We start from the raw sequence: 57671 nt of genomic DNA on the forward strand, positions 1-57671 counted from the left end.
GGCCCCGAGGCCGTGCCCGGCGACAGCGAGAAGATCTCGGTCGGCGGCAAGAACGCCCTCTTCCACCTCGACGCGCCGCGCACGTCGGAGGGCGAGCGCGAGCCGGGCGCGCGGTACTTCATCACCGTGGCGCCGTCGGTCCACATGGTCGTGCAGTTCTGGCCGGACATGAAGCTGACCGAGGTGCAGATGACCGAGATCGCCGGCGGCATCGACGTCGCGCCGGAGACGGTCGCGGCCTACGTGGCCGAGCGCGGCTACTAGCGCCGCCCTCCCGCCCGGCCCGGCGGTTCGCCGGGCCGGGCACCGGCTCCGTAGGGTCGCGGCATGGCTCCGCCTCTGGTCTGGTACACCGCCTACGGCTCGAACATGCACGCCACGCGGCTCGGCTACTACCTCGGCGGGGGCCGGCCACCGGGCGGGCGCCGGACCTATCCGGGCTGCCGGGACTCGTCGCCGCCGCGCCGCACGGTCGGGTCGACGCTGCCCGGCGGCATCTACTTCGCGGGCGAGTCACCCGCGTGGACCGGCGGCGCCGCGTTCTACGACCGGCATCTTCCCGGCACCGCCGCGGCCCGCAGCTATCTGGTCACGCTGTCGCAGTTCTCCGACATCGCGGCCCAGGAGATGTACCGCCCGCCCGGCACCGACCTCGACCTCACGCCGGTCCTGGCCGACGGCCACCTCACCATGGGCGACGGCCGCTACGAGACCCTGGTCCACGCCGGCGACCTGGACGGCCACCCGCTGATCACCTTCACCGCCCCGTGGACCGCTGCGTCGGCCGCGCTCAACGCCCCCGCTCCGCGCTACCTGGAGATGATCTCCAGCGGCCTGCACGAGGCCCACTCCTGGAGCCCCACCCAGATCGCCGTCCACCTCGCCACCCGCCCCGGTGTCACCCAGAGCATCCCGGAGCTGACCATGCTGGCCGAGCGCGGCATCGAGCTGGGCATGCGCCTCGCCGCCCCGGATCCCGACGGCGCCTGAAAACCTTTCGAGCGCGGATTCTCCGCTTCCGGCGTGGTCACGGAGGCTCTGTCCGGAGCGGCTCGGTGCGATTTCTCCCGAGCGGTGGGCACTCCCAGCCGGATGCGTCAGTAGGCGTACGGCCAGGCGGCGTCGTCCCAGGCCCCACCAGCTCCCGTCGCCCGCAATGAACAGGACCGCCCTAAACCAGACCTGAGCCCGCCCTCAGGTCGCGATGCGGTGGATGTGACGCATCTTGTTCATCGCGTCGAGCGCGGCGACCTTGTAGCTCTCGGCCAGCGTCGGATAGTTGAAGACCGCGTCGACCAGGTAGTCGACCGTGCCGTTGCACCCCATCACGGTCTGGCCGATGTGGACCAGCTCGGTGGCGCCGGTACCGAAGACGTGCACGCCGAGCAGCTTGCCGTCGTCCGGCGAGACCAGAAGCTTGAGCATGCCGTACGAGTCGCCGATGATCTGGCCGCGGGCCAGCTCGCGGTAGCGGGCGATGCCCACCTCGAACGGGATGCGCGCCTCGGTCAGCTCGTCCTCGGTGCGGCCGACGAAGCTGATCTCCGGGATCGTGTAGATGCCGATCGGCTGGAGCTGGTGCATGTCCCGCGCGGGCTCGCCGCAGGCGTGGTGCGCGGCCAGCCGGCCCTGCTCCATCGAGGTGGACGCGAGCGCCGGGAAGCCGATGATGTCGCCGACCGCGTAGATGTGGTCGACCGAGGTCTGGTAGTTCTCGTTGACCGAGATGCGGCCGCGGTTGTCCGCCGCCAGCCCGGCGCTCTCCAGGTTCAGGTCGGTGCCGAGACCCTGGCGGCCCGCCGAGTACATCACCGTGTCCGCGCCGATCCGCTTGCCGGACTCCAGCAGCGCGATCGCGCCGCGCGGGTGCCGCTCGACCGACGCCACGGTCTCGCCGAACCGGAACGTGACGGCCAGGTCGCGCAGGTGGTACTTGAGACTCTCGACGATCTCCAGGTCGCAGAACTCGAGCATGCGGTCACGACGCTCGACCACGGTGACCTTGGTGCCGAGCGCGGCGAACATCGACGCGTACTCGATGCCGATCACACCGGCACCGACCACGATCATCGAGTTCGGTACATGCTCGAGGTTGATGATGCCGTCGGAATCTATGATCGTCCGGTCGTCGAAGTCGACGGTGGACGGCCGGGCCGGCTTGGTGCCCACGGCCACGATGATCTTCTCCGCGGTCACCTTGGTCTCGCGGCCGCTCTCGTCGTCGACCGACACCGTGTGCGCGTCGAAGAACGAGCCGGTGCCGGTGAGCAGCCGCACCCGGTTGCGCTGCAACTGGCTGCGGATCACCTCGACCTCGCGGCCGATCACGTGCGACGTGCGCGCGCTCAGGTCGCCGACCGTGATGTCGTCCTTGACACGGTAGTCCCGGCCGTACATCTCTCGCTGGTTGAGGCCGGTCAGGTAGACCACGGCCTCGCGCAGCGTCTTGGACGGAATGGTGCCCGTGTTGATGCACACGCCACCGATCATGTTGCGCCGCTCGACGATGGCGACCCGCCGATCCAGCTTCGCCGCGGCGATCGCGGCCTTCTGCCCGCTCGGGCCCGATCCCAGCACCAGGACGTCGAAGTCGTACACGTCACTCATCATGCCCTGAAACCGTTACGGATCAGGTCAGTTCCTTGGCGATAACTTTGGCCAATGCGCGGAACGCCTTCCCACGGTGGCTGATCGCGTTCTTCTCCTCCGGCGTCAGCTCCGCGTTGGTCTTCTGCTGGCCGTCGGCGATGAAGACCGGGTCGTAGCCGAACCCGCCCTCGCCGCGCGGCGCACGCAGCAGCCGGCCGGTCATCCGGCCGTCCACCAGGTGCTCCTTGCCGCCGGGCAGGACCAGCGCGGCCGCGCAGACGAACGCGGCGCCGCGGTGCTGCTCCGGCACGTCGCCGATCTGGGCGAGCACCAGGTCGGTGTTGGCCCGGTCGTCGCCGTGCCGGCCGGACCAGCGCGCGCTGAACACGCCGGGCATGCCGGAGAGCGCGTCCACGGTCAGGCCGGAGTCGTCCGCGACCGTGGGCAGGCCGGTGTGCCGGACACCCTCACGCGCCTTGATCAACGCGTTCTCGCCGAACGTCAGCCCGGACTCCGGGACCTCCGGGTACTCCGGCACCGAGTCGAGGCCGACCAGCTGGACGCGGCTGGCGCCGAGCGCTGCGTCCAGGATGCTCTGCAGCTCGGTGAGCTTCTTCGCGTTCCGCGTGGCCAGGAGCAGTTTCGTCATGCCGAGAGCGCCTTCCGCTGAGCCTCCGCCAGGTCGGCGCAGCCGGCCACGCCGAGGTCGAGCAGCGCGTCGAGCTGTGCGCGCCCGAAGACGGTCGCCTCGCCGGTGCCCTGAACCTCGACGAAGTCGCCCTCGCCGGTGCAGACGATGTTCATGTCCACATCGGCCGCCACATCCTCGGTGTAGCACAGATCGAGGCGCGGTTCACCGCCGATCAAGCCCACGCTGACCGCGGCCACGGACCGGTGCACGACCTTCTCCACGGTACGGCCGCCGAGCATCTTCTTCCCGGACATCCAGGTGACCGCGTCGTGCAGTGCCACGTAGGCACCGGTGATCGCGGCGGTGCGGGTGCCGCCGTCCGCGTTCAGCACGTCGCAGTCCAGCACGATCGAGTTCTCGCCGAGCGCCTTGAGGTCGACGCAGGCGCGCAGGCTGCGGCCGATCAGCCGGGAGATCTCGTGGGTGCGTCCGCCGATCCGGCCCTTCACGCTCTCCCTGTCGGACCGGGAGTTGGTGGCGCGCGGCAGCATCGCGTACTCCGCGGTCACCCAGCCGAGGCCGGAGCCCTTCCGCCAGCGTGGCACCCCCTCGGTGACGCTGGCGGTGCAGAGCACCCGGGTAGCGCCGAACTCGACCAGCACCGACCCTTCCGGATTGGGACTCCACCGCCGGGCGATGGTCACCGGTCGGAGCTGGTCGGGCGTTCTGCCATCGGGACGAGCCATGGCGGAAGCCTATTCGCTGGCCACCGAGCGCTGTTCGCGGGTGTCCTGGCGCGCGCCGTGCGCCCGCAGGAAGCCCTCGATCGCGGCCGGCCAGCCGAACTGCTCGGCCCGGGCCCGCGCGGCCGTCCGGCGCTCCCGCTCCGGCCGGTCCAGCAGCTCCTTCACGCCGTCCGCGAATGCCGCGCCGGTGCCGGCCACCGCCATGCCGGCGTCGCCGACCACCTCGGGCAGCGCGCTGGCCGCGTTCACCACCACCGGCGTGCCGCAGGCCAGCGCCTCCAGCGCGGCCAGGCCGAACGTCTCCACCGGCCCGGGTGCGATCGCGACGTCCGCGCTGGCCAGCAGCCCGGCGACGGTGGCACGGTCGTTGATGAAGCCGGCGAACCGGACCGGCAGCCGCGCCGCCTTGTAGGCCAGCGCGGCACGCCGCGGGCCGTCACCGACCACCACCAGCGACGCCTTGACGCCGGATGCGAGCAGCGCGCCCAGCGCGTCGATCGCCAGCTCCGGCCGCTTCTCCGGGGAGAGGCGGCTGCAGTGCACGAGCAGCGCCTCGTCGTCCCGGGCGAACCGGGCGCGGATCGCCGGGTCGTGATGCTTCGGGGTGAACCCGTCCAGGTCCACCCCCAGGGGGACCTCGACCAGGTTCGGCGTGCCGATCCGCTTGAACTCCGCGGCGGCCCAGGCGGTGGTGCAGAGGATCGTGTCGAACTGGCGGGCGGTGCGCGCGTTCAGCACGTCCGCCGCGCGCCCGCCGGCGCCGGACGGCACGCCCCACACGTTCAGCAGGCCGGCCAGGCTCTCGTGCGACACCATCATCGACGGTACGCCGTGCGCCTTCGCCCAGTCGCCGGTCCAGCGCAGCGTGCTGCGGTCGGAGACCTCCAGCCGGTCCGGCCGCAGCTCCTCCAGCACCGCGGAGAGCCGGCGGCGGCCGAGCATCAGCCGGTAGCCACCGGTCCGCGGGACCATCGTGCCGGGCAGCGTGATGACGCGCCCGTAGGACGTCATCTCGTCACCGGCCTTCTTGCCGGGCACGACCAGGACCGGCTCGTGCCCGGCGGCCCGGTAGCCCTCGCCGAGGTTGCGCAGCGCGGTGCGCAGTCCCCCGGAGCGGGACATGACGAAGTTCGCCAGCCGGACGATGCGCAGGCCGCTCGGCGGCGTCTTGGGTTCCGACGACGCGCGCTGGCCGGGGATCGGCACCGGGAGAACCTCCTGGTCAAGACTGGCGTGCAGGATGGACACGGCCTCAGGCCGCCATCTGCACGGGCGCCGGCACACCGGGACCGGCGACCACGGCAGCGTAATGCCCGAGCAGTTCGTCGCCAACGGCCGCCCAGCTTCGGCGGGCCACGGTGGCCCGTGCGGCCCGTCCGAACTCGACTCGCCGCTCGTCGTCAGCGACCAGACCGGCGACCGCGTCGGCGAGCGCGGCCGCGTCCTCCGGCGGCACCAGCTCGCCGGTGACGCCGGGCCGGACCAGATCGACCGGGCCGCCGACCGCGGGCGCGACGACCGGCAGACCGGACGCCATCGCCTCCTGCACGGTCTGGCCGAACGTCTCGTGCGGCCCGGTGTGCGCGAAGACGTCCATACTGGCGTACAGCCGGGCCAGTTGCTCGCCGTGACGGGCGCCGAGGAACAGCGCGTCCGGCACCGCCTTCTCCAGCTCCTTGCGCGCGGGCCCGTCGCCGACGATGACGACCTTGACGCCGGGCAGGCGGCTGGTCCGGGCCAGCAGGTCGACGCGCTTCTCCACGGCGAGCCGGCCGACGTAGCCGACGATCAGCTCGCCGTTCGGCGCGAGCGCGCGGCGGACCGCTTCGGAGCGGTGGTCCGGGCGGAACCGCTCGACGTCCACGCCGCGCCGCCACAGCCAGACCCGGGAGACGCCGTGCGCGATCAGCGCCTCGGCGGACGCGGTGGAGGGTGCCAGCGTACGGTCGGCGGTGTTGTGGATCTGTCTGATCCACTTCCAGGCCGTGGCCTCACCCCAGCCGAGCTTGTAGAGGCGCGCGTACGCCGCCACGTCGGTCTGGTAGACCGCGACGGTCGGCAGGCCGCGCTGAGCGGCCAGCACGGAGCCACGGCCGCCCAGGAAGAACGGGCTGGCCAGGTGCACGACGTCGGGCCGGTGCGCATCGAGCGCCTCGGCAATCCTGGGCACCGGGAGCCCGAGGCGGAAATCCTTGTACCCCAGCATCGGGAAGCTGGCCACCCGGACCACCGGGTAGTCGGTGGCCGGCAGCACGCGGCGGGTCGTCATCGCCGGGTTGGGCGCGATGACGAGCGGCTCGTGGCCCCGGCTGACCAGGTGCTCCGCGACGCGCACGACGGAGTGCGCGACGCCGTTGACGTCCGGCAGGAACGACTCCGTGATGATCGCGATACGCATGGGCTCACCGTGCGGTCACGTCCGGTGCGGGAGCTGAAAGCCGGTTGTCCAGACGGCGAACACTGGTGCAAGAAACGCCACCGCGGTCGATGGGTCAGATCTCGTAGCGCGCACCCGGCCGGACGATCTCCACCGGGCCGCTGAACGCGGCCTGCGCCGCGTCCTGGGTGAGCGCCTCGCTGCCCCACGCCGCGACCAGGTGGGTCAGCAGCAGCCGGCCGACCGCGGCCTTGTCCGCGATCTCGCCCGCCTCCCGCCCGGTGAGGTGCAGGTCCGGCGGGTTGTCGACACCGTCGAGGTAGCTCGCCTCGCAGAGGAATACGTCCGCGCCCTGGGCCAGCCGCAGCAGCGAGTCGCACGGTGCGGTGTCCGACGAGTAGGCCAGCACCCGGCCCTCGTGCTCGACGCGCACGCCGTACGTCTCTATCGGGTGGTTGACCCGGTCCACCGTGACCGAGAACGGGCCGATCGGGAACGTGCCGGGCTGCAGGCTGTAGAACGTGTAGACGTCGTCGACCGGGCCCTCGTCGAGGCTGTAGGCGGTCGCGATCCGGTCCGGCGCGCCGTCCGGCGCGTAGACCGGCAGCGGCGGCAGCGGGCCGTCCGGCGCGTACCGCCGGGCCACCACGTAGGTGCAGGCGTCCAGCACGTGGTCGCAGTGCAAGTGGCTGATCAGGATCGCGTTCACCGAGTGCAGGCCGGCGTAGCGCTGCAGCGCGCTCATCGAGCCGGAGCCGAAGTCGATCAGCAGGTTGAAGCCGTCGACCGAGAGCAGGTAAGCGGAACAGGCCGACTCGGGACCGGGGAAACTGCCGGCACAGCCAAGCACGGTCAATCGCATTCTGCTACCCCGTTGTCACGCTGCGCTGTCGACTCACACCGGATCGGACGCACGCCGGAGATCGTCCGCCGAGAATCCACCACGCTGCGCAGCCTACGCCGTGACCAGTGCAGCACATAAAGGTCTGATCGAACTTGTCACGAAGGTGACAACGGATTGCGATAAGCGCTCCGGACGATCCCGGCCCGGCGATCGTTACGCGGCGTGCGCATGCGGCGTTGCACTGGGTGAGGAGTATCCCCCCGGCGCGGCCACAGCTCCATTTCCGAGATCGGAGTAACGACGTGCCCGACGCCCCCACCACCGGCTGGCTCCCGATGTTCACGGAGACCACCGATCTACCTGATCAGCGGCGTGCGCCGGTCACCGGCCCGGCGTTTCGCATGCCCGCGGAGACCGACCCGGAGCCGTCCACCCGCCGCCTGCTCGGCCTCTCCTGCTGGGCCGGCGCGCTCGCGCTGCTCGGCCTCGCGGTCGCGATCCGCGGCCTGGCGGCCCTCTTCGCCGACACGGCCGGTGGCTGGCGCGAACCGGCGATGGCCGGCGCGGGTGTGACCGGGATCGCACTCACGGTGGGCGCCTTCATGTCCGTCCACCGCCGCCGGCTGCCCTGGATCATGCTGGCCATCGCGACGCTCGCGCTCCTGGCGTCCGCGCTGCTGTAACCGATTCCGGGAAGATCAAGAACGAAATTCTTGATCTTTCCGCTTCCGGCGGGACGGCTTCCGCACGCTCCCGCGGGCACCGGTTCCGAGGTCACTCGGCTTATTTGATCTTGACGTAGGCGTGGCGCGATCACACGTTTCGCACCTGCGGGACGGCCTGCGCGTGACCGCCGGAAGCGGGGCGGCGCTCTCGCCGGACGTGCGGTGATCGACTTCAGTCGAGTGGCACGGGCGACGATCACGAGCTGCACCCGCCGCAAACGGTTCCCGGCCGGGCGCGGGACGACAGGCATGAGCCGCGCTCTGCCACAAACCGTCCACGGCCGGACGCGTCGACATCCACGCAACTGCCGCAGGGCGGCCGCAGCAGGAGAGGGCGCATTGGCCAATGAGCGGCTTTCATCATGTTCTTGCAGCTGGAGAAGGGTGCGATCGGCGAGTGAGGCCCCCTGATGACAGCCGTTGACCAAGATCTGACGCCCCGGCCAGAGAGCCTTTCCGCGCTGTTTCAACCCGCCGCGATCTCGTTGCCCGCCGGCGATCAGGCTTGGACTTGCGTAACGGCCGCACCCGCGCCACCTGACCGCACGGGTGCGGGATCCGGCCGTCGGCCGCATGGCGTCACGTCCGGGAAACGCTCGTCCTGCCGGCTCGTTGCGGACGCGCTCGATCTCACTACCACCACGGCTGGAGCCGCCGGCTGACTGATGCATCCCAGACGAGCGACACGCGCCATACCGCCACGGCCCCGGGATCCGCCAGCCGGCTCATGCATCCCGGACGAGCAGCACGCGCTACAACGCATTCCGTCGGCCAGGGCGATCATCATTCATCAACTTCACCCGAATGATCGTGAGCCGCGCAGCGTAAAAAATTTACACTATTCAACCTTTCATTCCGGCTCCGCTGTGGCAGTGACAGCTCCTGGCCAAGCTCCGCCGCAGACCACACCGGGCCACCGCCATCACCTGGCGATCATGGTCCTCGACCCCATCAACGCAGGCCGCCAACCAGGATGAGCAAGGCTCAATGAGCCCGTCGCCCTCGGCGACGCGGGGAAGCGAGGCCGACTCGATCAGCCCGGCCCCTTGTCGTGATGTTTCGGGCACGGCGTGCCCATGTGCCGGCCTTCGCCCGCGTGAGTAACCGAATGTCTGCCGACAGTGCGCCTACCCGCCGGGCGCAGACCGGCCGGATGCCGACCCGCCACATCCCCGATCCGCCGGATGCCGACCAGGCCAGACCGGCCGGGTGCCGACCGGGCGCCGCAGCGGCCCTTTGGCCGCCGCGTCGGCAGGCCGGCCGGTCACCGCACCAGCCAGTCGGCCGGCCGAGCACCAGTCGGTTGGTGCGGCGGCCGTACCGTGATCGCTTGAAGATCGAATAGGCTGAGTGGCAGCGAGCACCGCTCAGGCCCAGAGCTGGCCTTCGAGGGACTCCTCGGCTTCGGCGAGGGTGCCGCCGTATGCGCCGGTGGAGAGGTATTTCCAGCCGCCGTCCGCGACCAGGAACGCCACGTCCGCGCGCCTGCCCGCCTTCACGGCCTCGTGCGCGACGTTGAGCGCCGCGTGCAGCACCGCGCCGGTGGAGAACCCGGCGAACAGCCCCTCGACCTCCACCAGCTGCCGGGTGCGCAGCACCGAGTCGCGGGTGCCGACCGAGAACCGGCGGGTGAGCACGGTGGCGTCGTAGAGCTCCGGCACGTACCCCTCGTCGAGGTTCCGCAGGCCGTAGACCAGCTCGCCGTAGCGCGGCTCGGCGGCCACGATCTCGATGCCCTCGACCTTCTCCCGCAGGTAGCGGCCGGTGCCCATGAGCGTGCCGGTGGTGCCGAGGCCGGCCACGAAGTGCGTGATCGACGGCAGGTCGCGCAGCAGCTCCGGACCGGTGGTCTCGTAGTGGGCGCGGGCGTTCGCCTCGTTGCCGTACTGGTAGAGCATCACCCAGTCGGGGTGCTCGGCCGCGATCTGTTTCGCGGTCGCGACAGCCTGGTTCGAACCGCCGGCCGCGGGCGAGAAGATGATTTCCGCACCGTACATCCGGAGCAGCTGGGTGCGCTCGGCGGAGACGTTCTCCGGCATCACGCAGACCAAGCGGTAGCCGCGCAGCTTCGCCACCATGGCCAGCGAGATGCCGGTGTTGCCGCTCGTCGGCTCCAGGATCGTGTCGCCCGGGCGGATCCGGCCGGCCTCCTCGGCCGCCCGGATCATGAACGCGGCGGCGCGGTCCTTCACGCTGCCGGTGGGGTTGCGATCCTCCAGCTTCGCCCACAGGCGGACCGGTGGCGCCCCGTCGGGCACCACCGGCGACAGGCGAGGCAGTCCGATCAGCGGCGTGTCGCCACCGAGGTCCAGCAGGCTGTCGTACCGCGCCATGATCTTTAGCGGCCGTTGTGGCCGAGCAGCGCGGCCGCGGCGGCGAAGCCGAACGCGCCACCGGCGACGGCCGGCAGCACGGTGACGGACGCGCCGTCGGACAGCTTGGCCTCGAGGCCGCCGAGGAAGCGCACGTCCTCGTCGTTGACGTAGATGTTCACGAAGCGGTGCAGCGTGCCCTCCGGCGTGACCAGGCGGCCACGGATGCCGGAGTGGCGCGAGTCGAGGTCGGTGAGCAGGTCGGCGAGCGTGTCGCCGGAGCCCTCGACGACCTTCGCGCCGCCGGTGTAGGAGCGCAGGATGGTGGGGATGCGAACTTCGATGGCCATGGTGGCGTACTCCTGAAGGAAGAATCGACAGACGACGATAGAAGGAAGGCGATTACGGCTTGTGGGCGCGCAGGATCAGCGCCGACACTCGTAATCGACCGTCGTCGGACTCTGGCCGAACATGTACGTCTGGACGGCGTGGGGATCAGGCACCATGGGGCATCAGCTCCATGGATTCAATGGTGCCATCCCGCACCTCGACCGGCTCCTCGGTCACCTCACCGTCCACGATGCGGAACGACCGGATCTCCTCGGAGTCGGGCTCGCGCGTCGAGACCAGCAGGTAGTGCGCGCCGGGTTCACCGGCGAACGAGATGTCGGTGCGGGACGGGAACGCCTCCGTGGCGGTGTGCGAGTGGTAGATGACCACCGGCTCCTCGTCACGGTCGTCCATCTCGCGCCAGACCCGGAGCTGCTCCATCGAGTCGAACTCGTAGAACGTCATCGACCGGGCCGCGTTGTCCATCGGGATGTGCCGCACCGGCCGGTCGCTGCCGGCCGGGCCGGCGACCACGCCGCAGGCCTCGTCCGGGTGGTCCCGGCGGGCGTGCGCGACGATCGCGTCGAGGATCGCCCGGTCAATGGTCAGCACGACCGCCACTTTACCCCGAGCCACGGACCCCCGGAGGGGCCCGTGGCGCCCGTCACGCCGCGCTCACCCCTCGATCAGCGCGTGCAGCAGCGACTCCTGCAGGTAGCCGAGGTACGCGTAGACCGAGAGCTGGAACACCCGGGTCGACGTGGGGTCGTGCAGGACCGCGTCGTCCAGCTCCTCGCCCAGGTCGGTCTCCGGCTTGATCTCCAGCCGGATGCCCATCGCCAGCCGCGCGTCGTTGATCGCGCGCAGCCACGCCTCGGCCTCCTCCGCGTCCAGCGAGACGTCGCCGCCGCCCTCGGAGGGCAGCCCGGCGAGAATCGCGCCGGCCTGGTCGATCTTCGCGGTCTTGAGGTCGCCCTCGGTGTACCGCCGGACCTCCTCGCTCTCCGCGGGCTGATCCGGGTAGATCGCCGGGAAGAGCCGGCCGACGACCGGGTCGTCGTGGTCGAAGCCGTCCGTGAGCAGGCCCACGACCTCGCTCGCGACCTTGCGCAGCACGCGCACCTCGTCCTGGGCGAAGCTGGCCACGCACTGCGTGCCCTGGCGCCGGAACATGCTCACCGTCCTCCCGTCACTGCCGGTCCACCGTCGCCCACAAACCATAGGCATGCAGTTGGGAGGCGTCGTGCTCCATCCGCTCCCGGGCGCCGGTCGAGACCACCGCCCGGCCCTTGTGGTGGACCGCCAGCATCAGCTCCTCGGCCCTCTCTCGGCTGTATCCGAACAGCTTCTGGAAAACCCAGGTCACATACGTCATGAGATTGACCGGATCATCCCAGACGATCGTCACCCACGGACGGTCCTCGACCGGGAGCTCTTCGATGTCTGGCGTTTCGACCGGTGCGATCTGCGGCGCCGCCATGTCCCCATCGTGCCACCGAGTCCGCTGTGGTGAGGAACCACCCGAACGACGAGTCGCTCAACTCAGCAGAATGCCGTGGTCGACGGCGTCCGTCAGGACCGCGCCGAGTGAGCGCTGCACGGCCTCGAAGCGCCGGCTGATCTCGCGCAGCAACTCCAGTTCGACACCGCGGATGGCCAGCTGGAGCCACGAGCGGGCCCGGTTGTTGTCCCGGTTCGCCGGGTGCCGCCAGTACGTGTAGCAGGCGCCGGACAGCCCGATGCCGAGCTCGGGCAGCGGGCGCGGGATCCCGGGCGTCCGGTATGCCGCCAGCGCCGCGACCGCGCCTTCACCGGCCACGGTGGCGACCCCGCCGGTGTTCGTGACCAGCAGCACCCGCTCCAGATCGCGAGCGGACCGGTCCTCGGCGAACCCGTCCCGGACCGCCGCGATCACCCGGCGGCGTGCCGCCTCGGTGGCCGGCTCCTCCAGGACCAGCTCCAGCAGGTCATCAATGATCTTCTCGGCCGCGGCGTCGCACTCGGTCACCGCGGACAGCGACAGCGCGGCCATCTCGCGGTCGAGAGCGGCGGGCAGCCCGGGACAGCCGCTGCCGAACACGATCTCCTGCACGCAGCGCAGGTGGATGTTGGCGATCTCGATGGCCAGCCGCTGCCGGACCAGCTGCGTGTTCGTCCGGGTCAGGTCCTCCAGGCGCTCGGCCCAGCCGGAGCGTTCCGCGTCCGGGGCAACCCGCACGACGCGACCGGAGCCGGGCGGGACCGGCGGGTTGTAGCTGGCCCGCTCCAGACCCTCCAGTCCGGACCACTCGATCAGCGCCCGGCGCAGGAACGCGGTGTCGGCCACGGCCGGGTCGACCGTGTGCCAGCCGGCGTCCACGGCGGCCGGTACCGCCGCGATCACGGCGTCGCGCGCGTCGTTGATGGCGGTCTCGATCGCGCCGTCGCCCCAGGTGCCGTCCGCGGCCGGAGTGAGCGCGAAGAACAGCTCGACGCCGGCCCGGTGCAGCTCGGTCAGCAGCGCGGCCTCGGCCGGCTCCAGGTCGTGGCCGGCCGAGATCACGTAGAGCACGGCGCCGCCGCGGGTCGCCGCGTCCAGCAGGATCCGGGTGCCGGCGGCGGAGAGGCGCTCCGCGTCCGGCGTGTCGACCAGCGCGAAGTGGCGCAGCAACGGGTTCGGCAGGGTCAGCTCGATCCGGCGCGGCGGCCGGGCGCCGGACTCCTCACCCGGCAGTGGCGGCGTGAACGGCTGCGGCTGGCGGTTGCCGGGCACGTAGGCGCAGATGTCCCGGCTGTGCCCGTACGTCACGACCAGGTAGCTCTCGTCCGGCCGGTCGAGCAGCGGACCGGCCGAGTCGAGCAGCGCGCCCAGCACGCCGCCGCGGCCGCTGTCCCGCGCACCGACGATCATCAGTGCGATCGGCTCGTCCGGGACCGGCTCGGTGTGCGCGGCCCGCAGGCGTGACGACCTGCGCTGCCTCGGCGCCGCCGGCGCGGTGTTCCGCGCCGGGATCGGCCCGTTCTGCTGCGTCGGCCCGCTCTGCTGCATGGTGCGGCTCCTCAACGGATGGTCGCCGGATTCAAGGCCGCGGCACGGTGAGCCTCGCGGCAGGCCGCGGCACGGTGCGCCCCGCGGCTGGGGAAGACGGTACGTGAACACGCGCTTACGCCACAGATCCCGCGGTACTCAATGGACTCGTGGATCATTACTCAATTCCGCCGTTACGGTAACTGTGCGGAGCCGTGCCCGATCTATATGCTGCTCGGGTGCGTCCGTGGAGCTTCGTCGGCCGGACCCAGGAGTTGCAGCGCCTCGTCGCCGCCGCCACCAGCGGAAGCGAACGCGGCCTCATTTTCAGCGGTAGTGCCGGTATTGGCAAGAGTCGACTTCTCCGCGAGGGGGTCGACGTCCTTCCGCGCGACGGTTACGCCACCTGGTACGCGTCGGCCAACATCGCCACCGCGGGCCTGCCGTTCGGCGGCCTGGCCCAGGTGCTCCCCGCCGACCAGCCGGTCGGGCTGTCCCCGGCCGGGCTGCTCCGCTGGGCGATGGACTCGCTGGTCGAGCGCGCGGTCGGCCGCCGGATCGTGCTCGCGATCGATGACGCGCACCTGCTCGATCCCACCTCGGCGGCGCTGGTCTACCTGATCGCACGCTCCGGCCACGCCACCGTGCTGGGCACGCTGCGCAGCGGGGAGCCGGTTCCGCTGCCGATCCGCGCACTGTGGACGGACGACCTGGTGGACCACGCGGAACTGTCGCCGCTGACCATCGCGGACACCACGCACATGCTGGGCGAGATGCTCGGCGGCGAGATCGAGTCCGCGTCCGCGGAGCGGCTGTGGCGGATGTGCCTGGGCAACGCGCTGTTCCTGCGCGAGCTGGTGATCGCGGCGCAGGCCGGCGACGAGATGACGGAGCACTTCGGCGTGTGGCGGTGGACCGGCAAGCTGGAGCTGGCACCGGACCTGACCGACCTGATCGACACCCGGATCGGCCGGCTCAGCCCGGACGTGCGGACCGCGGTGGAACTGGTCGCGCTCGGCGAGCCGCTCGGCCTGGACCTGCTGACGAGGATAGTGCGGCCCGCCGAGGTGGAGGTGGCCGAGGAGCGCGGCCTGATCCGGGTCACGTCCGACGACCGGCGGCACAACGTACGACTGGCCCATCCGCTGTACGGCGAGGTGGTCCGCCGGCGCTGCCCGGTCAGCCGCAGCCGCCGGCTCACCGCGCAGCTCGCGGACGCGGTCGAGGGCGTCGGCGCCCGCCGCCGCGACGACCTGCTCCGGGTCGCGGTGTGGCGGCTGGACTCCGGCAGCGCGAAGGACCCGGCGCTGCTGCTCGGCGCCGGCATGCAGGCGTACAGCCGGTTCGACGTACCGCTCGCGCTGCGCCTGTCCAAGGCCGCGGTGGACGCGGGCGGCGGCTTCCCGGCCGCGGAACTGCTGGCCACGCTGCTGATGTTCGCCGACCAGCCGGAGGACGCGCTGCACGTGATCGAGTCGGTCCGGGACGAGGCGGACACCGACGAGCGGAAGACCCGGTGGTACTCGGCCCACGCGCTGATCTGCTTCTGGGGACTGAGCCGGGAGAAGACGATCACGGAGGTGTCCGAGGCGGTCGGCGGGCTGAAGGACGCCAACCACCGCTCCCGGCTGCGCGCGTTCGAGGCGATGATGCGCTTCCACCAGATGGCGCACGAGGACGCGCTGAACATCGGCCGTGCCGTGCTGGACCGCCCGGCCACCGACGGGATCAGCCGCGCGCTGGTCTACAGCATGCTCACCCACCTGCGGGCCGCGCGCGGCGAGCTGGCGGACAGCGACCGGGCCGCGTCCCGGGTGGTCGCGGACCTGGCGTCCTGGCAGACCGAGATGCCGTACATCAAGGTAGCGATGGAGCTCGGCCGCGGCACCCGGCTGATCCTCGGCGGCGACCTGCGCAGCATCGACGAGATCGTGGCGGACGAGTTCGCCGACCTGGCCGACGCGGGTGAGTTCCGGCTCGGCTCGGGGTACGTCTCGGTGCTCCGCGCCCAGGCGGCCCGGCTGCGCGGCCAGACCGGTGACGCACTGCGGCACAGTCTCCAGGCCTGCGCGATGCTGGCGGCCAGCCGGGTCTTCGCGGGGCTGGCGCACGCGGAACGCGCGATGGCCGCCGCACTGCGCGGCGAGGCGACGCTCGCGGCAGAGGCGATGGCGGACTCCGACCGCACCCACGGCACCAACATGATCGTGCTCTACCCGTGGCGGGAGCAGGCCCGGGCCTGGACGCTCGCGTCCGCCGGCGACCTGGCCGGTGCGGTGGACACGCTGCGCCGGCTGGCCGGGCGGCTGCGCGACGACCGGATGGCCGGTCACGAACTGTACGCGCTGCACGACCTGGTCCGGCTCGGCTTCCCGGCGCTGCCGCTATCCGTGCCGCAAGGCGCCATGGCCACAGCGCCGGAGGTCATCAGCGTCTCGGTCGCGGAACGGCTCGCGGAGCTGGCCCGGCAGGTCGGCGGCCCGATGCCGTCGCTGTTCTCCCGGCACGCGAAGGCCGCGGCCGGCGAGTCCGAGGCAGAACTGCTCTGGGTCGCGGACCAGTTCGTCCGGCAGGACTTCCTGCTCTACGCCGCGGAGGCAACCGCGACCGCGGCACGGCTACTGCGCGACCAGCGCTCGCCGCAGACCCAGTTGATCAACACGAGGCTGGCCGAGCTGAAGCAGCGCTGCCAGCTGATCGACACGCCCGCGCTGCGCGTCGACCGGGTGCGGCTGACCGAGCGCGAACGGCAGGTCGCGGAGCTGGCCGCGATGGGCACGCCGAGCAAGGAGATCGCGGAGCAGCTGTTCCTCTCCGCCCGCACGGTGGATAACCACCTGCAGCGCGTCTACGTGAAGCTCGGCGTCACCGGCCGCGCGGAACTATCGGTCGCGCTTCAATCAATCTCAGAATGAGTTAGACTCCTCACAGCGCTAACCGGGGTCGTTTGGCATACGCTGAACGACGTGACTGATACCACCTCGCTGCTGACCGATCACTACGAGCTGACGATGATCAGCGCGGCCCTGAGCGACGGCACCGCCGATCGTCAGTGCGTGTTCGAGGTCTTCGCGAGGCGGTTACCGACCGGCCGGCGCTACGGCGTGGTCGCCGGCACCACCCGCCTGATCGAGATGATCAAGAACTTCCGCTTCGACCCGGAGGAGATCGCGTTCCTCCGCCGGACGAACGTGGTCGACGAGGCAACCGCCTCGTGGCTCGCGGCCTACGAGTTCAAGGGCGACATCGACGGGTACGCGGAGGGTGAGCTCTTCTTCCCCGGCTCGCCGATCCTGACCGTGGCCGGCACGTTCGCCGAGTGCGTGGTGCTGGAGACGCTGATCCTGTCCGTGCTCAACCACGACTGCGCGATCGCGGCCGCGGCCACCCGCATGGTCACCGCGGCCCGCGGCCGGAGCGTGATCGAGATGGGCTCGCGGCGCACGCACGAGGAGGCGGCCACCGCGGCGGCCCGCGCGGCGTACCTGGCCGGCTTCACCGCCACCTCCAACCTCGCGGCCGGGCTGCGCTACGGCGTGCCGACCGCGGGCACCTCCGCACACGCGTTCACGCTGCTGCACGACGACGAGCCGGCGGCGTTCGCGTCGCAGGTCAAGGCGCTCGGCACCGGCACCACGCTGCTGGTCGACACGTACGACATCAGTCAGGGCATCCGCAACGCGATCCAGGCCGCCGGCACCGAGCTGCGCGCGGTCCGGATCGACTCCGGCGACCTGTCCGTGCTCGCTCAGCAGTCCCGCGAACTGCTCGACTCGCTCGGCGCCACGGAAACCAAGATCGTCGTCTCCGGCGACCTGGACGAGTACGCGATCGCCGCGCTCGCGGCCGAGCCGGTCGACATCTACGGCGCCGGCACCTCCGTCGTCACCGGCTCCGGCGCACCCACCGCCGGCCTGGTCTACAAGCTGGTCGAGGTCGAGGGCCGCCCGGTCGTCAAACGCTCGGAGAACAAGCGCACGGTCGGTGGCCGCAAGACCGCGGTCCGCCGCCACAAGCCCACCGGCACCGCCACCGAGGAGATCGTCGTCTCCCAGGGCGTTCCGGACCACCTGCCCAACGACCGCCTGCTCCAGCACTCCTACGTGGCGAACGGCGAGTTCCTGGACGTACCGTCGCTGACCGACGCGCGCGAGCACCTCCGGCAGTGCCTGATCTCCATCCCCTGGGAGGGCCTCAAGCTCTCCGCCGGCGACCCCGCGATCCCGGTCGTCATGGTCTCGGCCACCTGACCCCACCCGATCCTGAAGATCAAAACCATGAGGCCCTTCTTCCCGCTCCCGGCGTGGCCACTTCCCGCATGCTCCCGCGGGCACCGGTCGTCGCTGGCGCTCCTCCCTGCACGCCAGGTGGGCGGCCGGCCAAAACCCATTTCACGAAAAGGTGTGTCATGTCCCGTGCTCTGATCATCGTCGACGTGCAGAACGACTTCTGCGAGGGCGGCTCGCTCGCCGTGAACGGTGGCGCCGGGGTGGCCGCGGCCATCTCCGAGGCGCTGGCCGGTGGCGGGTGGGATCACGTGGTGGCGACGAAGGACTATCACATCGACCCGGGGGCGCACTTCTCCGCGCAGCCGGACTTCGTCGACTCGTGGCCGGTTCACTGCGTGGTCGGCACGGACGGCTCGGAGTTCCATCCGGCGCTGGACACCTCGCGCGTCGAGGCGGTGTTCCACAAGGGGCAGCGAGCGGCGGCGTACTCCGGGTTCGAGGGGGCCACGCCGGACGGGGCCACGCTCGCCGACTGGCTGCGTGAGCGGGACGTGACCGCGGTGGACGTGGTCGGCATCGCCACCGATCACTGCGTGCGAGCCACGGCGCTGGACGCGGCCGCGGCCGGCTTCGACACGACCGTGCTGCTCGGGCTGACCGCGGGCGTAGCACCCGCAACCACGGAGAGCGCGCTGGCTCAGCTCACCGAGGCGTCCGTCACGCTGAACGGAAAACCAGTGGTAATCCCCGCGTAACAGGCGCGAGCATGGCCGCATGGGTCTCCGGGCGTACGGCAGTGTGTTGCGGGTGCGCGGCGTGGTCGCGCTGCTGCTGATCGGTTTTCTCGCCCGGATCCCGATCACCGCTACCTCGATGGCGCTGACCCTGCACGTGGTCGACGAGCAGGGCCGGGGGTACGCGGCGGCCGGCCTGGTCGGCGCCGCGATGACCGTGGGCAGCGCGGTCGGTGCGCCGTGGCTCGGCCGCTGGGCCGATCGCGTCGGGATGCGGCCGGTCATCGTGCTGACCGGCGTGGCCGGCAGCGCGTTCTGGCTGTTGTCACCGCGGCTGACGTTCGCCTGGCTGCTGGCCGCCGCGGCGCTCGGTGGTCTGCTCACGCTGCCCGCGTTCTCGATCGTCCGGCAGGCGCTGACCGCGATGGTGCCGGAGGAGCAGCGGCGGCAGGCGTTCTCGCTGGACGCAATGACGGTCGAGCTCTCCTACATGGCCGGGCCGGCCGGCGCGGTGCTGCTCGCCACCACGGTCTCACCGACCGCCGCCATGATCGCGATCGGTGCCGGCCTGGCCGTCTCCGCCGTGCTGCTAGGGCTGCTGAACCCGCCGGTCCGGGCTGCGCACGAGGCCCCGGCCTCGGACGCACCCGCGGTACCGCGCCGCGCGTGGCTGCGTCCGCCGATGCTGATGGCCTATGCGATCGCGGCCGCCTCCACGCTCGTGCTGGCCGGCACGGACGTGGCGACCGTGGCCGTGCTCCGCGACGGCGGCGAGGTCGCCTGGACCGGCCTGGTGCTCGGCGTCTGGGCCGCCGCGTCGCTGGCCGGCGGCTTCGTCTACGGCACGCTCCCCCGTCCCCTGGGCGCGGTCGCGCTGCTCGCCGGGCTCAGCGCGCTCACCGTCCCGGTCGGCCTGGCCGGTGGCAACTGGTGGCTGCTGGCGCTCGCGCTGATCCCGGCCGGTGCGCTCTGCGCCCCCACGCTCACCGCCACCACCGAACAGGTCAGCGCGATCGCCCCGGCCTCCGTCCGCGGCGAGGCGCTCGGCCTGCACGGCTCGTCTCTGACCGTCGGCATGGCGATCGGCGCCCCGCTGACCGGCGCGGTGATCGACGCGTTCGGCGGCGGCTGGGGCTTCGCCGCGGTCGGCTTCGCGGGCCTGCTGATCGCGCTGGCCGCGCTCCCGGTGGTCCGGCGCACCCGCACCGACCCCGCTCTGCCGGTCGAACACGCGGAGACCGCCCCGGCCTCACTGGCCACCAAGGCGTAGCCGCACGCCCGGCTCACCGGGCACCGCCCGGCGCGGCGGCATCGGTCATGTCGGCGACTGTCGCGCTCGGCTTCGGACTTCAACGCGGCAAACCGGACGATCATGCGCAGCGTCATGTACTGGTGCCAGTGCCGACCGCCGCAATACCGCAAGCCGCAACCCGGAGGCCGCAAGCTGCAAGCCGCGGGCAACAAGCCACGAGCCGGGAACCGCAGGCCGGAAGCCGCAGGCCGCAGGCCGGAAGCAGGAAGCCCCAGGCCGGAAGCCGGGTATCTCGTCATTCATGCGTCAGGCACGAGTCACGATCCGTGCCTGCGTGCGGCACGTTCGGACAACATCGATCCCGGGTGGGGAGCATCACCGCAGCTCGGCGGCGCTGGCGAACGCCGTCGGGTCCCCGGCCGCAGGTCTGCGGTGCCGCCCGCCCGGCCGGACCCGCGCCCGACGGTCGCCGCGCCGCATCAGCCGCGTGGCATGGAGGCGGCGACGCGCTCTCGCTCCGGCGCGGCCGGCTGGACCGGCACCGGGTTCTTCGCGCGGACCGGTGTCGGCGCGGTGGTGGCCGGCCGCGTCAGGCGGTAGCGGATCAACAGCCCGGCGGTGCCGAGGACCACGGCCGCGATGACATAGCCACCGATCATCGCGGCCACGTCTCCGGTGAGCGGAGGTAGCGCCACCGCGATCAGCGCACTGGTCCCGGCCACCCGAAGGCGGCTACGGCGGGTACGGGCCGCGGCGGCGAGCGGGAGGACCGCCCACAGCACGTACCATGGCTGGACGACGGCGCCGCAGAGCAACGCGGCCGTGAAGATCAGGCCGAGGCCGCGGATCGGCTCCAGACGGCCGCGGAACATGGCGACCAGCAGGCTGATCACCACGGGGAAACAGACGGCCAGCCCGGCCATGTTGGCCACGGTGACCGCGGTCGGGGTGACGCCGGAGCCGGCGATGGCGCCGATGAGCAGGCCGGTGGCGGTGGTGGGTGCCATCCAGCTGTAGACGGAAAGTGAGCCCAGCGGGGCGGTGATCCAGCCGACGCCGGCGGCCGCGGACAGCACGCCGGTGATCAGGAGCGCGCCGATCACCACGCCGGCCATCAGCGGGACGGGCCGGCGAACGCGGTGCGCGATCGCCACCAGCAGGACGCAGAACGCGGCGCCGGCCACGAACTTGATGTCGGCCGCGAGCGTCAGCAGCAGCACACCGGCCGCGAGGCGCAGGGGGGTGACCAGGCGCTCGGACTCGCCGCCCGCGTGCAGCCGGTCGACCGCGGCCAGCGCCACCTCCAGGCCGGCCAGCATCAGGCCGAGCATCAGCGCGTCGTTGTGCACGCCGGCCACCAGGTGCCAGAGCACCAGCGGGTTGAGCAGGCCGAGCCAGACCGCGACACCAGGGGACGCGCCGGCGCGCACCGCGAGCCGCGGCAGCGCCCACGCGATCAGCACCACGCCGGCCAGCGCGACCGACCGGTACGCGAGCACGCCGGCCTCCAGGTTCTCGCCGGTCAGCAGCGCCACGCCGCGGGACAGCAGCATCCAAGCCGGACCGTACGGCGCGGGCGTGTCCGCCCAGTAGTGGCTCACCTGCGCGGTGAACACGGAGTCGGCGCCGAGCGCCGAGGCGGGGCCCAGCCGGTACGGATCCAGCCCGAGCGCGGCGGTCGCGCCCTGCGCCAGGTAGCTCCACACGTCGCCGCTGAACAGCGGGCGCGCGAGCAGCAGCGGCGCGGCCCAGGCGGCGGCCACCGCGGACAGCACGCGCGGCGGCAGGTGTGCGGCGTGGCGCCCGGCGAGGAGCCAGGCGCCGACCACCGCCCCCATGGCGACCAGCCCAGCCGCTATCGTGATCGCCGACGGCCGGAGAACACCGGCCGTGACGACCGCGAGCGTCGCGGTCGCCGCCGAGCCGGTCACCGCCAGCAGGCCGACCGTGGCCGTGGCCGCCTGCGTGACCCGCGTTGGCGCATCGGGCAGCGACCTCTGCGGGATCGCGTTTTGGCTGCTCATAGCGTTACACCCTCCGTGTATACACGCAGTGTAGTCCTAGACCAGAGGTTGCCAGATCCCGCGTGGGCAAACCTCCGTCCAGGGGAGGGTAAGCGAGCGCCGCTACATCGGCCGAAAGTTATAGGCGGTCACGCAGCGCAGGCGCGAATTGCGTCCTCCAGGATGTCCAGCCCGGCGTGCAGCTCGCTGTCGGTGATGGTCAGCGGCGGAGCGATCCGGAAGATGCCTCCCATACCGGGCAGCTGGACGATGTTCATGTGCAGGCCCCGCTCCAGGCACGCGGACGTGACGGCCGCGCCCAGCGCGTCGGCCGGCTCCTTGCTCAGCTTGTCCGTGACCAGCTCGATGCCCTGCAGCAGCCCACGGCCGCGCACGTCGCCGACCACCTCGTACGCGTCCCGAAGCGCTCGCAACCGCGTGGTCAGCACGCCGCCTAGCTCCGCCGCGCGGGCCACCAGGCCGTCGCGTTCCACCACGTCCAGCACGGTCAGCGCCACCGAGGCGGCGAGCGGGTCGGAGACGTGCGTGGTGTAGAAGAGGAAGCCGCGCTCCCGGCAGACCGCCTCGACCTCGTCTCGGGCGATCACCGCGGCCACCGGCAGACCGGCGCCGAGCGTCTTGGAGAGCGTCAGCAGGTCCGGCACCACGCCGTCCCGCTCGAACGCGTACATCGTGCCGGTCCGCCCGATGCCGGTCTGCGCCTCGTCCAGGATCAGCAGCATGCCGCGCGCGTCGCACAGCTCGCGCAGCCGCCGCAGGTAGCCGGGCGGCAGCTCGATGATCCCGCCGGACGACAGGATCGGCTCGACCAGGCAGGCCGCCAGACTGCCGGCGGACTGCTGGTCGACCAGCGCGAACCCGTAATCCAGCTCGGCCGCCCAGTCGTAGCCGCCGTCCGGGTCGCGGAACGGCGAGCGGTACGCGTTCGGCGTCGGCAGCACCAGGTTGCCGGGCGCGGCCGGACCGTAGCCGCGGCGCCCGGCGGAGAACGTCGCGGACGCGGCGCCGTGCGTCATGCCGTGCCAGGAGCGGTCGAAGGAGACGATCTCGTACCGGCCGGTGGCGAGCTTGGCCATCTTGAGCGCGGCCTCGTTCGCCTCCGCGCCCGTGCTGAGCAGCATCATCCGGTCCAGCCCGGCCGGGAGCGTGCCGAGCAGGCGGGCCGCGAGGTCGACGACCGGGCGGCTGAGCATACCGCTGTACAGGTGGTCCAGCGACGCGACCGCGGCGGAGACGGTGGCCACCACGTCCGGGTGCGCGTGCCCGAGAATCGCGCTCATCTGCCCGGACGTGAAGTCGAGAATCGCCCGGCCCTCGCTGTCGAAGACGTAGGCGCCCGCGGCGCGCTCGATGATTCGCGGCGTGAACGTCGCGCCGTAGCGGATCAGCAGCCGGTCGGCGTCGGCCCAGAAGGTCGTCATTCCTCAGTTTCGATGACCACAACCGCTGCCACAAGCACATGAAAACCGCTGAACGTTCGGTACGGACGTATGGTTCCCTGATGCTCAACCCGCATCGTCTGGTGGTGCTGCGCGCGGTCCTGGAGGCCGGGTCGATCAACGCGGCGGCGCGCAACCTGACCTACTCCCCCGCCACGATCAGCCAGCACATGACCGCGCTGGCCCGGGAGACCGGCCTGGTCCTGTTCGAGAAGCAGGGCCGCGGCATCGTGGCCACGGACGCGGCCCGCCGGCTCGCCGACCACGCGGCCGCGCTGCTCGACGACTTCGGGCGGCTGGAGCGCGCGGTCGCGGACCTCCGGGACGGCCGGACCGAGCGGCTGGCGATCGCGTGCATGGCGTCGGTCGCCGAGAGCTGGATGCCGGACGTGGTGCGCGCGGTGCACCGGCACCGGCCCGGCCTCACCGTTGAGATCAGCCTCAACGAGCCGATGCCGGGCCGCGGGCGCCGCGCGCCGGACCTGGACATCCGCACCGAGCCGGCGGACGGCGTGCAGATCCGGCTGGACGGGTACGACCGGCACGAGCTGGCGGTCGAGGAGCTGGTCGTGGTGCTCCCGGCCGGTCATCCGCTGGCCGCCGCCGGTGCGGTCACGCTGCGGGACCTGGAGGCCGAGCCGTGGATCGACCACGACATCTACGACAGCCCGATCGGCCAGATCGTGCTGAGCGCCTGCCGGACCGCTGGTTTCACGCCCCGCTACGCGGCCCGGCTGGACGATCACCGCGCCGCACTGCGCCTGGTCGCGGCCGGTCTCGGCGTCACCGTCCTGCCGCGGCTGGCCGTCGCCGGACCCGCTACCGACGTGGCCGTACGCCCGCTGCGGAACCCTTCCGTCTCCCGCCGCATCGTCGTGCACGCCCGCCGGGACCCGCGCCGTGCCGCGATCGTCTCGCACGCCGTCAACCAGCTACGGACCACCGCCCGTGCCGAGCCCGGCCATCCGGGATGAACCCCTGCCGCCGTCGACCACGCCGGAACAGACAGGGAGGAGCGCCGGCGACGACCGGTGCCCGCGGGAGCATGCGGACAATGAGCCGCCGGAAGCGGGAAAGAGAAAGCCCCCACCCGCGCGGTACGCGAGTGGGGGCCGGAAGACGCTGTGCGGCTACTTGTCCGAGTCCAGGGTGTGGTCCTTGTTCTCCTGGTACGACGCGCCGCCGTCGGACTCCGCGCTGAGCGGCTTGGCGCCACCCTCCGGCGGGCCGGCCACGGACTGGTGCCCGGCGGCCAGCTCAGGGAACTTCGCGTCGAAGGCCGGCCGCTCGGAGCGGATGCGCGGCATGCGGTCGAAGTTGCGCAGCGGCGGCGGGCTGGACGTGGCCCACTCGAGGCTGTTGCCGTGGCCCCACGGGTCGTCCACCGTGACCACCTTGCCGGCCTTGTAGGACTTCCAGCAGTTGTAGAGGAACGGCAGCGTGGAGAGGCCGGTGATGAACGCGCCGACCGTCGAGATCATGTTGAGCTCGGTCCAGCCGTCGTTGACCTGGTAGTCGGCGTAGCGGCGGGGCATGCCCTCGTTGCCGAGCCAGTGCTGCACCAGGAACGTGGTGTGGAAGCCGACGAAGGTCAGCCAGAAGTGCAGCTTGCCGAGGCGCTCGTCCAGCATCCGGCCGAACATCTTCGGGAACCAGAAGTAGATGCCGCCGTAGACGGCGAACACGATGGTGCCGAAGAGCACGTAGTGGAAGTGGGCGATCACGAAGTACGAGTCGGAGACGTGGAAGTCGATCGGCGGGCTGGCGAGCAGCACGCCGGACAGGCCGCCGAACAGGAACGTCGTGAGGAAGCCGATGGAGAACAGCATCGGGGTCTCGAAGCTGATCTGGCCCCGCCACATGGTGCCGATCCAGTTGAAGAACTTCATGCCGGTCGGGACCGCGATCAGGAAGCTCAGGAAGCTGAAGAAGGGCAGCAGCACCTGGCCGGTGGCGAACATGTGGTGCGCCCACACGGACATCGACAGCGCGGCGATCAGCAGCGTGGCGGCGACGAGGCCCTTGTAACCGAAGATCGGCTTGCGGCTGAAGACCGGGATGATCTCCGAGATGATGCCGAAGAACGGCAGCGCGATGATGTACACCTCGGGGTGGCCGAAGAACCAGAAGAGGTGCTGCCAGAGCATCGGCCCGCCGGTCTCCGGGTTGAAGACCTGGGCGCCGAGGATGCGGTCCGCGGCCAGCGCGAACAGCGCGGCGGCCAGGAACGGGAAGACCATCACCACGAGCAGGCTGGTGACCAGCATGTTCCACGTGAAGATCGGCATGCGGAACATGGTCATGCCGGGCGCGCGGAGCGTCAGGATCGTCGTGATCAGGTTGACCGCGCCGAGGATGGTGCCGAGGCCGGACAGAGCCAGGCCGACGACCCACATGTTCGCGCCGACGCCCGGGCTGTGGATGCCGTCGGACAGCGGCGTGTAGGCGAACCAGCCGAAGTCAGCGGCGCCACCGGGCGTGAAGAACCCGCCCATGGTGATCGAGCCGCCGAACAGGTACAGCCAGTACGCGAACGAGTTCAGCCGCGGGAACGAGACGTCCGGCGCGCCGATCTGGATCGGGACGATGTAGTTGCCGAACGCGAACACGATCGGCGTCGCGAAGAACAGCAGCATGATCGTGCCGTGCATCGTGAACATCTGGTTGTACTGCTCGGGCGACAGGAACTGCAGCCCCGGCGCGGCGAGCTCGGCGCGGATCAGCAGCGCCATCAGACCGCCGAGCAGGAAGAACACGAAGGACGTGATCATGTACATGATCCCGATCTGCTTCGCGTCCGTCGTGCGCAGGACGCGCGCGAACGCCGATCCCTTGACGGGTTTATGCACCGGCCAGGGCCGGGTGACGATCGGCTTCGGTGCGACGGTGGTCACGAGCAGCCTCCGGTCTTCGAGCTCACCACGTGGGCACGACGCACAGTTGATCTGCAGACGTACCTCTGGGGCAGAATAATCCTTCGGGATGCCCCTGTAGGCACGGGGTGACCAAACGCGCCGTTGACGCCGTGTGCTTGGTCTACGCTGGATCGCGCAGGGGAGCGTAGTAGTCGCGGAAGATGCGGTCGCCACGCTTGCGCAGCAATGGGTCGCGCGTGTCGGGCGCGACGTCGCCGGTGCGGTCCCGGTCGCGGGTGCGGTCCAGCACCCAGCGGGTCCGCGGGCGGCGGCGCTTCTCGTACGCGGCGAGCGCGGCCGGCAGGTCACCGGCGTGCGTGCGCAGCACCTCGGCCAGCACGATCGCGTCCTCCAGCGCCATCGCGGCGCCCTGGGCGAGCGTGGGCGAGGTGGAGTGCGCGGCGTCGCCGACCAGTAGCACCCGGCCGCGGGACCAGCCGGCCACCTCGACCTCCTCGGGCGCGGCGAGCTGCACCTTCTCCAGCGCGTCGAGCACCGCGGGGACCGGCCCGCCGTAGCCGCCGAAGACGTCGCGAACCCGGTCGAGCCCGTCGGCCGGCAGCGTGGCGTCCTCCGGGACGGTCTCGTGGGCGTAGCAGTACAGCCGGCGGTCGCCCATCGGCATCACCACGAAGCTGGAGTGCGCGCCGAGCAGGCCGGTCCAGTCCATGACCGGCGGGCCGCCGTACACCACGCTGCGGTAGACGAACTGCCCGGTGCGGCGTGCGGCACCGCCGAGGCCGGCCAGCGCGCGAACCGTGGAGCGGCGGCCGTCGGCGCCGATGACCAGGTCGTACTCCGTGCGGGCGCCGTCCGCGAAGTCCACCTTGACCGGGCCGCCCTCGTCCAGCTCCAGGTTCGTGACCGCGGTGTTGTGACGAACGACTCCGCCGACCGCCGAGACCAGCACCCGCTGGAGGTCGGCGCGGGGCAGCGCACGCGACTCACCGACGCCGTCCCACAGCTCGCCGAGATCGAGTTCGCAGAGCGGCTCACCGGCGGCGTCGCAGATGGACTGACGCCGGATGACCGCGCCGAGCGGGCGCAACGGGCCGGTGAGGCCGAGACCGGCCAGCGCGCGGATGGCGTTGCCGGGAAGGAATATCGCGGCGCCGGGCCCGGCCGAGGGCGGTTCCCGATCGACGACGTCCGGCCGGAGACCGGCCATACGCAAGGCCCGAGCGACGCCCAGACCGGCGATGCCGGCGCCGACGATCAGGATCCGCAGGGTGGTACCGGCCATGTGAGCGACGCCTCCGAGGGGTGGGCACGCGTTGAAGCCAAGAGATTACTCGCCGCGAACGGCACCATGGTAGAGGCGGATGACCGGTCCTGCCGTCGGGTGACCACGGGTTCGCATATTTGCGCAGCTCAACACGAGGCCACCCGACGTGGAAGTTCTATCGCTGGACCCGCGCGCCCTTGCCGCCGACCAGCGCCTCGACCTCACGCAGCGACGCCATCGAGGTGTCGCCGGGCGTGGTCATGGCCAGTGCGCCGTGCGCGGCACCGTACTCCACCGCCTGCTCGATACCGAAGCCCTCGAGCAGCCCGTAGATGAGGCCGGAGGCGAAGCTGTCACCGCCGCCGACCCGGTCCATGATCTCCAGCCCGGGGCGGTGCGTGGCCTCGGCGAACGTGCCGTCCTGCCAGGCGATCGCGCCCCAGTCGTTGACCGTGGCGGTCTTCACCGTGCGCAGCGTGGTCGCGACGACCTGGAAGTTCGGGTAGTCCTTGACCGCGGCCTCGATCATCGCGCGGAACGCGGCGGTCTCCAGGTTGTCGAGGTTCTCCGAGACGCCGTGCACCTCGAAGCCGAGCGACGCGGTGAAGTCCTCCTCATTGCCGATCATCACGTCCACGTACCGGGCCAGGCGGCGGTTGACCTCCTGCGCGCGGTTCTTGCCGCCGATCGCCTGCCAGAGGCTGGGCCGGTAGTTCAGGTCGTAGGAGACGATCGTGCCGTGCCGGTGCGCGGCCTCCATCGCGGCCTCGATCACGTCCGGCGTGGTCTCGGAGAGCGCGGCGTAGATGCCACCGGTGTGCAGCCAGCGCACGCCGAGCGTGCCGAACAGGTGCTCCCAGTCCACGTCGGACGGTGCGAGCTGGGACGCCGCGGTGAGGCCCCGGTCGGAGACGCCGACCGCACCGCGCACGCCGAAGCCGCGCTCGGTGAAGTTCAGTCCGTTGCGCACGGTCCGGCCGATGCCGTCGTACTTGACCCAGTGCACGAAGGACGTGTCCACACCGCCCTGCAGCACCAGGTCCTCAAGCAGCCGGCCGACCTCGTTGTCCGCGAACGCGGTGACCACGGCGGTGCGCTTGCCGAACGCCCGGCGCAGGCCGCGGGCCACGTTGTACTCCCCGCCGCCCTCCCAGGCGCGGAACGAGCGAGCCGTCTTGATCCGGCCCTCGCCCGGGTCGAGACGGAGCATGATCTCGCCGAGGCTCACCGCGTCGAACGCGGCGTTCGCCCTGATCGTCAGCATGTGGCTGCCTCCTTGAGCGCGGCGGCGGTGCGGGCGGTGACCTCGGCCCAGTCCTCGGCGGCGAGCAGATCGGGGGCGACCATCCAGGTGCCGCCGACCGCGAGCACGGACTTCAGGCCGAGGTAGTCGGCGAGGTTCCTGGTGGTCACGCCGCCGGTCGGGATGAACCGGACATTCGCGTACGGCGCGGAGAGTGCCTTGATCATCGGGGCGCCGCCGAGCTGCTCGGCCGGGAAGAACTTGACCGTGGTCAGGCCCGCGTCCAGCGCCATCTGGATCTCGGTGCCGGTGGCGACCCCCGGGAAGACCGGCACGCCCAGGGCCTGGCAGCGCTCCACCACCCGGACGGAGAAGCCGGGGCTGACCACGAACCTCGCGCCGGCCGCCACGGCCTGGTCCACCTGCTCGACGCGGGTCACGGTCCCGGCGCCGACCAGCAGCTCGTCGCGCCGGGCCATGGCCCGGATCGCGTCGGGCGCGGCGTCGGTGCGGAACGTCACCTCGACGCTGCGCAGGCCGCCCGCGAGCAGCGCGCCGGCGAGCCCGTCGGCGGCGGCCGCGTCGGGGAGCACGACCACCGGCAGGATGCGGCCGGCCTCGATCGTCTGTTCAAGATGGCGAACGTCAGTCACATATGTGACCATAGCCCTCGAACCGCGCCGCCTGTCAAGGCTGGGGACAATGGGCCGCGTGCAGGAGGGAAGCACCGTGACAGACGAGTGGCAGCCGGTGAAGTCCGCGGACCGGACGCTGGAGATCCTGGAGCGGCTCGCCGCGCACCCCGGCCGGTCACTGGTCGAGCTGGCCCGCGACCTGGACATCCCGAAGAGCTCGCTGCACGGCATCCTGCGCACCATGGCCCGGCGCGGCTGGGTGGCGACCGACCCGACCGGCACCCGCTTCGGCCTGGGCATGCGCGCGCTCCAGGTGGGTGCGGCCTACATCGAGGCGGACGACGCGGTCGGCATGCTCGCCACCGTGCTGGACCGGCTGTCCGAGGAGCTGGGCGAGACCGTGCACCTGGGCCGACTGGACGGGCCGAACGTGGTCTACATGGCCAAGCGCGAGTCCATCCACCCGCTGCGGCTCTACAGCGCGATCGGCCGGCACCTGCCCGCGCACGCGACCGCGCTCGGCAAGGCGCTGCTCGCCGGGCTGCCGGCCGAGGACGTCGACGCGCTGCTCCCCGGGCCGTTGCCGGCACTGACCGCGCACACGATCACCGATCCGGGCGCGCTGCGCGCGGAGCTGGACGCGATCGCGGCGCGGGGCTGGTCCATGGACCGGCAGGAGAACACGGACGGGATCGTCTGTTTCGCCATGACGGTGCCGCTGCGGATGCCCGCCACGGACGCGATCAGCATCTCCATCCCGGCCGCGCGGGTCACCGCGTCCACCGAGGAGCGGGTGCTGGACGCGCTGCGCCGCGGGCTGGCCGGGGTGCGCGCCGCCCGGGCGCTGCTGTCCTGACGCACGAGCCGTGCGGCGCCGGGCGTCAAGCCGGCGGCGGGGTCTCGACTTAAGAAGAAGAAAAGGCGCCTGCGGGTTGCCTGGCGTTTTCGGGCGTGTAAATCTGTTAACGCCCCTTGGGAGCGCTCCCGGTGCAGGTCGCCCAACCTGAGCCAGGTAGCGCAGCCCGCCCGTGCCGGTTCAGCAGGCGCTGCACCGTTTCAACGGCCGGCATGTCGGCGGCCGCTCGAAACCGGGGGCGTGAACGGACCCCACCATCCGGCTCCACGGACACCTTCGTGAGGACTCTACCCATGAAACGACCGATCCGCGCCATCGCGGCGGCCGCGCTGCTGCTGGCGGGCACCGCCACCGCGTTCGTGGTGAACAGCGCCGCCAACGCCGCCACCGAGATCTGCCAGCAGTACGGCTCGACCACGATCCAGAACCGGTACGTGGTACAGAACAACCGCTGGGGCACCACGGCCGAGCAGTGCATCAACGTGACCGACAGCGGCTTCTCGATCACCCGGCAGCAGGGCGTCGGCAACACCAGCGGCGCACCGGTGTCGTACCCGTCGGTCTTCCTCGGCTGTCACTACACGAACTGCTCGCCGGGCACGAACCTGCCGATCCAGGTCAGCGCGATCACCAACGCGACCAGCTCGATCAACTACTCGTTCGTGAACGGTGCCACGTACAACGCGTCGTACGACATCTGGCTCGACCCGTCGCCGAAGCGGGACGGCGTCAACCAGATGGAGATCATGATCTGGTTCAACCGGCAGGGGAACATCCAGCCGATCGGCTCGCCGGTCGGCACGGCCACGGTCGGCGGCCGGACCTGGGAGGTCTGGCAGGGCAGCAACGGGTCGAACAACGTCATCTCATACCTGGCGCCGTCCGCGATCACGTCCTGGAACTTCAGCGTGCTGGACTTCATCAACGACATCCGCAATCGCGGCGCGATCACCAACTCGTGGTACCTGACCAGCATCCAGGCCGGTTTCGAGCCGTGGATCGGCGGCGCGGGCCTGGCGGTCAACTCGTTCTCGGCCGCGGTCAACGGTCCCGCCACGAATCCGACAACGGTGCCGCCGACCACGTCGTCCCCGACGCCGCCGGCCACCACCTCGCCGCCGCCCGGCCCGGCCGGTGGATGCACGATCACCTATGACACGAACGCCTGGAACAGCGGCTTCACCGCGAACGTGACGGTACGGAACACCGGCAGCACCGCGATCAACGGCTGGGACCTCGGATTCACGCTTCCGTCCGGCCAGCGAATCGGAAATTCTTGGAATGCCACCGTTACCCAGAACGGGCAGACTGTCTCCGCGAAGAACATCGCGTGGAACGGCGTGATCGCCGCTGGAGGCAGCGCGACGTTCGGGTTCCAGGCGAGCTCGACGGGCGCGTTCGCGGAGCCGGGCGCGTTCACCCTGAACGGCACAGCCTGCGCGGTCGCCTGACCCCCGCGCAGTTCCCACAGAGGAGGGGCCGGCCCGCACCGGCCCCTCCTCGCATATCCGGACATTTTTCGGGTAGTCGGGTGCGGTGGATGACGTGACCGTTGTCGTGGCCAGCCGGAACCGGCGCGAGCAGCTGCTTCGCTATCTCCCGCGGCACGAGGCGCCGGTGATCCTGGTGGACAACGCGTCCGAGGACGGCACGGCGGACGCGGTGTCGGAGGCGCTGCCGCACGTGCACGTGGTGCGGTCCGTCGTGAACCTCGGCGCGGCCGGGCGCAACGCCGGCGCGGAACTGGCCGAGACCAGATATGTGGCGTTCGCGGACGACGACTCGTACTGGGAGGCCGGCGCGCTCGGCAAGGCCGCCGCGCTGCTGGACGCGCACCCGCGCGCGGCGCTGCTCACCGGCCAGGTGCTGGTCGGGGCGGACGGCCGTAGCGATCCGATCTCCGCCGCGATGGAGGCGGCGCCGCTCGGCACGCCCACCGACCTGCCCGGCCCCGCGGTCCTCGGTTTCCTGGCGTGTGCGGCGGTGGTCCGGCGGGATGCGTTCCTCGCCGCCGGCGGTTTCAACCCCACGCTGCACGTGTACGGCGAGGAGGCGCTGCTCGCCATGGACCTCGCGGCGGCGGGCTGGGGGCTGGCCTACGTACCGGCGCTGACGGTCCGGCACCTGCCGCTCCCCGCCGGTCGGGACGTCGAGGGCCGGCGACGTCGCCAGGCCCGCAACGACCTGCTCACCTCGTGGCTGCGCCGCCCGCTGCCGATCGCGGCCACGGCCGCCCGGTCGGCCTGGCGGACCGGCGGCGCCACACGGGCCGGCTTGGCCGACGCGGCGCGGCTGCTGCCCTGGGTGCTCCGGCACCGCCGGGCGCTGCCGAAGCACGTCGAGGCCGCGGTCCGTACGCTCACGGCGACGCCGGAACCCGGGAGGGCGTGAGCCGCCGGGCGTGAACGCCGGGCGCGGCCTGGCCGGGCACGAGCCGCCGGGATCGAGCCCGGCTGACGCACTCGGACCAGCCACGGACATCACCGGTCCCGGGTCAATGCATGCAGATCAGCGCGACCGTGGCCCCGGTGGCGATCATCAACGCGACCGTGACCGCCGCATACCGCAGGCGGTGCAGGAGTCTGAGGCGACGGTCGTGCCGACAACGGTCCGGGCACGGTTCCGGCGCCGCGGTGGGCGCGGCGGACGCGTCGGCGGCCGGTGGGGCCGGCGTCGGCGACGGGCGCGGGCCCGGGGTGACGTTGCGCCCGGGGCCGCCGCGGTATCGGCGGGACGCCTGGTTGATCGAGGGGCGCGGGGGTGGATCGGTCGTCACCGAAGCATTTTCGAGTGCGCGAAGCGGCATTGACAACATAAAATGCCGATTCGCACGTGTCCCGTATCGGACGCATTGGGATTGGATTCTCGCGCAATTCCCATGCTGTTCAGCTTCCCGCGACTGAGCGACACTAGCCAATGACTGCGAGTATTTACTATGGTCGGCGGCGGACTGTGGGAGGTGCTGGTGGCTGAGGAGATCGTGCCATTCACCGGCGACCCCGACTCGGTCGTCCACGCAGCCGAGCGGGCGCGCGCCAGTCCGTACCCGCTGATCCTGATCGGGCCGGGCGAGGCCGCGGACGGTCACGCGCGGCGCATCCGGGAGTTGTTCGCCGCGGTCGAGTCGACGGCGACCAGGCCGGTCCGGCTGCACCACGGCATCTACGACGGCGGCACGGCGCCCGCACACGTGCTGCGCGCGCTCACGCTGCCACCGGGTATGGACCCGCCGCCGGACGGCACGGTCAACCCCTACCTGCTGGTCACCGCGGGTGAGGTCGTCCGCCGCGGATTGCGGGCCGGTCTGCCGGCACCGGTGCTCACCCGGACCATCAGCTGCACGCGCGCCCCCTGCCCGTCCACCGCGCACTGCGGGCACTGCCCGGCCTGCCTGACCCGCCGGGCCGGCCTGCTGGCCGCGCTCGGCCGCGACAACACGCCGTACCTGTCCGATCCGTGGAACGTTGTCGATCACGACGACACGCTCCGTGATCAGGAGACGGTCCGCGACTGGCTCCGCCGCGACCTGATCGGCGTTGAGCTGCGGATTCCCGCCACCGCCCCGCCGGGGACATCGGCCGAACGGCTACGCGAGGCGGTCGAACGAGGCCGGAACGAGTTAAGGCGAATGTTCGACACCGGGGGTGGCCGAAGGTCGGAACCGTCGGCCGCATAGCCGATGGTTGCTCACCGAGCCGGTGGGCATGTGAACCGCTCAGCGGAGTCCGGGCGCGGCGAACGCGAGCAGAATTAGCCTTGCGCGGCCGTCCGGCACCATCGGGCACCGTTACCACCGACCGGCAGGACCTGTCCGGCGAGGCGGCCCACCGGCCGGCTCCCGGGGACAAGGGGAGACGCTTCGATGCCCAACCACACCGACCCGCTGGCCGAGCTGCTCGCAGCCGGCGCGGCCACCGTGGAGCGGCCGAGCCTCGGTGCCGGCTACCGGGGATACGACACGCCGAGGCCCAAGGGCGGGACCGTGGATCTGCGCATCGTGCTGAACTGGCGGCACGCCGGGAAGATCACAGTGGACGGCCTGGGGCGGCTCGCCTTCCCGGTGCTGCCGGACCGGCCCGGTCTGTACCGCTTCACCTGGGTCGACGCGATCTGCGGGCACCGCACGTTCGTCGGCGAGACCGGCAACCTGTGGCGGCGGCTGATCGCCTACCGGCACCCGGGCCCGGCGTCGATCACCGATCAGTACGTCAGCGACCTGCTGCTGACCCACCTGAACGCGGGCGGCACCGCCGACGTGGCCATCGCCATGTACGGCGCGCTACACGTCGGCGGTGCCGAACGGGAGCTGGACCTCGCTTCCGTGGCGTCCCGGGAGTTGGCCGCCAATGCCGCGCTCATGCAGTGCGCGGTCACCGGCGACACCGACATCGTCAGCTAGCTCAGTTCGACGGCGGCTCGTCCTTACCGGCCTCCTCCAGCGCGTCCGCCTCCTCCTTGGTGGCGTGCACCGCGCCGTCCGCGTGCTCCGGCGGGCCGTAGACCGTGTAGAGCACGAGCGGGTTCGGCCCCTCGTTGGTGAAGTTGTGCTTCGCGCCGGCCGGGACGATGACCATGTCGCCCTGGCTGACCTTGCGCGTCTGGCCGCTGACCTTGGCCTGGCCGACACCGCTGACGAAGGTGAGGATCTGGTCCACCTCGTGGACCTCCTCACCGATCTCGCCGCCGGCCGGGATCGTCATGATCACGACCTGGGTGTGCTTGCCGGTCCAGAGGACGCGACGGAAATCCGAGTACTGCTCCGCGACGGTGGCGATCGTGTAGTGCTCCATGCTGTCAGTTCTACCCCCGCCGTCGCCTCGCCACTCGGGTCTTTCTACGTGGTCTTCAACGCCCATCGGCCCGGCTGCGCGAGCCCGTCGGCCGGCGGCGTCACCCGGTCGTGGCGGCGGGCCCGGAAGAGCAGCAGGGACAGCCCGGCCGCGCCGAGCGCGAGCGCGCCCGCGACGTACCAGGCCAGGTCGTACTCGCCGAGCCGGTCCCGGACCAGGCCGGCCCCGGTCGCCGCGATCGCGGCACCGACCTGGTGCGACGCGAAGACCCAGCCGAACACGACCGCGCCGTCCGCGCCGAAGTAGGTGCGGCACAGCGCCACGGTCGGCGGCACGGTCGCCACCCAGTCCAGGCCGTAGAACAGGATGAAGACCAGCATGCTCGGGCCGCTGTCCGCCGCGAACAGCGTGGGCAGCACCAGCAGGGACAGGCCGCGCAGCGCGTAGTAGGCGCCGAGCAGGATCCGGCTGTCGAACCGGTCGGTCAGCCAGCCGGACGCGATCGTGCCGACGATGTCGAAGACGCCGATCAGCGCGAGCAGGCCCGCGGCGGTGGTCTCCGCCATGCCGTGGTCGTGCGCGGCCGGGATGAAGTGCGTGCCGACCAGCCCGTTCGTGGTCGCGCCGCAGATCGCGAAGCCACCGGCCAGCAACCAGAACGCACGGGTACGCGAGGCGGCGCCGAACGCGCGCACCGCCCGTACCGCCGCGTTGCCCTGGGGTCTCTGCTCGTCGATCTCGCCGCCGTAGGCGGTGGTGCCCAGGTCGCGCGGGTGATCCCGGAGGAAGAACCAGATCAGCGGCACGACCAGCAGCGCGGCCACGGTGACGGTGAGCGACGCGGTCCGCCAGCCGCTGTCCCGGACCAGCACGGCCAGGAGTGGCAGGAAGATCAGTTGCCCGGCCGCGCCGCCCGCGGTCAGCACGCCGGTGACCAGGCCGCGTCGCCGCACGAACCAGCGCCCGGTCACGGTCGCCACGAAGGACAGCGCCATCGAGCCGCTGCCGAGGCCGACCAGCACGCCCCAGCAGAGCAGCAGCTGCCAGCTCTCGGTCATGAACACGGTGAGCCCGCTGCCGGCCGCGACCAGCAGCAGCGCGACCGCGGCGACCCGGCGGATGCCGAACCGGTCCATCAGCGCGGCCGCGAACGGCGCGGTCAGGCCGTAGAGCAGCAGGTTGACGCTGACGGCCGCGGAGATCACGGCGAGCGGCCAGCCGAACTCGGCGTGCAGCGGATGCAGCATCACGCCGGGCGTGGCGCGGAAACCGGCCGCGCCGACCAGCGCCACGAACGCGACGGCCGCGACGAACCAGGCGGGGTGAATTCGAGGAGAGCGCACGAGAAACGAGTCTCTTCACAGATGACCGTTCGAGCCAGTGGCCCGCAGGCCATCGTGCGCAAGAATTGGGCCATGACCGATCGCCACGTCGTCGCCGTGCTCGCGCTGCCCGGTGTGGTGCCGTTCGACCTCGGTACGGCCGTGCAGCTGTTCCGGTCCGCGCGCGACGCGGCCGGTCACCGGCTCTATCGCACCCGTGTGTGCACGCCGGACGGCCGCGCGGTCCCGACCGGCGCCGGCATCACGATCGCGCCGGAGGACGGCGCCACCCTGGAACTGCTGGCCGAGGCGGACACGGTCGTGGTGCCGGGCGTCGACTCCGGGCCACCGGTCGAGGACGGCACGCTGGACCGCGCGGTCGTCGCCGCGCTGCGGGCCGCGCACGCGCGCGGCGCCCGGATCGTGTCCATCTGCACCGCGTCGATGGTGCTCGCCGCGGCCGGCCTGCTCGACGGCCGCCCGGCCACCACGCACTGGTGGTGGGTGGACACGTTCCGGCGGCTCTACCCCCGCGCCCGGCTGAACCCGGACGTGCTGTTCGTCGACGACGGCTCCGTGCTCACCTCGGCCGGTGTCGCCGCCGGGATCGACCTGTGCCTGCACATCATCCGCACCGACCACGGCAGCGAGGTGGCGAACCGGGCCGCCCGCCGCTGCGTGGTGCCGTCCTGGCGGGAGGGCGGCCAGGCGCAGTTCATCGAGCGGCCGGTCCCGGCCTCACCGGCCGGCGCCGACACGGCCGCGACCCGGGCGTGGGCGCTGGAGCGGCTGGACGCGCCGCTGTCGCTATCGGAGCTGGCCGGGCACGCGCGGATGAGCGTGCGCACGTTCACCCGCCGCTTCCGCGCCGAGACCGGCGTCAGCCCGAACCGCTGGCTGCTGCAACGCCGCCTGGACCTGGCCCGCCAGCTGCTGGAGAGCACGTCGCTGAACGTGGACCAGATCGCCCGGCGCTGTGGCCTCGGCACCGCGGCGTCACTGCGCCAGCACCTGCACACCGCGATCGGGGTGGCGCCGAGCGCGTACCGGCGGTCGTTCAGCGCGGTCGCGCGCCACTGACCGTGAGGCGGATGCCGTAGAGCGACGTGGTCGCCGTGAGGTAGAGGTGGTTGCGCTTCGGGCCGCCGAACGTGAGGTTGGAGACGGTCTCCGGCACGTGCAGCTTGCCGATCAGGGTGCCGTCCGGGTCGAAGCAGTGCACGCCGTCCGAGGCCGCGGCCCAGACCCGGCCGGCCTCGTCCAGGCGCAGCCCGTCGAAGCTGCCGGTGTCGCAGACGCCGAAGACCACGCCGCCGGTCAGCGTGCCCTGGTCGGTGACCTCGAACCGGCGGATGTGCCGCCGCGCGGTGTCCACGATGTAGAGCAGCGACTCGTCGGCGGAGAACGCCAGCCCGTTCGGCCGGTCGAAGTCGCCCGCGACCAGCCGCACCTCTCCGGTGGCCGGATCGGCGCGGTAGACGTTGCAGGCGCCGATCTCGCTCTCCGCCCGGTGCCCCTCGTAGTCGCTGTCGATGCCGTAGCTCGGGTCGGTGAACCAGATCGCGCCGCCGGAGTGCTCCACCAGGTCGTTCGGGCTGTTCAGGCGCGCGCCGCCGAACCGGTCCGCGATCACGGTACGGCTGCCGTCGTGCTCGGTCCGGGTGACGCGGCGGTTGCCGTGCTCGCAGCTGACCAGGCGGCCGGCCCGGTCCATGAGGTGGCCGTTGGCGTACCCGGCCGGTTCGCGGAACACGCCCACCACGCCGGTCGTCTCGTCGTACCGCAGGATCCGGTCGTTCGGGATGTCGCTGAACACCAGGTAGCGGCCGGCCGGGAAGTACGCCGGCCCCTCGGTCCAGCGGCAGCCGGTGTGCAGCCGCTGCATCCACCGATCACCACGGATCTCCCTGAACCGCTCGTCCAGCACCTCGAAGCGCGCGTTCACCAGCTCGGTCATCCCGACAGGCTAAACCGGCGCGCGGGACGTAGCCTGTAGCGCGTGGTGGAGCGGGCGGAAGCGCGGCAGGTGCTGGCCGCGGGACGCCGGCTGCGGGACGCCGCCGAGCGGGTCGCGGACGGCGATCGGCACATCCGGGGCGAGGCGCGCGACGCCTACCTGCGGGAACGCGACCAGTTGCTGGCACGCCACCTGGAGACGCTGCCGGTCTCGGCGCTGCGTGACGCGGCCGGTGCGAAGGTCCGGATCGCGCCGCTGGAGAAGGCCGGGCTGACCACGATCGGCGCGGTCCGCTCCCGGTCCGAGGCCGAGTTGGCGCAGGTGCCCGGCCTGAGCCCGGCGGGCGCACGACAGCTGAAGGCCGTGGCCGAGCAGGTGGCGGAGGCGGCGGCCCGATCGCTGGCCGTCCGGGTCAACTTTGACACCAAGGACCGGGCCGCGACCGCGCTGCTCACCGCGGTGCACCGGGTACTGCGGGCCGAGCCCGCGGTCGGCCCGGCACGCGGACCGGCCCGGCGCCTGGTCGACGAGCTGGAGTCCGCGCTGCGCTCCGCGTCCGTCGCGGGCAGCCTGCTGCGGATGCTGTTCGCCGGCCGGACCCGCCGCGAGCGTGCCGGTGCCGCGGTCGACCAGCTGCGCCGGCTGGTCGAGGACGCGGAGCGGGAGAAGCTGCCCGCGAAACTGGCCAGGGCCGAACGGGCGATCCGGGAGCGGCCGGCGACGCCGCGCACGGTCTGGAAGGACTTCGAGAAGCGGTCCGCGGAGTACTACACCGCGTTCGGCGATCTCGGCGCCGAGCAGCCGGACGTGGACTCGTCGCAGGGCTTCCTGCCGACCGACATCACCGGCCGGGTGCGCCGCCAGGAGCTGGACGACACGTTCCGGACCGTGACGCTGCGCGGCTACCAGTCGTTCGGCGCCCGGTTCGCGCTGGCCCAGGGCCGGGTGATCATCGGCGACGAGATGGGCCTCGGCAAGACCGTCCAGTCGATCTCCGCGATGGCGCACCTGCGGGCCCGCGGCGAGACCCACTTCCTGGTGGTCTGCCCGGCCAGCGTGATGGTCAACTGGACGCGCGAGGTCGCCGACCGCAGCAAGCTCACCGCATACCTGCTGCACGGCGGCCAGCGCGGCGCGAACCTGCGCACCTGGACGGAGGACGGCGGCGTCGCGGTCGCCACCGTCGACTCGCTGCACACGCTCGACGTGCCCGCGCAGACCCGGGTCGCGCTGATGGTGGTGGACGAGGCGCACTACGTGAAGAACCCGGACACCCGCCGGTCCAAGGCGGTGCGGGAATGGACAGACCGGGTGCCCCGGGTGATCTTCCTGTCCGGCACGCCGATGGAGAACAAGCTGGACGAGTTCCGCAACCTGATCGGCTACCTGCAACCGCGCGTGGCCGACGGGCTCGACCTCGCCGGGACGGTGGCCGGGCCGGTCGCGTTCCGGCAGGCGGTCGCCCCGGTCTACCTGCGCCGCAACCAGGAGGACGTGCTCAGGGAACTGCCCGATCTGGTGCGCGCCGAGGAGTGGTCGGAGTTCAACCGGGCCGAGTTCTCCGCGTACCGGGAGGCGGTCGCGGCCGGGAACTTCATGGCGATGCGGCAGGTCGCGTTCACCGCGGACCCGGGTGGCTCCGGCAAGCTGCACCGCCTCAGAGAACTGGTGATCGAGGCCCGGGAGAACGGCCGCAAGGTCGTCGTCTTCTCCAATTTCCGGTCCGTGCTGACCGAGGTCATCGAGCTGCTCGGCCCGGGCACGTTCGGGCCGCTGACCGGTTCCACGCCGGTCGAGGAACGGCAGAAACTGGTGGACGCGTTCAGCGCGGTCCCCGGCCACTCCGTGTTGATCAGCCAGATCCAGGCCGGCGGCGTCGGCCTGAACATCCAGGCCGCGTCCGTGGTCATCCTCTGCGAGCCGCAGATCAAGCCGACCATCGAGGACCAGGCCGTGGCCCGCGCACACCGGATGGGCCAGGTCCGCTCCGTCCAGGTGCACCGGCTGCTCACCGCTGACGGCCCGGACCAGCGCATCCTGGAGATCCTGCAGCAGAAACGCCAGCTGTTCGACGACTACGCCCGGCACAGCGAGGTGGCCCGCTCCTCCCCCGACGCGGTCGACGTCGACCTGGCCAAGGCCGTCATCGCCGAGGAACAACGCCGTCTCGCGGTCTGACCGAAACCGAATTCCGACTTCCCGCTTCCGGCGTGGTGCGGCCCGCATGCTCCCGCGGGCAAACCCCGCCGTGCGGCAAGACTCCGCTGGCAGTAAGTATTGGCGGGGAACCCCCGCGGTCACCGGCCTGCCGCGCCATCCGCGACGCGACGCGGCCCCCGGCGTGGCGCGGCATCGCGGCGGAACCACATGTCATGACTTCCGGACGCGGAGTGCCGTGCCGTTCCGCACCACTCACGACAGGATTCGCCCGGCCGCCGTCAGGCCGGGATGCCGCGCATCGCGAGCGTGCGCAGGCGACGGGACATCCGGGCCAGAGGCGGGCGGGTACGCGGGTCGAGGTCGAGCGCCGGGAGCAGGATGTCGTCGAGGTACGCCGTGTCCGGCCGGAGCATGCCCGGCGGGACCGGTGGCGTGCCCGGCGGCAGGCCGGTGACCGCCTCGTAGATCAGTGCGGCCAGGTCACGCACGTCCGTGGCCCGTCCGGGCCCGTGGCCGGGCACCGCTGCGAACGCGGCCTGCCCGAGGTCGCGCGGCACGATCCGGCCGTCCACGGTGTACAGCAGCGCGTCCGCGCACAGTGCGCGATGCGCGAAACCACGGGTGTGCAACGCGTCCAGCACCGTGCAGAGCGCGGGCAGGCCGCGCCAGAGCAGGTCGAGAACGTGCCACGGGTACGGCGGGCCGCCGAGCACCTCGGGCAGTGCCCGGGCCTCCGGCAGCGCCACGACCAGCGTCACGCTGCCTGGGCCGGGCACGGTGTCGATCAGGCGCGGCAGGCCGGGCAGCACCCACAACCGTGCCATCAGCAGGCCCTGCGCGGTCACGTCGTCGAGTGCGCGCCGGGCGGCCGGATCGGGCCGGAACGCGTGCGCCTGCACCAGCCGGACGTCACGCGCAACCGGTGTCAACTGCCGCGCGCGGGCGCGGCGCAGCTCGTACCCCGGCCCGGCCCGGTCGAGGACCGGGTCCTGGAGCAGGAACGCGGCGTCGCCGAGCCGGATCTTCGCACCGGCCCGCCAGCCACCGAACGGGCCGGCGATCTCGGTTCCCATGGCAGCCGACCCTAGCGGCGGCCCGGTCCACGATGGGGGTGGCCGGGCCGTTCGTACCCTTTGGTGAGTTGTTTCAGGCCAGGTCTGTGCGGGCCGGTTCGGCGCCGGTGAGGAAATGCTGCGCGACCTCGCGCCGGCGTTTGTCCAGCGGCATGCTCGCGGTGTACGCCCGGGCGTCCCGCCAGAACCGGTCGAAGCCCTGCTGCGCCGTGGCGGGCCAGTCGCTGGTCGTCTCGTACAGCCCGAACGTGACCTCGGTGGCCAGATCGGCCGCGAGGATCGGCAGCCGGGAGACGCGCGCGGCCAGCTCGGCCCGCTCCGGCCAGGTCAGCGTGGGCCGCGCGGCGGCGTCGCCGATCTGCTCGGCGATGCGGTTCGCCAGCTCACCGGCCGCGTCCAGCGCGGCCAGCCAGGTGCCGTACCCGGCGAGCGCGCGGGCGCCGGGTGGGGCGGCACCGGGAGCGCCGCCGCGGCAGTAGCGCATGGCGCCCTCCGCGATGCCGAGGCAGAGGTGGCCGGAGACGGCCTGCACCGCGAGCCCGAGCAGCGAGGAGCGCGGAGTAGCGGTGTCCGGGTCGAGCGAGCAGACCACGTGCTCGGACGGGATCCAGACCCGGTCGTACCGCACGTTCACGCCGTCCGGCCGGGGCACGCCGCTCTCCGGCTCGGGCGTGAACGACACGCCCTTGCTCTCCCGGGGCACGCCGACCAGCAGTGGTTCCGCGGTGCCGGTGTCCGCGGCCGCGACCACGGTCATGTCCGCCGCGGCGACGCCGATCGGCGCGAGCCGGGTGCCGGAGAGCCGGTAGCCGTCACCGTCCGCGGTGAGCTCGAGCGGCGCGGCGCCGGGCACCACCACGTCGCTCCACAGCCACTGGCGCTCCGCGGACGGCCGGCCGAGCAGCGACTGCACGCGCGGGCCGCCGGCCAGCCAGATCGAGGCGTTGCTGACGTAGTGGTCGCCGAGCAGATAGCCGATCCGGCCGTCCGCGCGGGCCAGCACGCGCACGGCCGCCAGCGCGGTCCGCCAGGTGAGTCCGGCGCCGCCGTGCGCGGCCGGGGTGAGCAGCGTGAGCAGGCCGTGCTGGCGGAGCAGCTCGGCCTCGGCCACCGGCGGCGCCGGGTCACGGCCGTCGGTGCGGCGGGCGTGGCCGTCGATCAGCTCGGCGACCCGCTCGGCGCGGGTGACCCAGCGGTGGTGCTCGGCCTGCCGTTGCTCGGGGGTCGGCGGACGTCCAGCTTTCACCGCGCCAAATTAGACGATTGGCGCCGCTTTCGGGGGGACACGACGGGGTTTTTCCACCCGGTACCGGATCGGCCGTTCGGACGAACCCGATCGCGCGTGCGCGTGACCGATACGCTGCCGTGCGTGACCTGGCTTCCCGGCAGCCGGCGGCGTCCGGCACTGTTCCGCCGAGTGCCCTGGGGCCGGGCGGACCCACCGCGGGCGCCGCTGTCCATTGCGGACGAGGCGGCGTACCCGGCACTCACCGCCGAACTGACGCTGCTGCGCGCGGAGCTGGTCCCGGCGCTGTTGCGCGCGCAGCGGGACGCGGAGCGGCACCAGCGGCGGCACCGCCGGCAGCAGGTGCTGCTGCCGGCGCTCTCGGTGCTGACCGCGGTGGGTGGCGCGGCGCAGGCGGCGTGGGCGTCCTCGCCGTGGCCGGGTGTGGTGACCGGCCTGGCCGGTGCCGGTGCGACCGTGTTCACCGGGTACGCGATGCGCCGCCGGTCGCTGCGGGACTTCCAGCACTGCCGGCGCCGAGCCGAGGCGCTGCGCACGATCTACTTCCGGTTCCTGACCGGCACGCCGGCCGGCGAGACGGAGCTGATCTCGGCGATCGCGCGGGCCCGGTCCGGCACGGCGGAGACCGGCCGTGGGTGACCGGGACGAGCAGGTGCTGCGGGCCTACCTGCGGCACCGGTACGCGGACCAGTTCGCCTACTACGAGAGCCGCGCGGACGAGTATGCGTCCGCGCACGGCCAGGCGCTGATCGTGAGCACGCTGCTGCTGTTCGCGGCCGGGGTGTGCGGCGCGCTCGGCGCGGCGGACGCCTGGTCGTTCCGCTCCGGCTGGGGCGTGCTGGCCGTGGCGTGCGCCGGCCTGGCCACGTTCGTCACCGGGTACGACACGCTGCTGGGCTACGAGCCGATCGGTGAGCTCTACCGGGACACCGCGGACCGGCTGTACGCGCTGCGCGTGCTGGAGCCGGACCCGTCCACCGCCGGCCCGGCGGACATCGCGGCGTACGTGGCCGAGGTGGAGGCGGTGCTGGCCCAGGAGCACGCCCGATGGGAGGAGTTGACCGACGACCCGCCGGACAAGCGCTGACGCACGGAGGGGCGCCCGCGATCGTCGCGGGCGCCCCTCTCCCCCTTGGCGCGGTGTGCGAGCTGTGAAGGATCAGCCGGCCGTGTAGAAGCGGTACTCGGCGCGGTACGCGACGCCGAGCCGGGCGCCCTCGGTGCAGGCGCCGGCCGGCGCGGCGCCGCCGCTGGTGGCGAGCCGGTGGATGAACGTGACCTTGCTGAAGACGCCGTTGGAGCCGGCCGCCGGCGTGGCCTTGAGCAGCAGCTGCGCGATCGAGCCGGTGACCGGGGAGGTGGCCTGCACGGTGGCGGTGACCAGCGAACCGTCGTCGATCGACTCCCAGGTCGGGGCCTTGAAGTGGATGGCGGTGACCGGGCGGTTGTTCACCCGGCCGGTGAGCGTGGCGGCCGGCTCGGTGAACACCCAGGCGCCGGCGGTGCAGGTGTAGACCTGCTGGCCGCGGGCCTGCATGGTGCCGATCAGGCGGTTGCCGGCCGGAACCGCGATCTCCTGCGGGATGCGCGGGCCACCGCCGCCGCGCGACTCCGCCGAGACGTCCGCGGCCGCGACCTCGGTGGTGCCGGGGGCCTGCTCCGCCGCGTTGGCGGTGGCGAGCGTGCCGCCGATCAGCGCGCCGGCGACGGCGACCGCGCTGCCGATCTTGAGCATCCGAGACTTGGTCTTGTTCACGTGTCCTCCAAAGGACCGGTTCCGGGTCAGCGCGACGCACCCGCCCTGTCGCCCCGTGGTGCGCCGCCGCCACCGAACACGGAGCGGGGACGGCCGGCGGTTCAGTGCGAAGCGAAATTCGTCAAAGAAATTTTGAGCGTGAACCATTTTCATGTCCGGTTCTGTGCGTCGCATTGCGCCATTCACGGAAAGCTTCAGGCGAACCATTCATCGGTACGCCGACACATCTGCGCGCGCATTTGACGCAGCGTGCACGACGGAGCACATCCTGGTCACCATGTCCGGAAAATGGCCAAAAAGGGTCCGGACAGCCAGCGAAAAGTGTCTGCTGTGAGTAACGGACATCGCGGCACCAGGGGCGGAAACCGACGGCTGGCGACGGGACAACGGACCGATTCGTCAGTCGTCGCATCACGCCGCCGAACGAACGGGTGCGCGCGACACACCGACCGAGAGGTGACACACTCTTGCGCACATTCGTTCGCCGGACCGCGTTCGTCGTACTCGCCCCGGCCGCCGCGTTCGGCATGACGCTCGCCGCGCCAGCGGCCTCCGCGTCCGCGGCACCCCGGACGTCAACGCTCGAATCCCAGGTGGTGTCCCTGACCAACAAGGCCCGGGTCCGGGCCGGCTGCGAGCGGCTGGTGATCAGCCGCACGCTGACCAAGGCCGCGGAACGGCACAGCGCGGACATGGTGCGCAACCGCTTCTTCAGCCACACCGGCGCGAACGGGAGCAGGTTCACCGAGCGCACCAGGCGAGCCGGGTTCACCCGGCGGCCGATGGGCGAGAACATCGCCTGGGGCTACCGCGACGCGCACGGCGTGATGCGCGGCTGGCTGAACAGCCCGGGCCACCGCCGGAACATGCTGAACTGCGAGTCCACCATGATCGGCGTAGGCGCGGTCCGCAACGCGGACGGCGTCCTCTACTGGACGCAGGAGTTCGGCAACTAGAGCCTCTAGGCGGAGACCGCGCCGACCGTGGCGTCGACCCCCGGGAGGCGCAGCACGAAGCTGGCACCGGACGGCTGGTGCGGGCGGTACGTCACGTCGCCGCTGTTCGCGACCGCGAGCTGGCGCACGATGTAGAGGCCCAGCCCGGTGCCCTTCTTGGTCGGGGCCACGCCGCTCTTCGCGCGTGCGAACCGGTCGAACAGGTGCGGCACGAAGTCCTCCGGCACGCCCTCGCCCGAGTCGCTGATCTCGATCTCCACGCCGTCCGCGGTGGACAGCGCGCGGATCAGCATCGGCGGCTCGCCGTACTTGAGCCCGTTGCTGATCAGGTTGACCAGCATCTGGTGCAGCTGGCGCGGGTCGGCGAAGACGCGCAGCCGGTCGTCCACGGTGACCGTGACACCGGCCCGCTGTTGCACCGGCAGGTGGGCCAGCGACTCCGCGATCGCGTCCGCCAGCCGCAGCGGCGCCGGGTGCGCGAACAGCGTGTCCGCGTCGACCTGGGTGAGCGTGAGGATCTCCTCGACGTACCCGCTCATGCTCGCGGCCGTGGCCGCGATCCGGTCGACGTCGCGGCGCTTGGCCCGGTCGTCGGTGTCGTCCCACATGTCGGTGAGCAGTTCGCAGTACCCGGCGATGGTGGCGATCGGCTGCCGCACGTCGTGCGTGAGCATCGCGACCATGTCGGCCACCCGCTGGTTCGCGGCCTGCAGCTCCGCGTTCGCCGACTGCAGCTCACGGGCGCGCGCGGCCAGTTCCTCCCGGTACGCCCGCTGCTCCTCCTGCCGCCGGGCCCGCTCCGAGATGTCCAGCAGCTGCGTGCTGAAGTGCAGCGGCTCGCCGAGCTCGTCGCGGATGATCGTGCTGGTCACCTCGACCGGCACGGAACGCCCGGACGTGTGCCGCAGCCGGACCGTGGCGGTGAAGCCCGGGATGTCACCGGCGAGCGCGCGGGCGGCGAGCGCGGACAGCCCCGCCGCCTCGTCCGGGTGCAGGATCTCCGCCCACCCGCCCGGCGGCGGGATCTCCGGTGGGTGCCCGAGCAGCGCGCCGAACGCGCGGTTGACCCGCTCGATCTCGCCGTCCGTCCGGGTGACCACCATGCCGAGCATGGAGTTGTCGAACAGGCCCCGGAACTCCGCCTCGCTGGCGCGCAGCGCGGCGCGGTTCCGGCCGGCCCGGGCCGCGGTGAGCGCCGCGACCAGGCCCAGCACGCCGAGACCGGCCCCGATCGACTGCACCGCGACGTTCGCGCCGACGACCGGGCCGTAGAGCCCGTTCACCGGCACCGTGGCGACGATCCGGCCGGCGGCTCCCGGAACCGGCTGCGCGTCGAAGTACCGCTCGGTGGCCGCCGAGCCGTAGTGGCCGGAGTCCGCACCGGCCAGCGCCGCGGCGATCAGCGGGTCCTGGCCGGCCAACGGCAATGGCCAGGCTGGCAGGCCGTTACTGCTGGCGATCAGCCGGTCGTCACCGTCGAGCAGGTAGACCTGGGCGCCGTCGATCGCGATCGCGTGCGCCAGATACCGGCCGAGCTGATTCGAGGGCCCATCACCGGCGGTCAGCTCGGAGACCGCGCGGGCGGTGATCCGCACCCGTTCGCCGAAGCGGTCCTGCATCGCGCGCTCACCACGCCCCTCGACCCAGAACACACCCCACGTGCCGATCGCGCACAGCACGGCCCAGACGGCCAGCGGCAGCGCGAGATACCGCCAGTCGGTGCGAACGATTCGGCCCAGCACGCGCGCCGTACCCCCTCAGGCTTTGTCAGAACGCGAGTTCCGCCGCGGCGATCCGATGCAGATCGATGTGCGGCATCATGCGCCCCTGCTCCTCGGTGCCGATCTTGACGAGTGGGCTGTTGCTCAGCGACAGCCCGCTGTACTCGTTCTCCCCACCGGACTCCTCCCAGACCGAGTCCTCGATGGCGTGCAGCGCCGGGACCACGAAGCCGACCGCGCTGGTGCCGCCGCCGTCCTGCTCCACGGCCACGAGCAGCACCCGCGACGTCACCGGATCGATCTCCTGCCAGTGGCCGAGCAGCGTGGGCAGGCAGAGCAGCGGCACCGAGGTGCGCCGATGCGTGAAGACGCCCTTGATCGCGCCGCCCGAGTCCAGCGGGATGATCTCCTCCGGGTACGGCAGGATCTCCCCGATCTGGGACAGCAGCGTCGCCACCTCCACCCCCACGCTGTAGGTGAGGAACTTCCGCACGCTCTGCACCACGCGCCGGCCCTCGTGGGTGCGCTGCGCACCGACGCGCGGCGCCTCGGCCGGTGGGCCCCCGGCGGTCTGCGCGGTGGCGGCCGCGGCCTTGCGCGGGTCGAGCGGCAGGCCGAGCGCGGCGAGCGCGTCCAGCTCCGCGTCCCGGCGCATGGCGGCGCCGTCGACCATCACGTACTGCCGCCCGCCCTCGTACTGCAGCACGCCGGAGAGGAACTCGGACTTCGGCATGCCGAGCGGCGGCAGCGGCAGGACGTCCGCGTTCGGCACGGACGCGATGTGCGCGACATCGTTGACGGTGAGCACGATCAGGCCGCGGGGCAGCGCGAGCACGACGCCGCGCAGTGGGCCGTCGTCGGCCATGCCGCCGAGGCCGAGCAGCCCGAGCGGATCGACCGCCGGCACCGCGTGGCCGTGCAGGTGCACCACGCCGCGGCAAGCCGGGCCGTCCAGCGGGGACGGGCGCACGGTCAGCGTGGGGATCACCGAGTGGACGTCGTTCACTTCCATGGCCAGGCCGATCTCGCCACAGGTGATCAGCATGACGGTACGCCGGGACGCGTCCGCGACCACGCCCTCCGCCTCGACCGGCACGCCGCGCGGCCCGGTGTCCCGGACGACCGGCATGCCGGGCAGCGCCGCGATCGCCTCCGCGTCCAGCAGCGACACCACCGCGTCGTCGTCCGGGCGCTCGAAGCTGTGCGAGAACAGCGACGGCAGGTCACCGCCGACCGTCATCCGCATCAGCGCGTCACCGGCGACCCGGCTGACGCCCTCGATCTCGTCCGCGATCAGCCCGAAGACCCGGCCCTCCTGGGCGACGATCACGATGACCTGGTCCCCGCTGGTCTCCTCGAGGCCCTGCAACTGCCGCATGTCCAGCACCGGGATGACCAGGTGCCGCAGGTTGACCGCGCCGACCAGGCCGGGCGCGCGGGCCGGCAGCGGGCTGAACGCGGGCGGGCACGGGATGACCTCGCGCAGCTCGGTGAGCGGCAGCGCGACCCGGATCCGGTCGATCCGGAAGACGCCGAAGAGCGTGTCGGCGCTGGCGTGCAGGCCGACGAAGTCCGACTGGGCGTCGAACATCGCGGTGGTCACGACGCCTTCCCGGTCTGATCGAGTTGCTGCTCCGCCATGCTGGTCTCGTCGCCGGGCTGGGTCAGCTCGTTGATCAGCCTGGTGACCGTGACGGACGCGGACTGCTGCTTCTGCGTGGAGTCCGCGATCCGCCGGATCGACTCGCCGGTGGAGGCGACGCTCTTCAGGATGTCGGCGAACGCGGCCTGCGCACGGTGCGAGACCTGCGAGCCCTGACCGACCCGGGCGGCCGACTCGTGGATCAGATTGCTGATCTCGCGGGCCGCGTCGGACGAGCGCTCCGCGAGCTTGCGGACCTCACCGGCGACGACGGAGAAGCCGACGCCGTGCTCGCCGGCGCGCGCGGCCTCGATCGAGGCGTTGAACGCGAGCAGGTTCGTCTGGCTGGCGATCTCGCTGATCACCTTGACGATCGCGGCGATCTGGTCGGACGACTTCTCGATCAGGTCGATCGCCTCGATGGACTTGCGCAGCTCCTCGAAGCCCTGCTCAGCGTTGCTCTGCGTCTCACCGGCCAGGCCGCTGGCCTGCTGCGCGTTGATGACGATCTCGTCGATCGAGTCGGCCAGCGCCTTGATCGAGGCGGCCATGTCCCGGGTCTTCGTGGTCAGCCGCTGTTCCAGCTCGACCTGCTCGGTGATGTCGTGCGCGTACTTGACCACCTTGATCGGCTCGCCACGCATGTCGAAGATCGGGTTGTAGCTGGCCTGGATCCAGACGTTACGGCCGTACTTGCCGACCCGGTGGAAGCGGCCGGACAGGTACTCGCCCTTGCGCAGCCGCAGCCAGAAGTCGCGGTACTCGCCGGACGTGATGTAGTCGCTGTCGCAGAGCATGCTGTGGTGCTGGCCGACCAGTTCGCGCAGCGAGTAGCCGAGCGCGCGCTGGAAGTTCTCGTTCGCGGAGAGGATGTTGCCCTCGAGGTCGAACTCGATCACGGCCTGCGCGCGGTTGATCGCCCGGTCCTTGCCGACGAACTCCGCGTTCTGGATCTTCGCGTCCGTCACGTCCACCGCGTACTTGACGATCTTGTACGGCCGGCCGTCCAGGTTGAAGATCGGGTTGTAGGTGGCCTGGATGTAGACGTCCCGGCCGCCCTTGGTGCGGCGGCGGTACTCGCCCGCGTCGAAGTCGCCGCGGGACAGCTTCTCCCAGAACGCGGCGTACTCGGAGGACTTCGCCTCGGCCTCGTCGACGAACATCCGGTGGTGCTTGCCGCGCACCTCCTCCAGCGAGTAGCCGAGCAGGTCCAGGAAGTTCTGGTTGGCGCTCAGCACCCGGCCCTGCAGGTCGAACTCGATCACGGCCTGAGCCCGCCCGATCGCGTTCACCTTGCCCTCGAACTCGACGTTGCGGGTCTTCTGCTCGGTGACGTCGGTGGCGTACTTGACCACCTTGAACGGGTGCCCGGACAGGTCGAAGATCGGGTTGTAGCTGGCCTGCAGCCACACCTCCTTGCCGCCCTTGCCGACCCGCTTGTACTCGCCGGACTCGAACTCGCCGCGGCCGAGCCGCTGCCAGAACTCCCGGTACTCCGCGCTGGCCGAGGTGGCCGCGTCCGCGAACATCCGGTGGTGCTTGCCGACGATCTCCGACTCGGCGTAGCCCATCGTCTCCTGGAACAGCTGGTTGGCCCGCAGGATGTTGCCCTTGAGGTCGAACTCGATCACCGCCTGGGAGCGGTCGATCGCGTTCACCTTGCCCTCGAACTCCGCGTTGCGGATCTTCTGGTCGGTGACGTCGAGCGCGTACTTGACCACCTTCATCGGGCGGCCGTTCAGGTCGAAGATCGGGTTGTACGTGGCCTGCAGCCACACCTCCTTACCACCCTTGCCGACCCGCTTGTACTCGCCGGACTCGAACTCGCCCCGGGCCAGCGCCTGCCAGAAGTTCCGGTATCCGGCGCTACGCCCCTCCTCCTCGTCGACGAACATCTTGTGATGCTGGCCGACCACCTCGGACAGCTCGTAGCCGACCGTGTTGAGGAAGTTCTGGTTCGCGTCCAGGATCACGCCGGAGAGGTCGAACTCGATCACGGCCTGGGCCCGGGAGATCGCCTTGACCTTGCCCTCGAACTCCGCGGTGCGCAGCTTCTGCTCGGTCACGTCGAGCGCGTACTTGACCACCTTGAACGGCCGGCCGTCCAGATCGAAGATCGGGTTGTAGGTCGCCCGGATCCAGATCTCCCGGCCGCCCTTGCCGACGCGCTTGTACTCGCCGGACTCGAACTCACCGGCGCGCAGCCGGTCCCAGAACTTCTCGTACTCCGGCCCCTCCCCGAACGCCGGGTCGCAGAGCACCTTGTGCTGCTTGCCGACCAGTTCACCGAGCGAGTACCCGGTGAGGCTCAGGAAGTTCTCGTTCGCGTGCAGGATGCTGCCGGTCAGGTCGAACTCGATCACGGCCTGCGCCCGGTCGATCGCGGCGTACTTGCCCTTCAGCTCGCCGATCTGCCGCCGGTCCTCGGTGATGTCGTACGCGGTGACCAGCACCGTGTCGGACAGCTTCGCCTCGGCCGGTGCGGCCGCGGACGCGGCACCGGCCGCGGACGCGCTGGTCGCGGTGGCCGCCTCCTTCGCCGCGGCGGCGGCGGCCGCGGCCGTGGTCGCCTTCGCGGGTGCCGGCTTCGCCGGTGCGGCCTTCGCCGTCGCCTCCACCGGGCCGCAGTTCAGTCGCAGCCAGCGCTGCCGGCCGTTGCCGTCGGAGATCGAGGTGACCTGCTCGATGAACTCGCCCCGCGCGGCCGACTCCAGCATCCGGTCGACCAGCGGGCCGGGCATCTTCCAGAGATGTTCGAGCTTGATCCCGACCACCTTGTTGATCGGCATGTCCGCGATGTCCAGCACCCGCTGGTTGACCGCCAGGATCGAACCGGACTTGGCGTGCAGCGTCAGGACCAGGCGCTCCTGCAGCAGCAGGCGCAGCGCCGCGCCCTCGAGCATGGCGCCGCTCTCCGCGTTGATCAGCGAACCGGAATCAGCCACTGTGTTGCTCCCCTTCGGCGCGGCCCCCGCCCTTGCTTCCAGTCACCTGATCGGCACCCGAAACACAACCTTGAGACAACCGGGCCGCAACCGTTCAGAAGTCCGGCCCGGATGTCCGCCCGGTAGGAGCCGTCGCGGCGAATCACTCGAATCCGGAGATTTCCGGCGGACGGCGAGCAATCGCGGTGTGCCCCGGTTGCCGTTCGGTGCCGTACTCAGAGCCGCTCCGGCCTCCCCGATAGGGCTCGTCGCCGCCCCCGAGCGGCTCCCCTCGAAAGCCAGCCCCCTATCGAAGGTTCGATAATGCGCCTCACCCCCCGGCGCGGCACACGACGCACCGTCACGATCGTCGCGCTCGCCGCCGCCACCCTCGCCCTGCCCGCCGCGGTCATCGCGGCGTCCCAGCCCGCCCCGACGCCGTACAATGCCCGTGCGATCACCATGACGTCCGCCGCACCCGCCTCCGCCAGCGCGGAGGGTGTCCTCGACGGCTCCGGCGCCACCACCAGCCCTGGCTGGACCGCCGGGTCCAGCGCCGGCCCGGTCACGGTGCGCCGGATCACCGGCGTGTCCGGCCCGTTCACCGCGAAGACCGCGATGGAGCTGACCCGCACCGCGACCGGCAGCGGCACCGGCGGCGGCTGGGCGCTCGCGCTCGCGCCGCTGCGCAGCCCGCAGACGTTCTTCGTACCCGGCAAGGTCTACCGGATGGAGGCCTGGGTCCGGGACACCCGCGCGTCCGGCTCCTCGATCGGCATGCTGCTGGCCAACGGCAACTACGGCAGCCGGCCGGCGGACGCCGCGGTCTACGGGAAATACTCGGACACGGCCTGGCACCTGATCACCCGTACCTTCGTGGCCACCGCGGCCGGCAAGGCGGACACCTCCGTCTATCTGGCGCTGCCGGCCTCCGGCGCGTTCGCGTTCCAGGTCACCGGCGTCAGCGTCAAGGAGTACGCGGCCGCGCTGCCGGCGCGGACCGACACCATGCCGGAGAAGCTCGTCTCGTTCGCGGGCAAGGCCGGCACCGCGCCGAACGCCGCGCACTGGAACTACGAGACCGGCGGCAACGGCTGGGGCAACGAGGAGGTCCAGACGTACACCAGGAGCCTGGACAACGCGTCGCTGAACGGTGCCGGCAAGCTACAGATCACCGCCCGACAGCAGAGGGTCAAGGGCACCGACGGCATCACCCGCGACTACACCAGCGCCCGCCTGACCACGGAGGGAAAGGTGACGGTCGAGGCCGGCTCGTACGTCGAGGCGGAGATCGTCGCACCGGTCGGCGCGGGCGTGTGGCCGGCGTTCTGGATGGTCGGCACCGCCACCCGTACCCAGGGCTGGCCGGCCGCCGGTGAGATCGACATCCTCGAGGGCTGGGGTGCCACGCCGACGATCGCACACAGCGCGCTGCACATGGCGAAGGCCGGTGCGCCGAAGACCGACATGCCGTACGGCTGGGGCGAGGCCGGTGGCTCCACCGACCTGCGCGAGTCGCTGGACGCCCGGCCGCACAAGTACGGCGTGTACTTCGACCGCAACGTGGTCCGCTTCTACATCGACCGCAAGCCGACGATGACGGTCTGGGCCGCGGACGCGATCTCCTCCGGGCGTACCTGGCCGTTCGGCGGCGACCAGTTCCTGGTGCTGAACGTGGCGGTGGCGAGCGGCACGCCGACCACCCCGATGCCGCGCACCATGACGGTCGGCGACATCGCCGTCTACGAGGGCGGAACGCCCTTCTAGCCGAGACGGAGTTCGGCGTCGATCCGGTCGAGCACCAACGGATCGGCTGACCGGAACTTGCGGGCGAACAGCCGCCGGGTCCCGTGTGGGCCCGGCGGCTGTGCCATTTCCCCAGGGATGAGCGGCGGTGCCCAGCGGGCCGCCTTCAGCTGGTCGGCGTGGGCGGTGGTCAGCCACGGCGGGTGGTGGCCGTCCGGGCTGCCGGCCCAGTCGATGTACCACGGTCCCGCCGCGCACGGCGGCAGCGCGTCCGCACCGGCCAGCGCGGGGCTGGCCAGCATGGTCGGCACGAACGTCTCCTCCGGGATGAGCGTGGTGCGCCAGAACCGCAGCAGGTCCGGCCGGCCGTCGACCAGGTCGAGCAGCAGTCGCGCGTGCGCGCCGGAGTAGATCTTCCAGTGGCCGCCGGCCCGCAGCTCCAGTTCCGCCGGGATCGCCCGGGGCCACGGCCAGCGCAGCGGCACGCCGCGCAGGTGCAGCACCCGGTCGCGGCGGACCAGGTAGCGGCGGTTGAGCCGCCACAGCCCGCCGTCCGGATGCCGGGGCGTGCTCCACCGGTCCAGCGGAAGCGGCAGGTTCGTGATCCACGACCGGCCCCGCCAGACCGCCAGCTCGCGAACCAGGTCGTCGACGCCCATCAGCGGGTAGCAGGCGCCGGAGAGCACCGCGACGTGCCGGGCGTCGACCGCGCGTACCGCGGCGCGCAGCCCGGTCAGCTCGGCCCGGACCAGCGACCAGCTGGCCAGCGCGGTCCGGACCCGGTCGACGACCGTCACGTACGCCGGCAGCCCGGTGGTCATCGCGTGGAACACCGGCGGCGGCGTGCGCGCGTCACAGTGCAGGAACACCGGCACCCCGGCCAGCGTACGGATCAGCCGGTGCACCTGTTCCGGATCCGCGTGGGCCAGCAGCACCACGGCGAGCGGCTCACCCACGGCGGACACCGGTCAGCACCCGGAAGAACCAGACGACCGTGCCGAGCACCAGCGCACCACGTACCGCCAGGAAGAACGGTGTGTCCGGCGCGGCCGCGGCCGCGAGACCGACGGTGACCGACGCGGCGATCAGCGTGCGCAGCCGCACCGGCGATGCCGGGACCGGCGCGGTGGCCGCGGCACCGCGGCGCAGGCCCAGATAAAGCAGTCCGTACCCGGCGACCGTGGCGAGCGCGGCCCCGGCCAGCCCGAGCGGCGGGATCAGCGCCCAGGTGAGCAGCAGATTCGCCCCCGCGGCCAGGCAGACCGCGACCGCGACCACGCCGGTGTGACCGGCCGCGACCAGCGCACGATGCAGCGCCAGCTGCGCGGCGAACGGCACGGCCGCCACCACGACCAGCGAGAACACCCAATACAGATCTTCCGGCCGGTACGACGGAGGCGCCCACACCCGCAGCACGAACGGTGCGCCGATCGCGACGCCGGCCACCAGCGGCACCAGCAGCCGGTAGAGCAGGTCACGGCTCGCCGCCAGCACGGCGGTGCGCTCCCCGTCCTCGGCGAGCGCGAAGAACCGCGGCATCCACGCGGTGTTCAGCACGCCGAGCAGCAGGATCGGCCCGGACGCCACGTTGTAGGCGACCTGGTAGCGGGCGACCGCGTCCGGGCCGAGCGCGGCCTGGATCAGCAGCCGGTCCGCGGTGGACAGCACCAGCATGCCGAGCACGGCGGGGACCAGCGGCAGCGCGTAGGCGAGCGCGCCGCGCAGCATCGGCGCGTCCGCCGGGCGCAGCGCGCGTGGCGGTGCCAGCACGAGCCCGGCCAGCACGGCCACGGCCTGCAGCAGCAGCTGGCCGAGCAGGAAGTTCTCCGCGGTCGGCCGCCCGGCCGCGACCAGGCCCAGGCTCGCGGCCTCGGCCCCCGCCGACTGCAACAGGCTGACCAGCGCGAACGCGGCCAGCCGATCCTGGCTGCGGAGCAGTCCGAGCGACGCGTTGGTGATCGCGGACAGCCCGGCCCAGCCGATCGCGAGCCGCAGCGCGGGCAGCTCACCGGTCAGTCCGAGCGGCCGGGCCCAGCCGGGCGCGGTGACGAGCGCGAGCCCGGTGACCGCGAGCGCCAGCACGATCGCGAGCGTGACGATCCGGCGCGCGCCCTCCGGGCCGCTGAGGCCCGGGCGGGCGTAGGCACGCTGGATCGCGGTCTGCAGCCCGAACCCGCCGACCACGAACAGCACCTGCATGACCGTGTTCGCGGCCGCGACCGTGCCGAACTCGCCGGTGCCGAGGAAGCGGGTGAGCACCGGCGTGAGCAGCGCGGCGCAGCCGAGCTGCACCGCCCAGAGGATCATGTAGAGCGAGTCCCGGCCGAACAGCCGGGACACGTGCGCGTCGACGCTCACGACGCCGGCCGGTAGGAGAAGACCACGGTCTCGCCGGAGCGGAACGCCACCGACCAGCCGGGCGCGGCCGCGAACGCGTCGCGCAGCGCGGCGAAGTCGTCCCGGGTGTGCAGCCCGTACTCCCAGCCGTAGTACGACGTGACCGGCGACCAGAGCGCGTAGAAGTGGTCGGTCCGCCAGTTCGCCTCGCGGTCCGCGTACTCCTCGAGCAGCGCGGTCAGCCGGGGCACCGCGGCCTGCGGCGTCTCGCCCGCGGGCCGGTGCGCGACCGGGTCCAGGATCGGCCGGTAGACGGAGACGTGCGTGCGCTCCCGGGTCGGCGGCACGCTGGGCAGGTCACCGGCGCCGAGGATGAGCATCCAGCTGCCGCGCGGCCGGTCCAGGAAGTACTGGAACGCGGCGCGGTCGCCGGGCCGGCTCACGTTGGACGCGTCCATGCTGAACGCGGCCGTCACGAACGTCGCGGTCAGCGCCGTGGTCAGCGCGAACAGCGCGGGCCGCCGGCGTTCGGTGAACGCGCCGGCCGCGAGCAGCGCCAGCCACGGGATGCCGAACAGCGCGGCGCGGAAGATGCCCTCGTTGCCGTACGCGTTCCCGGCGATGATCACCAGGCCGACCGCCGGGCAGGCCGCCATCGCCCAGGCCCGCTCGTCGCGCAGCCGGGTGGCCAGCACACCGGCCGCTACCAGGCCCAGCAGCACGATCCCGGCGGACAGCGCGACCACGCTGACCGTGACGATCGGCAGCCGTTCCAGGTCGTCGACCGCGGTGGTGCGCGGCGGCCGGAAGTTCGCGGAGTCGCCGACGCCGCGCAGGCTGAGGAACGAGGAGACCGCGGAGAAGTGCGCGAGCGTCCAGGCGATCGCGGGCAGCAGCACGGTCGCGGGCGTCCACCACGGCCGCACCCAGCGGAACGCGGCCAGGACCACCAGGATCCCGCCGGTGATGTACGGACTGAGCTGATGCGTCACCGCGAGCACGCACCCGGTCGCGACCAGCAGCGGCATCCGCCACCGCAGATCGGACAGCGCGAGACCGAACGCCAGCAGCCCGAGCACGAACCCGAGCGACTGCGGCGAGAAGTAGTCCGCGCCGATCGGGTCCGCCAGCACGGCCAGCGCCACCGCGATCCACGCCTGGTACGGCGAGGCCAGCACGCGCCCGGCCAGGTGCCGCAGTGCGACCACCCGGAACACCGCCATCAGCGGCGGCCAGGCGATCGCCAGCCGCATCGGGTCGCGCAGGCCGGCCACGTCGCACAGCCAGGCGACCGCGGCGAAGAACCCGGGCCACGCGTTGTACGCCCGCACCGAGGAGTCGAGCAGGCCGAGCGCGCGGATCTGCTGCACCAGCTCGACGTGCTTGTTCGCGGACTGCGAGCGCGGGCCGTCGTAGACCAGCGCGGGCGTGACCGTGAGCGTCAGCGCGAGGATCAGCACGGAGACGGCCAGCGCGGTCTGCGTACCGGCCCGCGCGGTGGCGAGCCCGATCAGCACGAGCGCGAGCCCGGCGTACCAGACCGGGCCGATCCGCACCAGGAAGCCCCACAGGCCGGGGTCGAGGTGCCGGTGGGTGAGCGCGGCGCCCAGGCAGAGTGCGCCGCCGAGCACCGCGACCAGCCCGGATGCGGCGCCGTCCGGACGCGGCCACACGATCGGCTCGCGCAGCAGCGACAGCCCGTGCGCCACCACGGCCGCGACGGTGAGCGGCACGAACACCGCGATCGGAGACCAGACGCCCATCAGCAGCATGCCGGTGCCGACGATGATCGGCAGCGCGAGCGCGGTGAGCGCGGTGAGTGTCAGCCGGGTGCCGGCCGGCAGGCGCAGCAGCGGCGCCCATGGCGCGGAGCCCAAGCCGAGCAGCGCGAACGCCAGCAGCGCCACGCTGCGCAGCCCGGGCGCACC

At 71.9% G+C, this 57671-nt stretch carries 49 protein-coding genes and 1 pseudogene (2 of these 50 only partly in view); 19 read left to right on the top strand and 31 right to left on the bottom strand.

Annotation, left to right across the window (positions count from 1 at the left end; genetic code table 11):
• Together J2S42_RS16135 and J2S42_RS16140 are read left to right on the top strand one after the other, a co-directional pair.
• Positions 1-264, top strand: partial view of a hypothetical protein gene (locus J2S42_RS16135; RefSeq protein ID WP_307240014.1) — the final stretch only. The gene continues 453 nt to the left of window position 1, outside the view; 264 of the gene's 717 nt are visible here — the last part of the coding sequence; its start codon lies off the left edge, out of view; its stop codon occupies positions 262-264.
• 63 nt (positions 265-327) lie between these two features.
• The gene (locus J2S42_RS16140) at positions 328-990 is read left to right on the top strand and encodes a histone deacetylase (RefSeq protein WP_307240016.1); all 663 of its coding nucleotides are present in this window, start codon (positions 328-330) and stop codon (positions 988-990) included.
• Positions 991-1194: 204 nt separating this feature from the next.
• Here the strand turns inward: J2S42_RS16140 and sthA are convergent, their stop codons facing one another.
• The 6 genes from sthA to J2S42_RS16170 all read right to left on the bottom strand — a co-directional run bounded on the left by sthA (position 1195) and on the right by J2S42_RS16170 (position 7205).
• The gene (sthA, locus tag J2S42_RS16145) at positions 1195-2610 is read right to left on the bottom strand and encodes a Si-specific NAD(P)(+) transhydrogenase (protein WP_307240018.1); all 1416 of its coding nucleotides are present in this window, start codon (positions 2608-2610) and stop codon (positions 1195-1197) included.
• Between the two features lie 19 nt (positions 2611-2629).
• A complete protein-coding gene (rdgB, locus tag J2S42_RS16150; RefSeq protein WP_307240020.1) occupies positions 2630-3238 on the bottom strand; it encodes an RdgB/HAM1 family non-canonical purine NTP pyrophosphatase in 609 nt (202 codons plus the stop codon).
• The gene (gene rph / locus J2S42_RS16155; protein WP_307240022.1) at positions 3235-3966 is read right to left on the bottom strand and encodes a ribonuclease PH; all 732 of its coding nucleotides are present in this window, start codon (positions 3964-3966) and stop codon (positions 3235-3237) included. The genes rdgB and rph overlap by 4 nt, the downstream gene beginning before the upstream one ends.
• Positions 3967-3975: 9 nt before the next feature.
• On the bottom strand, positions 3976-5214 hold the full coding sequence (locus J2S42_RS16160) for a glycosyltransferase (RefSeq protein ID WP_488193133.1): 1239 nt from the start codon (positions 5212-5214) through the stop codon (positions 3976-3978).
• Between the two features lie 4 nt (positions 5215-5218).
• Positions 5219-6364, bottom strand: a complete 1146-nt coding sequence (locus J2S42_RS16165; RefSeq protein WP_307240024.1) for a glycosyltransferase family 4 protein — start codon at positions 6362-6364, stop codon at positions 5219-5221.
• Positions 6365-6458: 94 nt separating this feature from the next.
• Positions 6459-7205: an MBL fold metallo-hydrolase gene (locus J2S42_RS16170; protein WP_307240026.1), complete on the bottom strand. Its 747-nt coding sequence runs from the start codon at positions 7203-7205 to the stop codon at positions 6459-6461.
• Between the two features lie 284 nt (positions 7206-7489).
• Between J2S42_RS16170 and J2S42_RS16175 the strand changes: the two genes are divergently transcribed.
• Entirely contained in the window at positions 7490-7870 is a 381-nt protein-coding gene (locus tag J2S42_RS16175) for a hypothetical protein (RefSeq protein ID WP_307240028.1), read from the top strand.
• A gap of 1409 nt (positions 7871-9279) precedes the next feature.
• Here J2S42_RS16175 and J2S42_RS16180 read toward each other — a convergent pair.
• The 6 genes and pseudogenes from J2S42_RS16180 to J2S42_RS16205 form a co-directional block, all read right to left on the bottom strand.
• Positions 9280-10245: a PLP-dependent cysteine synthase family protein gene (locus J2S42_RS16180; RefSeq protein WP_307240030.1), complete on the bottom strand. Its 966-nt coding sequence runs from the start codon at positions 10243-10245 to the stop codon at positions 9280-9282.
• Positions 10246-10250: 5 nt separating this feature from the next.
• Complete coding sequence (locus J2S42_RS16185) at positions 10251-10574, bottom strand: MoaD/ThiS family protein (protein WP_306838685.1); 324 nt, start codon at positions 10572-10574, stop codon at positions 10251-10253.
• Positions 10575-10649: 75 nt separating this feature from the next.
• Positions 10650-11166 (bottom strand): annotated as a pseudogene (locus tag J2S42_RS16190) (M67 family metallopeptidase).
• 63 nt (positions 11167-11229) lie between these two features.
• Positions 11230-11727, bottom strand: a complete 498-nt coding sequence (locus J2S42_RS16195) for a DUF2017 domain-containing protein (protein WP_307240034.1) — start codon at positions 11725-11727, stop codon at positions 11230-11232.
• A 16-nt stretch (positions 11728-11743) separates the two neighbouring features.
• The gene (gene clpS / locus J2S42_RS16200) at positions 11744-12034 is read right to left on the bottom strand and encodes an ATP-dependent Clp protease adapter ClpS (protein WP_307240035.1); all 291 of its coding nucleotides are present in this window, start codon (positions 12032-12034) and stop codon (positions 11744-11746) included.
• A gap of 57 nt (positions 12035-12091) precedes the next feature.
• Positions 12092-13582, bottom strand: a complete 1491-nt coding sequence (locus tag J2S42_RS16205) for a hypothetical protein (protein WP_307240037.1) — start codon at positions 13580-13582, stop codon at positions 12092-12094.
• Positions 13583-13800: 218 nt separating this feature from the next.
• Here J2S42_RS16205 and J2S42_RS16210 point away from each other — a divergent pair, with 218 nt between their 5' ends.
• The 4 genes from J2S42_RS16210 (at position 13801) to J2S42_RS16225 (ending at position 19794) form a co-directional block, all read left to right on the top strand.
• Positions 13801-16476: a helix-turn-helix transcriptional regulator gene (locus J2S42_RS16210; RefSeq protein WP_307240039.1), complete on the top strand. Its 2676-nt coding sequence runs from the start codon at positions 13801-13803 to the stop codon at positions 16474-16476.
• A 51-nt stretch (positions 16477-16527) separates the two neighbouring features.
• A complete protein-coding gene (locus J2S42_RS16215) occupies positions 16528-17811 on the top strand; it encodes a nicotinate phosphoribosyltransferase (protein WP_307240040.1) in 1284 nt (427 codons plus the stop codon).
• 158 nt (positions 17812-17969) lie between these two features.
• Positions 17970-18545, top strand: a complete 576-nt coding sequence (locus J2S42_RS16220; RefSeq protein ID WP_307240042.1) for an isochorismatase family protein — start codon at positions 17970-17972, stop codon at positions 18543-18545.
• 19 nt (positions 18546-18564) lie between these two features.
• On the top strand, positions 18565-19794 hold the full coding sequence (locus tag J2S42_RS16225) for an MFS transporter (RefSeq protein WP_307240045.1): 1230 nt from the start codon (positions 18565-18567) through the stop codon (positions 19792-19794).
• Between the two features lie 461 nt (positions 19795-20255).
• Here J2S42_RS16225 and mptB read toward each other — a convergent pair whose 3' ends face one another.
• Together mptB and J2S42_RS16235 are read right to left on the bottom strand one after the other, a co-directional pair.
• Complete coding sequence (gene mptB, locus J2S42_RS16230; RefSeq protein ID WP_307240047.1) at positions 20256-21800, bottom strand: polyprenol phosphomannose-dependent alpha 1,6 mannosyltransferase MptB; 1545 nt, start codon at positions 21798-21800, stop codon at positions 20256-20258.
• Positions 21801-21928: 128 nt separating this feature from the next.
• Complete coding sequence (locus tag J2S42_RS16235) at positions 21929-23221, bottom strand: aspartate aminotransferase family protein (RefSeq protein WP_307240049.1); 1293 nt, start codon at positions 23219-23221, stop codon at positions 21929-21931.
• Between the two features lie 80 nt (positions 23222-23301).
• Here J2S42_RS16235 and J2S42_RS16240 point away from each other — a divergent pair, with 80 nt between their 5' ends.
• Entirely contained in the window at positions 23302-24213 is a 912-nt protein-coding gene (locus J2S42_RS16240) for a LysR family transcriptional regulator (protein WP_307240051.1), read from the top strand.
• A 156-nt stretch (positions 24214-24369) separates the two neighbouring features.
• On the opposite strand, the gene ctaD is transcribed toward J2S42_RS16240, so the two are convergent.
• The 4 genes from ctaD to eda form a co-directional block, all read right to left on the bottom strand.
• The gene (ctaD, locus tag J2S42_RS16245) at positions 24370-26133 is read right to left on the bottom strand and encodes an aa3-type cytochrome oxidase subunit I (RefSeq protein WP_307240053.1); all 1764 of its coding nucleotides are present in this window, start codon (positions 26131-26133) and stop codon (positions 24370-24372) included.
• A 142-nt stretch (positions 26134-26275) separates the two neighbouring features.
• Positions 26276-27397 (bottom strand): FAD-dependent monooxygenase, encoded by a 1122-nt coding sequence (locus tag J2S42_RS16250; RefSeq protein WP_307240055.1) that lies wholly within the window; start codon positions 27395-27397, stop codon positions 26276-26278.
• 157 nt (positions 27398-27554) lie between these two features.
• Entirely contained in the window at positions 27555-28643 is a 1089-nt protein-coding gene (locus J2S42_RS16255; protein WP_307240057.1) for a sugar kinase, read from the bottom strand.
• Complete coding sequence (eda, locus tag J2S42_RS16260; RefSeq protein WP_307240059.1) at positions 28637-29275, bottom strand: bifunctional 4-hydroxy-2-oxoglutarate aldolase/2-dehydro-3-deoxy-phosphogluconate aldolase; 639 nt, start codon at positions 29273-29275, stop codon at positions 28637-28639. Before eda ends, J2S42_RS16255 begins: the two co-directional genes overlap by 7 nt.
• Positions 29276-29351: 76 nt before the next feature.
• Between eda and J2S42_RS16265 the strand changes: the two genes are divergently transcribed.
• The 3 genes from J2S42_RS16265 (at position 29352) to J2S42_RS16275 (ending at position 32504) form a co-directional block, all read left to right on the top strand.
• Positions 29352-30113 carry an IclR family transcriptional regulator gene (locus tag J2S42_RS16265; RefSeq protein ID WP_307240061.1) on the top strand — a complete coding sequence of 254 codons (762 nt, stop codon included), beginning with the start codon at positions 29352-29354 and terminating at the stop codon, positions 30111-30113.
• 293 nt (positions 30114-30406) lie between these two features.
• Positions 30407-31564, top strand: a complete 1158-nt coding sequence (locus tag J2S42_RS16270) for a glycoside hydrolase family 12 protein (RefSeq protein WP_307240063.1) — start codon at positions 30407-30409, stop codon at positions 31562-31564.
• A 94-nt stretch (positions 31565-31658) separates the two neighbouring features.
• A complete protein-coding gene (locus tag J2S42_RS16275; RefSeq protein ID WP_307240065.1) occupies positions 31659-32504 on the top strand; it encodes a glycosyltransferase family 2 protein in 846 nt (281 codons plus the stop codon).
• 103 nt (positions 32505-32607) lie between these two features.
• On the opposite strand, the gene J2S42_RS16280 is transcribed toward J2S42_RS16275, so the two are convergent.
• Positions 32608-32889 carry a hypothetical protein gene (locus J2S42_RS16280; RefSeq protein WP_307240067.1) on the bottom strand — a complete coding sequence of 94 codons (282 nt, stop codon included), beginning with the start codon at positions 32887-32889 and terminating at the stop codon, positions 32608-32610.
• Between the two features lie 189 nt (positions 32890-33078).
• Between J2S42_RS16280 and J2S42_RS16285 the strand changes: the two genes are divergently transcribed.
• Positions 33079-33789: a hypothetical protein gene (locus J2S42_RS16285; protein WP_307240069.1), complete on the top strand. Its 711-nt coding sequence runs from the start codon at positions 33079-33081 to the stop codon at positions 33787-33789.
• Between the two features lie 186 nt (positions 33790-33975).
• Positions 33976-34512 (top strand): hypothetical protein, encoded by a 537-nt coding sequence (locus J2S42_RS16290; RefSeq protein WP_307240070.1) that lies wholly within the window; start codon positions 33976-33978, stop codon positions 34510-34512.
• A 1-nt stretch (position 34513) separates the two neighbouring features.
• Here J2S42_RS16290 and J2S42_RS16295 read toward each other — a convergent pair whose 3' ends face one another.
• A complete protein-coding gene (locus J2S42_RS16295; RefSeq protein WP_307240072.1) occupies positions 34514-34903 on the bottom strand; it encodes a cupin domain-containing protein in 390 nt (129 codons plus the stop codon).
• Positions 34904-34947: 44 nt separating this feature from the next.
• Positions 34948-36246 carry an MFS transporter gene (locus J2S42_RS16300; protein WP_307240074.1) on the bottom strand — a complete coding sequence of 433 codons (1299 nt, stop codon included), beginning with the start codon at positions 36244-36246 and terminating at the stop codon, positions 34948-34950.
• A 72-nt stretch (positions 36247-36318) separates the two neighbouring features.
• Between J2S42_RS16300 and J2S42_RS16305 the strand changes: the two genes are divergently transcribed.
• Positions 36319-37305 carry a GlxA family transcriptional regulator gene (locus J2S42_RS16305; RefSeq protein ID WP_307240076.1) on the top strand — a complete coding sequence of 329 codons (987 nt, stop codon included), beginning with the start codon at positions 36319-36321 and terminating at the stop codon, positions 37303-37305.
• Here J2S42_RS16305 and J2S42_RS16310 read toward each other — a convergent pair.
• Complete coding sequence (locus J2S42_RS16310) at positions 37283-38182, bottom strand: SMP-30/gluconolactonase/LRE family protein (RefSeq protein ID WP_307240078.1); 900 nt, start codon at positions 38180-38182, stop codon at positions 37283-37285. The two genes, J2S42_RS16305 and J2S42_RS16310, sit on opposite strands and share 23 nt — an antisense overlap.
• A gap of 42 nt (positions 38183-38224) precedes the next feature.
• On the opposite strand from J2S42_RS16310, the gene J2S42_RS16315 reads away from it, so the two are divergent.
• Positions 38225-40360, top strand: a complete 2136-nt coding sequence (locus J2S42_RS16315) for a DEAD/DEAH box helicase (RefSeq protein ID WP_307240080.1) — start codon at positions 38225-38227, stop codon at positions 40358-40360.
• 260 nt (positions 40361-40620) lie between these two features.
• On the opposite strand, the gene J2S42_RS16320 is transcribed toward J2S42_RS16315, so the two are convergent.
• Complete coding sequence (locus J2S42_RS16320) at positions 40621-41415, bottom strand: hypothetical protein (protein WP_307240082.1); 795 nt, start codon at positions 41413-41415, stop codon at positions 40621-40623.
• 73 nt (positions 41416-41488) lie between these two features.
• Positions 41489-42661: an acyl-CoA dehydrogenase family protein gene (locus J2S42_RS16325; protein WP_307240084.1), complete on the bottom strand. Its 1173-nt coding sequence runs from the start codon at positions 42659-42661 to the stop codon at positions 41489-41491.
• A gap of 123 nt (positions 42662-42784) precedes the next feature.
• Here J2S42_RS16325 and J2S42_RS16330 point away from each other — a divergent pair, with 123 nt between their 5' ends.
• Positions 42785-43300, top strand: coding sequence for a DUF4231 domain-containing protein (locus J2S42_RS16330; RefSeq protein ID WP_307240086.1), 516 nt, complete (start codon positions 42785-42787; stop codon positions 43298-43300).
• The gene (locus J2S42_RS16335; RefSeq protein ID WP_307240089.1) at positions 43293-43748 is read left to right on the top strand and encodes an SLATT domain-containing protein; all 456 of its coding nucleotides are present in this window, start codon (positions 43293-43295) and stop codon (positions 43746-43748) included. Before J2S42_RS16330 ends, J2S42_RS16335 begins: the two co-directional genes overlap by 8 nt.
• 72 nt (positions 43749-43820) lie before the next feature.
• Here J2S42_RS16335 and J2S42_RS16340 read toward each other — a convergent pair whose 3' ends face one another.
• Positions 43821-44417 carry a DUF3455 domain-containing protein gene (locus J2S42_RS16340; protein WP_307240091.1) on the bottom strand — a complete coding sequence of 199 codons (597 nt, stop codon included), beginning with the start codon at positions 44415-44417 and terminating at the stop codon, positions 43821-43823.
• Between the two features lie 467 nt (positions 44418-44884).
• Here J2S42_RS16340 and J2S42_RS16345 point away from each other — a divergent pair, with 467 nt between their 5' ends.
• The gene (locus tag J2S42_RS16345; RefSeq protein ID WP_307240093.1) at positions 44885-45373 is read left to right on the top strand and encodes a CAP domain-containing protein; all 489 of its coding nucleotides are present in this window, start codon (positions 44885-44887) and stop codon (positions 45371-45373) included.
• Between the two features lie 5 nt (positions 45374-45378).
• On the opposite strand, the gene J2S42_RS16350 is transcribed toward J2S42_RS16345, so the two are convergent.
• Genes J2S42_RS16350 through J2S42_RS16360 form a run of 3 tightly spaced genes read right to left on the bottom strand, consistent with a single transcriptional unit; the run spans position 45379 to position 51681 of the window.
• Positions 45379-47115, bottom strand: a complete 1737-nt coding sequence (locus J2S42_RS16350) for a sensor histidine kinase (protein ID WP_307240095.1) — start codon at positions 47113-47115, stop codon at positions 45379-45381.
• Positions 47116-47140: 25 nt separating this feature from the next.
• Entirely contained in the window at positions 47141-48697 is a 1557-nt protein-coding gene (locus J2S42_RS16355) for a chemotaxis protein CheW (RefSeq protein ID WP_307240097.1), read from the bottom strand.
• The gene (locus J2S42_RS16360) at positions 48694-51681 is read right to left on the bottom strand and encodes a methyl-accepting chemotaxis protein (RefSeq protein WP_307240098.1); all 2988 of its coding nucleotides are present in this window, start codon (positions 51679-51681) and stop codon (positions 48694-48696) included. Before J2S42_RS16360 ends, J2S42_RS16355 begins: the two co-directional genes overlap by 4 nt.
• Before the next feature lie 303 nt (positions 51682-51984).
• Here J2S42_RS16360 and J2S42_RS16365 point away from each other — a divergent pair, with 303 nt between their 5' ends.
• Positions 51985-53427, top strand: a complete 1443-nt coding sequence (locus J2S42_RS16365; protein WP_307240100.1) for a glycoside hydrolase family 16 protein — start codon at positions 51985-51987, stop codon at positions 53425-53427.
• Here the strand turns inward: J2S42_RS16365 and J2S42_RS16370 are convergent.
• The 3 genes in view from J2S42_RS16370 to J2S42_RS16380 are tightly spaced (each overlapping or abutting the next) and all read right to left on the bottom strand, a layout consistent with a single transcriptional unit that may run on beyond the window.
• A complete protein-coding gene (locus tag J2S42_RS16370) occupies positions 53424-54362 on the bottom strand; it encodes a beta-1,6-N-acetylglucosaminyltransferase (protein WP_307240102.1) in 939 nt (312 codons plus the stop codon). The genes J2S42_RS16365 and J2S42_RS16370 overlap by 4 nt on opposite strands.
• A complete protein-coding gene (locus J2S42_RS16375; protein WP_307240104.1) occupies positions 54355-55764 on the bottom strand; it encodes a lipopolysaccharide biosynthesis protein in 1410 nt (469 codons plus the stop codon). Before J2S42_RS16375 ends, J2S42_RS16370 begins: the two co-directional genes overlap by 8 nt.
• A protein-coding gene (locus J2S42_RS16380; RefSeq protein ID WP_307240106.1) for a hypothetical protein crosses the window boundary here: on the bottom strand, positions 55761-57671 show its 3' portion. Its footprint extends 141 nt past the window's final position; 1911 of the gene's 2052 nt are visible here — the last part of the coding sequence; its start codon lies beyond the right edge, outside the window — the gene reads right to left on this strand; the stop codon is at positions 55761-55763. Before J2S42_RS16380 ends, J2S42_RS16375 begins: the two co-directional genes overlap by 4 nt.

This window comes from Catenuloplanes indicus, assembly GCF_030813715.1.
GTDB lineage: Bacteria > Actinomycetota > Actinomycetes > Mycobacteriales > Micromonosporaceae > Catenuloplanes > Catenuloplanes indicus.

Bases quoted from the DNA above. Each gene is read 5' to 3' on its own strand.
- J2S42_RS16140 (WP_307240016.1), top strand. From the start codon at position 328: ATGGCTCCGCCTCTGGTCTGGTACACCGCCTACGGCTCGAACATGCAC.
- sthA (WP_307240018.1), bottom strand. From the start codon at position 2,610: ATGATGAGTGACGTGTACGACTTCGACGTCCTGGTGCTGGGATCGGGC.
- J2S42_RS16295 (WP_307240072.1), bottom strand. From the start codon at position 34,903: ATGGAGCACTACACGATCGCCACCGTCGCGGAGCAGTACTCGGATTTC.
- J2S42_RS16225 (WP_307240045.1), top strand. From the start codon at position 18,565: ATGGGTCTCCGGGCGTACGGCAGTGTGTTGCGGGTGCGCGGCGTGGTC.
- J2S42_RS16205 (WP_307240037.1), bottom strand. From the start codon at position 13,582: ATGCAGCAGAGCGGGCCGACGCAGCAGAACGGGCCGATCCCGGCGCGG.
- J2S42_RS16170 (WP_307240026.1), bottom strand. From the start codon at position 7,205: ATGCGATTGACCGTGCTTGGCTGTGCCGGCAGTTTCCCCGGTCCCGAG.
- J2S42_RS16240 (WP_307240051.1), top strand. From the start codon at position 23,302: ATGCTCAACCCGCATCGTCTGGTGGTGCTGCGCGCGGTCCTGGAGGCC.
- mptB (WP_307240047.1), bottom strand. From the start codon at position 21,800: ATGAGCAGCCAAAACGCGATCCCGCAGAGGTCGCTGCCCGATGCGCCA.
- clpS (WP_307240035.1), bottom strand. From the start codon at position 12,034: ATGGCGGCGCCGCAGATCGCACCGGTCGAAACGCCAGACATCGAAGAG.
- J2S42_RS16255 (WP_307240057.1), bottom strand. From the start codon at position 28,643: ATGCTGACGATCAGGGCGAACGCCGCGTTCGACGCGGTGAGCCTCGGC.
- J2S42_RS16195 (WP_307240034.1), bottom strand. From the start codon at position 11,727: ATGTTCCGGCGCCAGGGCACGCAGTGCGTGGCCAGCTTCGCCCAGGAC.
- J2S42_RS16250 (WP_307240055.1), bottom strand. From the start codon at position 27,397: ATGGCCGGTACCACCCTGCGGATCCTGATCGTCGGCGCCGGCATCGCC.
- rph (WP_307240022.1), bottom strand. From the start codon at position 3,966: ATGGCTCGTCCCGATGGCAGAACGCCCGACCAGCTCCGACCGGTGACC.
- J2S42_RS16305 (WP_307240076.1), top strand. From the start codon at position 36,319: ATGACCGATCGCCACGTCGTCGCCGTGCTCGCGCTGCCCGGTGTGGTG.
- J2S42_RS16180 (WP_307240030.1), bottom strand. From the start codon at position 10,245: ATGGCGCGGTACGACAGCCTGCTGGACCTCGGTGGCGACACGCCGCTG.
- J2S42_RS16235 (WP_307240049.1), bottom strand. From the start codon at position 23,221: ATGACGACCTTCTGGGCCGACGCCGACCGGCTGCTGATCCGCTACGGC.
- J2S42_RS16220 (WP_307240042.1), top strand. From the start codon at position 17,970: ATGTCCCGTGCTCTGATCATCGTCGACGTGCAGAACGACTTCTGCGAG.
- J2S42_RS16320 (WP_307240082.1), bottom strand. From the start codon at position 41,415: ATGGGAACCGAGATCGCCGGCCCGTTCGGTGGCTGGCGGGCCGGTGCG.
- J2S42_RS16185 (WP_306838685.1), bottom strand. From the start codon at position 10,574: ATGGCCATCGAAGTTCGCATCCCCACCATCCTGCGCTCCTACACCGGC.
- J2S42_RS16365 (WP_307240100.1), top strand. From the start codon at position 51,985: ATGCGCCTCACCCCCCGGCGCGGCACACGACGCACCGTCACGATCGTC.
- J2S42_RS16290 (WP_307240070.1), top strand. From the start codon at position 33,976: ATGCCCAACCACACCGACCCGCTGGCCGAGCTGCTCGCAGCCGGCGCG.
- J2S42_RS16270 (WP_307240063.1), top strand. From the start codon at position 30,407: ATGAAACGACCGATCCGCGCCATCGCGGCGGCCGCGCTGCTGCTGGCG.
- J2S42_RS16165 (WP_307240024.1), bottom strand. From the start codon at position 6,364: ATGCGTATCGCGATCATCACGGAGTCGTTCCTGCCGGACGTCAACGGC.
- J2S42_RS16310 (WP_307240078.1), bottom strand. From the start codon at position 38,182: ATGACCGAGCTGGTGAACGCGCGCTTCGAGGTGCTGGACGAGCGGTTC.
- rdgB (WP_307240020.1), bottom strand. From the start codon at position 3,238: ATGACGAAACTGCTCCTGGCCACGCGGAACGCGAAGAAGCTCACCGAG.